Raw genomic sequence first — 57671 nt, forward strand, 5'->3', positions numbered from 1 at the left:
GTGCTACTGTATTTGCAATTAATTCAAGTTTAGCGATTTTTTGTGCTTTATTATTTATTATATTTTCCGTAATTTGAACTAACCCCTTTTGATTACCAGGATTTTTTTAAAATTGTACTAAATTGTGATTTAAGAAGGGGCTCTACTTTGTCTGAAGTAATAATGTCATGTATATTTTTATAGCACCTTGAGATGACGCGTTTTTTGTTTAATATTCTTATATATTTCTTGTACTTTTGGGTTTAAATCGCTTTCTAGTGCTTTAGATATTAAATCTACTCCTAGTGTAGATAATTCTCTGATAAATTTAGGACTTATTTTGTCTAATACATTTATTTTTTCTGTTTCGGAAGTTTGAAAGTTTTTGGTTATTTTGCTAAGCCTCTTATTTAAAATAGGCGTGAGAAGATATGGGATAACTTTAGACTGTAAAAGAGTTTCTTTTGAACTATTGGATATAGTTTCGGAATGTAAAACAGAAGCACATTTTTTTATAAGCGATGCTGCATCTGCTATCATCTTGCAACCAACTTCAATAGAACCTACACTAGTGGTAGCACTTCTCGCTTTTCTGAGGTTATTAAGCTCCAATGCAAGATCAGGTAAAACTTGAGGAGCCTCCCAGGTAAACTGCAATGCACTAGGAACATCCCCGACTGCTTGGATAACACTTTGTATTATACCTAAATTATCTTTATTAAGATCTAGATATCGTTTATTTAACTCATCATATTTTTTGTTACCTGTTTCAGCTCCAAGAGCTAAATATCCAACTTAAACCCACGAAAGGTTTTTATATTCTTCATCAAGCTGTTGCCTTATATTATCAATGGATTCCTGCTCTTGCTCTTGGCTTTTAGACATTTAAATACCTTTATATAATTTAAAGGTTTATAAAATTTTACTTTTTCATTTTTGTTAATTTTAAAAATCATGGTTATCTTGCAATGGTTTTTTACTATAATTTTTCATTTACAGGCAAATCCATACTAACCTCTCCACACAATAAAACGATATTCTCCATTACCTGAGGATCTATATCCGGGTTGTTATACTCTTTATTTTTCTGAATCCAGTTGTAATAGTAAGGGGCAGGCCATAATTCCATGATTTTCGGTAAAGATTTTTGCTGTATAGTACCGACATTATACTCGCGTTTTAAAACTTCAGCCGGCATTTATTTACCCTACATCACCGATAAAATATATTTCTGAGAAATACAAAATCGATTTAATATTATTATCGGGATCTATATGGATTTACGTTGTACATCATTAAGCAATTTCGCTACTATAAGTGGTTTATCAAAATGCTTTTCTATACTTACTAAAGCTATATTTTCTAAGTTTTCGGGGCATTGAACAATTTTATCTAAAGCCGTTAATTTTTCAAACTCTTCCTCTCCTATTTTTTCTTTTAGGTCTCTTTTATATTTTTGTTCTTTATCTGAAGGAAATACTAATTTATCATTTTTACAATCAACCAAAAAGGAATAGTAATAGGATATTTAATAAACAAATCTTTTAGTTTCATAATAATAAATTTCTTAATATACAAGGCTATAATATTAATAATTTTTATATGTCAAATAATATTTTCTAGGCTATCTAGGTCATGCTTTACCAATCGTAACAACTTCGCTTCAGGGCTTAGATTTTTCACAGCCCATTTTTTAATCCAAGGTTCAGCGAGCTGCCACATATTAACATTACCATCTAACTGTCTGCCTATCCCTTCCACCATTATTAAAGTCTTTTGCAATAGCAATAACTCCGGTTGTACTTCCATACCGAAATCTTCCGTGATTTTAAATAAATGTGCAAGCAGCTTACCTATGGAAACATTTTTTATGGGCATCCCTACTATAGGCTCGGTAACTGCTCTACAACTTTGAGCAAATAAATCTAAATCGGTATTTGATGGGATGTAGCCGGCTTTTAAATGTACTTTAGCAACTAATTTATAATCACGCCTTAAAAAGCCAAATAGACTTTCAGCAACGGCTAAACGATCCTTTTCTTTAAGTCTGCCCATAATACCGAAATCAAGTAAAATTATCTTACCTTGCTTATTCACTAAAATATTCCCTGCATGTAAATCAGCATGAAAAAATCCGTCTCTATAGGCTTGATTGAAAAACATTACGGCAAAATCCTGAGATATTTTTGCTGGTTCTAACCCCATTTCCCTTAGTAGCAAAGTATCATATATAGAAGTGCCGTCTAACCACTCGGTGGTTAGTATATTTTCTGATGTTAAATCCCAATATATTTTAGGGATTATCACGTTAATATCATTTCGCATATTATCCGTAAGCTCAGAAGCTGCTGCCGCCTCTAAACGTAAATCGAGCTCAAATTTCATAGTTTCATGAAATTTATCGACTACTTTAATCGGTTTTAGCCTTTTTGCTTTCGGAAATTTTGAGATAATTTTTGCAAGAAAATATAGCAGCTTAATATCTCTGTTATATTTTTTATGAATACCCGGACGCAAAATTTTTACCGCAACATATTCACCGGTTATCAGTTGTGCTTTATGTACCTGCGAAATTGATGCGGCAGCGATGGGGGTATCGTCGAGGTGTAAGAAAGGGAGGATGTCATGGCCCACAGTCGTAGACTGCGTGGCAATCTTTTGTTTGCTTGCTGAGATTGCTTCATCGACATAAATGTCTCCTCGCAATGACGTTATCAACCTTCTAGCCACCCCACCATCAAATGGAGGTAGCTTATCTTGCAGTAATCTTAAATAACCTGCTATCTCTGCTCCTACTAAATCGGCTCTTGTCGAAAGAGTTTGTCCGAATTTTATATAAATAGGTCCAAGATCACTTAAACAATCTATTAAGCGTTTGCCATAATCTTCCCGTGATTTTTTTATTAACGAGACCGGAGCAAAAAATAAGGCTAATATATAACCGATAAACCTGAAATATTTAGGGCTGCTTGAATCAATTAAGATTTGTTTTTTACTGATGATACGAAAAATACGTATTAAATTAAAAAAATTACTTATCATCTATTATATACTCCGAAGTAAAATAAAGAGTAGTATACGAAGATCAACTTTAAAAAGAGCAAGGAGTTCACAAGTCGATGAGCGGAGCGTATACTTAATACGTGAGTACCGCAGATCTTGTAGAACGACGTAGCCAATTTTTGAAGCTCATTGAGTATACGCACTGTGGATAGCAACTATTCCACCACTTAGATTTTTATAACCGACTTCCTCAAAACCGGCGTCTTTAATCATTATTCTAAACTCATCTTGTGAGGGGAATAAATCTATACTTTCGGCCAAATATTCATATGCCTCTTTATTACCCGCTATCATTTGACCAATACTCGGTATAATATTAAATGAGTAAAATTTATAGAAATCTTTTATGTACCCTTCCTTTACTTTTGAAAACTCAAGACATATAAACTTGCCCATTGGCTTTAAAACCCTACATGCTTCCTTTAAAGCCTTATTTATATCAGGTACGTTTCTAATACCGAATGCTATAGTATAATAATCAAAACTATCATCCGGAAACGGTAGTTCTTCAGCACTTGCTACAGTAAATTTAAGATTTTGAAATAAATTCAGATCTATTGCTTTTTTCTTAGCTTGCTTTAACATTTCTTCATTAATATCACTTAAAGTTAAAGAGATATTATTAACTCTATCTCTTGCTTTTTTAGCAAGTTTTAAAGCAATATCACCACTACCGCTAGCAACATCTAATATATGAGAGTTAAGATTTGGAATTTGCCTAATAAATTCATCTTTCCATAAGCGATGTAATCCCAAACTCATTAAGTCATTCATTAAATCATACTTATCAGCGACATTAGAAAAAACGTTATTTACTAAACCTTGTTTTTTAGTGTAGTCTACTTTTTTAAAGCCAAAATTTGTTTGGTTCATAGTTCTTTATTATAAATATTAGTATCAAATGCCGGAACTTCCTGAAGTAGAAACTCTTAAAAACTCTCTAAAAGATAAGCTAATCGGGCTTATTATAGAAAATGTAGAGTTAAAAAGAGATAATTTACGTTATAAGCTATCCCCGCTTTTAGCTACAGAAATCTTAAATACTAATATACTGGATGTTAGGCGTCGTGCAAAATATTTAATTATAGATTTTAATAATGATTATTCTTTAATAGTTCATCTAGGCATGAGCGGTAGATTTACTCTGCAATCTGCTAATTATAAAACTCAAAAACACGATCATGTGATTTTTGATTTAAGTAACGGCGAAAAGTTAATTTTCAACGATACTAGACGATTCGGTATGATTTATAGTTTTAAGACTGATCTCTTAGAAAAAGAATTTTTTAATGATTTAGGCATAGAGCCTTTTTCTGATTTATTGACGTTAGACTACCTAAAAGATAAGCTACAAACTAAAAAAATACCAATAAAACACTTGATTATGGATAATAGAGTTATAGTCGGAGTCGGTAATATCTATGCTTCCGAAAGTCTTCATTTAGCTAGAATTTATCCGGATAAATCAGGTAGCGATTTAAGGGATGATGAAATAGAAAATTTAATTAAATCGATTAGAGATGTGTTAACTAAAGCTATAACTGCCGGCGGTACTACTCTTAAAGATTTTGTAAACGGCGATAACAAACCTGGTTATTTTACTCAGCAACTTATGGTTTACGGTAGAGAGGGACAAAGTTGTTTAATCTGCTCTAGCACTATTATCAAGACAAAGCATTCAAGCAGAAGTACTTTTTATTGTAAAACTTGCCAATATAGTTAATTCACTTGGCATATTTTGAAAACTATTTATAATAGCTCTTTATTATTTATTCAATTAAAGTAGACTCCTTGCATAACCTATCTTATAAAGAGGAGTTTGAAGGAGACATGAAACGCAGCACCGCAGCGTACAAAAAGGGACATGAGGATGTGAGTATTGGATCGACGTATATCGCAGATATTTCAAAAGTTGGGAGTCAAATAAATAAGTGGTGAGCCTTGCACAGCGTATCAAAATACGTGAGCACAGGCAAATCTCGAAATTTAACGTACCAAATCTTGAAGTATCAAAGCAAAGGTATACAAATTACCTTTAGAAGGAGGTTATGCAAGAAGTCTAATAAAGCCGGTGATTATGGCAGGAGGTAACGGTAAACAACTATGGCCTTTGTCATCTAAGGATAAACCGAAACAGTTTAAAAAAAATATTGAGTGATCTAACTGTACTTCAGCAAACATTAAACCGAAATAAATTTTTAGGACAACCTACTATTATTACTTCCAAAAAATATGAATCAATCACTAAAGAACAAGCAGCAGAAATAGATGTAGAAATAGCATTAATTACCGAGCCTTTACAAAAAAATACTGCCGTTTGTGCCATTATTACGGTATTATCGGCTAAAGCACAAGGATTTGATATTGTAGTGTTACTACCTTCAGACCATCATATAGCGGATTATATAAATTATCTTAATACTATAAATAAAGCTTTACATTATATTAATGAATTCAGCATTTGCACTATAGGTATTCCTATAAATGTTATAAGTGCCGAGTATGGCTAACACAGGATTATCAATTGCAGAAAATGTTTATAGTTGATCATTTCATTGAAAAACCTATATTAGAGCAAGCAAACATTTTCAAAGTAATGAATATTTATTCAGGAATTTGTGTATACGATGTTATATTCTTGCTAAAACTTACGAAATAATTAATCGTAACCCCCAAAATGAATATAACTCTATGTTATTAACATTGATTGGAAGTAAATTAGGCAATACAGAATGTACACAGCTTGTTTATTCATATCCTATAAAATATACAAACTTTGAATCTACTGTTAACAATTTTATTCAAGACTATATACTTTTGATGATGCTATATTATCAGCTGCTTACTCCGATACTTTAAATACTTCAATGTTAGGAGACTCAAATTATAATAATATGTATAACCTTGGTTGAACACCGCTAATATTCAAGGCTATTGACATAGCGTTATTGCTTATATATCCTATTTTTATGAGTTTAAACCTCATCATTCAAATATAGCTAATCTTATAAACTTCAAAAATCTGTAAGTTATAGGAACAACTTAGTAATAAAGCGGTTCATTTTAGTTGAGTTACAACATGGAAAATACTACAGAAGAACAAACAATAATATCTGAAGTCAAAAATAATGAAGACATAGATGAAGAAGAGAAAAGATTAAAAGTAGAAGATTCACGAAAGCAACTTAAAGCAATACTAATAACATTTGGTATTATTTTGACCAGTTTTTTAACTTTTACTTATTTCTTTTTTAATTACATCGAAGAAAAAGCGGAAGAATACAAACAACAGCAACAACAAGAAATTCAAAAAACTAATAAGCGTTGAACATTACCACACTTCTCCTTTAATTATGATCATGTTGTATGGCTGCGATATCATCCCAGGAAGGCATTGTTGCGTGGATACCACCCCGTCATTGCGAGTGACTGAAAGGAGCATGACAATCCAGAAAAAATAACAAAAAAATGCAGCGTCAATTGCGATGCAATTTCCTCGCAATGACGGAAAAAACAATCCACGCAGGCAATGTCCGCTCGTAATGACTATTTTTATACCGCCTTAAGTTTAGATTGCTTGAAATTAGTTTTATCAAAATCATAGATAAAATCTTTGATAATAGGCACTTTAAACTGTTTAAATTTACTTCCGCTAAATACCCCGTAATGCCCTGCCCCTTTTTGTAAATGGTATCTTTGCATTGATTCAGGTATATTTGAACAAAGTTTTAAAGCAGCTTTTGTTTGCCCTACCGCTGCAATATCATCTAATTCCCATTCAATACCGAGTAAAGCACATTTAGTTAATATGTTTTAAATCGATCGGACGCTTCTCAGAAACTAATTTACCTCTTGCTAACGACAATTGTTAGAATACTTCATCTATAGTTTGTAAGTAAAACTCTGCCAACATATCCATACCTGCTAAATACTCATCATACAATTTAATAGTATGATCGGCTTTTTTATAGTCAGAATTTAATAAACTTTGCCATAATTCTAAATGTGAATCTATATGACGCAATAAGTTTAAACTCATAAAGCCGACAAGTTGGAGGAAGCCGGGATATACTTTTCTACCATGTCCGGGATAGTTTAGCGGCACCTGCATTGTAACCATTTGGCAGAACCATTCTAAACTTTTACTTTGAGCGAATTCATTAACTGCCGTGGGATTTTTTCTAGCATCTATAGGGCCGCCCATCAAAATCATCGAACTCAGCACATTTGGACTATTACTCTCCGACATTAAGCTAAAATGGCGGCAAGCAGTGGAACAGTAGGTTGGCAAACTGCCATAGTGTGAACATTCGGTCCTATAAAATTGATAAACTCCATTACGTAATCAATATAATCATCCATATCAAAATGCCCTGCTTCAAGCGGCACATAACTGGCTTCCGTCCAATCTGTAATATAAATATCGGTATACGGTAATAATTCTTGTACTGTTGTTATTCTAAGTAAAGTAGCGTGATGTCCTGCTATGGGTGCTACTATTAATAATTGAGGTAATTCTTTTTTAAAACCTATTTTCTGAAAATGCCTTAGTTCACAAAAAGACTTTTTTAGTATAACTTTTTCATTAATGTTATAGGTTTTATCATCAATAATTGTTTCAAGGATATTAAATTTGGGTTTTTCATATTTTCTAGTCATGCGTTCACAAAGCGTTAAATAAGCATGCATAATTCTTGCAAAACCGTTATCTTCTAATGACTCATGTTCATATGCTTCTTTTAGAATTTTTATACCTAAATGCATTGGAGCAATTTGTGCTCTAAGCCCCTCTAACATATAATATATAATATGTATAATTAGTACTTAAATCACAGTTAATCATAATTTATCCACAAATTTAAAAATAATTAATATAAATTTAGTTTTAAAAATTCTCAGTACATTAATTTTAGGATTCACGGCTTAAATTTTTATAAATGTGTGATAATAATATATAAATATGTTTATTTTTTCTTCTTATTTTGCTTAGAAATTTTATTTACGTGGTCATTAATATTAAACCAAGTACTATCATTTACTTTCTGTTTTTTATAGAATGTATCAATATTATTTATATAATTTTCAAAATCTTTATTCTCTTCTGCTAACCTATTAGCCATATTCCAATCTGTTTCCGGTCTTTCTCTAGCAGGGATTGATATTTTACTATCTTCAGGATTTTCTATATCTACTAAAATAAATCCTATACCATGCCTAGTATCATTTTATCTATTTTCAATTAAGTCAGCAGCAACTAAATAACCATAATGTGCCCATGAGGAATTTGATAAAGGCTGAAAAAAAGATTCTCGTAAATTACTACGATTGATAATTTTTTTTGCTTCAAAAGACCAAAGCCTTGCTTGTTTTCCTGCATAATATTTAGCACAATCTTTAATTAGTGAACTCCACTTTTCATTAAGCACTTCCATACCTACCCAATCTGGGGTAACCATTTATTATTACCTTTAGTTCCTTGTTTATTTGAAGAAAAATTATGCTTAATAGGCATATTATGAATCTTCAATTTGTTTTGAAGATATAATGCAAGTGCATCACATACTTACACTGCGGTTATTTTATATTCTTTATTCGCATTTATTTTAGGTTCTGTGGCTTGTTCATTATTGACATAGTAATCAGGGTTTTGTGAATAATAAAACTTTAGATTAGGTTTTAGCTCTATTCTAATATTAGGTTCTTGTCTGCGTTCAGCAGAAAGCTTACACTACTGCTAATTTTACCTGCATCAATTCCTATAATCTCCTTATCTTTTTTCTTCTTGAGTCTTTGCTTCTAACAATCTCTTATTTGTACTTGCATTTGCTTTGAGTCTTGCTTCGTCAATGTAATGATGGTATTTTTGCGATTAAACTCCATATCAAATATACTAATAATTGAAATGCTATAAAATATACATATTATTTTAAAAATTTCAACTTTAAATTAGCAAACTTGATGTTTTTATAAAGTATTATTTATATATTTTTCAAATTTAGAAAATAATGTTTTGAAGTTATGAGTAGTAACATTTGCTACTTCTTTTGATGTTATATTTTTGAGTTCGGCAACTTTGTCAGCGACATACCTAACAAATGCCGGTTCGTTTTGTTTGCCTCGCATAGGCGTAGGAGCTAAGTAAGGAGTGTCGGTTTCTATTAATAACCTATCAAGCGGTATATATTTGACTATTTCTTGTAAATCAGTAGCATTCTTGAAAGTTATAATCCCTGACATTGAAATATATAAACCGATATCTAGCATTTTTGCCGCTAGATTTTTTGAAGAGGTAAAGCAATGTATTAAACCTGGAAATTTGCTGTTACGCATTTCTGAGGTTAAAATGTCAATAGTATCTTCGTCTGCTTCTCTTGTATGAACAATAACAGGCAGGCGTGTACTAGACGCAGCATGTATATGTGCTACAAACGAATCTTTTTGTAATTTTTGATCGTAAGGCTGATGATAATAATCAAGCCCCGTTTCACCGATTCCGATAATTTTCGGATGCTGGGCTAGCATAATAATTGCCTCAGCATCTGAGTTCGGAAAGACGTAGTCTTGACGTAGCAATCTTGTCCAAGCTTCCTGAGATTGCCACAGCACTTGCAGTGCTTCGCAATGACTAATAAAAGAATTCACTTCACACGGGTGCACCCCAACACTCGCAAAAACATTTTCATATTTTTCAGCTATCTCTAAAATAATAGGTAAGTCTTCAATTTTAGTGCAGATAGTTTGCATATACTGCACATTATTTTCTAATGCTCTTTGAATGACAGAATCTAAAAACACTGCGTCATACCATGGTTTGACTACGGTATCTAGAAAACAACTAATATTAGTTGTTTTAATACCCTCACTAGAGCCCGCGATCGCATCGCGGGATGACAAGTTACTACGTAAATTAAGATGACAATGTGAATCTATTAACATATTATGCTCTTAGTAGGTGTGTCATACTGCGGTCTCGCCACGGTATGACACACTATTCAAATTTTGGAAATATTATGGTAGGTTCTAAAATATTGCTACCCGCTGCTAAAGTATAATCACGTATTAAATGCTTAAATAGACGTTCTTCTTTATTTACCCCTAACTGATCAAGCATTTTATTTGCTGAACTCGGTATAAAAGGCAGAAGCATTATCGCAATATAGCGTAAAACTTCTAGTAAAGCGTATAACACTTCTAACGTTTTATCTGGATCGATTTTTTTCAAATGCCAGGGTGCTTCGCTATCAATATAGATATTTGCCTCTTCGGCCAAATTAATAATATTTTCAAGAACTTTATTAATCTCTGTTTTTTCCATCAATAAAATATTCTGCTCGACAAATTTACTTGCGGTTTTTAAAATCGGTAGCTCATATATTTTATCTATAACATCTTGCGTAAGCAAAGGCACTCTGGCGTCATTATTCTTATAAACAAAAGATGTAGTACGCTGTAATAAATTACCTATTTTGTTTGACAACTCGCTATTAATACGGGTAATTAAATTACTACGAGCAAAATTGCCGTCCGCACCAAAATTTACTTCACGCATCAGAAAATACCTAACTTGATCAACACCGAATTCATCAATTAACTTAATCGGATCAATGGTATTACCAAGAGATTTAGAGATTTTCTGCCCCTCATTCGTCCACCAGCCATGAGCCACAATTGTTTTCGGCAGCGGGACTTCTGCAGCCATTAAGAAAGCAGGCCAATAGACGGCATGAAAACGCAAGATATCTTTACCGACTACATGTAAATCAGCCGGCCAAAACTTACCATAATTACTTTGTTCGTCAGGATAACCAAGTGCTGAAATATAATTAGCCAGTGCATCAAGCCAAACATAAATTACATGTTTTTCATTGTTTGGCACTTTTATTCCCCAGTTAAAAGTAGTACGTGATACCGATAAATCTTTTAAACCCGATTTAACAAAGCTAATTACTTCGTTACGCCTTGATATAGGTCTGATAAAATCAGGGTTTGCTTCATAAAACTCAAGCAATTTATCCTGCCATTTTGAAAGATTAAAGAAATAGCTAGGCTCTTTAACCCATTCAACTGGAGTACCCGTCGGTGCTAAACCGTCACTCGTAAGTTCCGACTCATCAAAAAAAGCCTCATCTCTCACTGCATACCACCCTTCGTAAAAACCTTCATAAATAGTGCCGTCATTTAGTAATTTCTGCCAAAAAACAGCTACAGCTTCTTTATGCCTGTGTTCCGTTGTTCTAATAAAATCATCATTGGAAATATGCATAGCAGTCATCAGATGACGAAAACTCTCGGATGTTTGATCGGTAAATTTTTGTGGGTCAATATTTTTATTAATAGCTGCTTTTTCTACTTTCTGCCCATGTTCGTCAGTACCTGTTAAAAACATTACATCGAAACCTCGCATTCGCATGAAACGAGCAATTACGTCACTTGCAACACTAGTATAAGCATGACCGATATGGGGGACATCGTTAACGTAATATATAGGGGTAGTAATGTAGTAAGTATTGTTCATAAATGCTTTTTTATTAACTCATGTACTTCAAGTGGACTTAAATCTGAAGCTTTAATTGTTTTTATTCTCTCAGGGAATCTATTACTTAATTCTTTAAAGCAATCATAGATTTTTTTATAAAAATCTAGACCTCTTATGTCAAATTTATTGCTCATATTTCGTGAATTGACTCTCTTAATAGCAGTATCCAGCTCTACGTCAATAAAAAACGTAATATCCGGCATAAGAGAAGGCATTAAAGTTTTGTGCAGATTATAAACTAAATCTATGCCGTTTTCTAGCTCTAATCCTTGATAACATGCAGTGGAGTCAATAAACCTATCACATATTACAATATGTCCCTCTTGTAGCGCTGGTATAATGTTCCGTGCCATATGATCATAACGTGCTGCCATAGCTTGTAATAGCTCGGACATGGGTAGTAATTCTTCATGTACTAGAATTTCACGCATTTTTTCGGCTACAATAGTACCACCGACTTCACGAGTTAAAATAACGGGAGTATTTTGAGATTGTAAATATTCATAGAGCATTTGAGATTGAGTAGATTTGCCTATCCCTTCCCCTCCCTCAAATGTAATAAACTTTCCTTGTTTCAAATTATTCATTCATTATAATGACTTTAAGCTATAACTTAATAATCATATTACTTAAAAAAATATTTACAAGGAAGATTACATAATTTATATACTCCTACAAAATGAAGAACTGTTATACGAAGACCAACTTGGGGAAGAGTAATCGGTCTGTAAGCCGAGGAGCGGAGCGTATATTAAACGTTCAGCATCCGAGGACTTACAAAGACATTGTCACCAATGTTCCAAATTCATTGAATATAATCCATTATAAATTTTAAATTATTAATATATGAATAATTCATTAAGTAAAAGAGATTTTTCGATCCTAATCGGTAATGCAATGGATCATTTCGATACTGCACTTTATGGGTTTCTTGCTCCGCTACTTGCTGGTATTTTTTTTCCGAATCATGATAAAGTCGTTGCTTTAATACTTACCTATAGTGTTCTTGCTGCGTCTTTATTTACACGTCCCATAGGCTCTTATTTGTTTGGCGTAATTGCTAAAAAATACGGCAGTGTTTTTGCTTTATCTCACTCTTTAATCGGCGTTGCTTTAACAACTAGCCTAATCGGTTTAATACCTTCATATGCTCAAATAGGCTGGCTTGCACCGCTATTATTAGTGTTGCTTAGAACGTTGCAAGGAGTATATTCCGAGGGTGAATGTGCCATTGCTAAATTATTTATTGTAGAGAATAAAGAAGAAAAAAAAGCGTTTAAAGCTTCTTACCTTTATCAAACATCTACTATGGTCGGTATTATTCTTGCTTCATTTCTCAGTACTATAGTTTTAAATGTAGAGTATAATACATATTGGCGTTTATGTTTCATATTTGGTGGGCTTACAGCATTGATAGGTTATTTTTTAAGAAAGTGCGAGGATATTGTAGTAAAGCCCTCATTGTCATCCCACAGTATGACACCTGGGTCCTCTCCTCGCAATGACGTAGTATCATCACTATTACAAGACTTAACTACAATTTGGAACTGTAAACTAAGTATCTTACGCATTAGTTTTGTCATAGGTTTCTCATATATGACTTATATAGTGCCTTTCGTCTTTATGAATAGTTTTATTCCGCTTATCACTGATATATCACTCGAAATAATGATGAAATTTGATACTGAGTTGCTGATTTTTGATATGATTATGATTCCGATAATAGGGCATCTAACAAAAAAGCTACATTACCTTAAAATACTAAACGGTACTCTTATTTTAATGAGTTTAAGCATAATTCCTTTATGGCTCTACTTGAATAATGCATCTATATGGTATGTTAATTTTGTACGTATTTGGATTATAATACTCGGTGTCGGATTCTTGGCACCTTTGAACTGCTGGCTAAATGATGTATTTAAAACTGCCGATAAATATATGTTAGTCGGTATCGGCAGTAGTATAGGTGCTTCATTAATCGGACGTCTTACTCCGTCAATCTGCCTAATGCTATGGTATGTAACCGGCAACTCTTTATCAATTGCGGTTTATATAACCGCAATATCGATGGTAACTTTATTGGCTGTTAGAGGAGTTGTTGCACAGGGCAATGTCATTCCTACGAAAACAGGAATCCAGTAAAACATATAAAAATTAAATTCTTATATGTTTTTTACTAGAAATGTAATACTTACAGCAATATTAATGTTATTTTTATGGATTCCTGCTTTTGCAGGGATGACATCAAGGACATTATCTAATCCCTAACAAGACTGTTATTAGGAAAAGAATTTAATAAAACACCATACTCAAAACTAATCCGATATAATTATTAGCTCTGAATCTTGTCATACAATTGGCAGGATTTTCAATATCAAGAGTTGCTACTTGCAATATCAGTAAAATTAAAGCAGCTAAAATAGGTAAATAGTCGATATTATGGTTAGCCATTTTTGTTGCTAGAATAAATAACAATATAAAACCTATATAACATATATAAAGCCAAAACTTAGAATGCTTGTTCTCTAAATATATACTTAACGATTTCACTCCTATTTTCTTATCATCTTTTATATCCATATATCCGTAAATCGTATCATAACCGATGGCCCAAAAACAGCATGCTAAATACATAATAATCGCTGCTATATCAAGTGTATCCTGAACTGCCGCATAAGCTATTAAGGCCCCTAGCTTAAAGGTAAATCCCAAAAAGATTTGCGGGAAATAAGTAATACGTTTCATTAACGGGTATAGGCTAATCATTATTACCGCAAAAAAACCTGTATATATGGCTGTTTTGTTTAAAAGTAGCAAAATACAAAGTGAGATAACGCTAAGAATAAAGAGTATCAAAATAGCATAAGAAACAGATAAAGCCTTGCTAGCTAAAGGTCGCTCTTTAGTCCTTGCGACATGCTTATCAAATTTTCTATCAAATATATCGTTAATAATACACCCGCTACTTCTAGCTGTTATACTACCTAAAATAAATAACGGTAATAAATGTATTAACTCCGTTCTTGAAGGGTTTGCAAGCAGTAACCCAAATAAAGCAGGGAAAAAAACCAGAAAATAAGCTACCAGCTTATCTGCACGCATTAATTTTAAAGTAAGTAAAAGTTTGTCTAGAATTAGCATATTGAACTTTAAATTTAAATAAATATGGATATTATAGATAATTTAAAATAAAATACGCCACGAAATAAAGCTACTAGATTTTTATGGCTAAAAAATTAAAACATGATTCATTAGTAAAAATCATAATGAACAACCCAGTAGCAGCACAAGAATTTTTGGAATATTATCTACCCGATGATTTTAAGAGTTTAGTAGGTTTATCAAAAATAACGGTAGAACAGGAAAGCTACATTGAGGAATCTTTAAATAAGAAATATAGTAATATAACATATAAAATTAGCACCAATAATAAAGAAGAAGCATTTGTTTATTAGTAGAGGCCCAATCAACAATTGATTATTGGACGGCTTTGCGGTTATGGAAATATACACTATTATGTGAAAGACATAAGCAAAGAAAGGATAAATTGCCGCTAGTTTATAATTTAGTTATTTACAACGGTAAAGAAATTTATAATGCTCCAAGAAATCTGTGGAGTTTATTTACCGATAGTGTGTCAAGAAAAAACATTTAGGTATGCTAGAATATATGATGCAGCATATCCATATACAGGATATGATAAAACTATGGGAGAAGTTTTTAACAGAGTTTAAGCATATTATAATATTGGATAAAGAAAAAGGTTATATTTACCTAAGATCGTTCTTATGGTATACTAACGCAAAATTATTAAAACAAAAACAACCGGAATTAGTAGAAGTATTGGATACACATCTATTACCGCAAGATAAGGATACTATTATAAAAACTATCGCTGATACATATAGAGATGAAGGAAAGGTGCAGGGTATTGAGATAGGCAAAGCTGAGGGCGAACATAATAAGGCAGTAATTGCGAAGGAAATATTCAGTCAGGACTTTAAAATTCCTGTTATTGCCAAAATGACAGGTCTTCAAGAAACTTTTGTTCGCTCAATTGTAAATAAGTAATTAATCATGCAAGCACCACTTGCACAAATCCTAAATATCCATATCCTTCCAAAGAAAAGCATCTATTGTCATAATCACATATAACCTTTATAATAATATTCTTGAATCAACTACAAAATCTATGAAAGAATTTCCAAAAAATTATAATTTTACTGAAAAGGAAAAAAAGTGGCAGCAAATTTGGCAAGAGAAACAAATTTATGCTTATAATCCAAACGTTACAAAAGAAGAAACCTATGTAATCGATACTCCGCCTCCGACAATTTCAGGGCAGTTACATATCGGTCATGTTTATAGCTATACGCAAACCGACTTTATTGTACGTTTTCAGCGTATGATGGGTAAAAATATCTTTTATCCTATGGGTTTTGACGATAACGGGCTACCGACCGAGAGACTTGTTGAAAAGCAGAAACAGATCAAAGCTTATAATATGGATCGATCTGAATTTATAAAAATTTGCGAAGAGGTAGTAGAAAGTGAAGAAGAAAAGTTTAGAAGTCTATTTAACCAAATAGCTTTATCGGTTGATTGGAGTTTAGAGTACCAAACTATTAGTCCGTTATCACGAAAAATATCACAAATGTCTTTTCTTGATTTAGTACAAAAAGAGGAAATTTATCGTGCTAATCAACCGATTTTATGGGATCCGGTAGATGGTACAGCTCTTGCCCAAGCCGATATTGAGGATAAGGAAAAAACCTCTTTCATGAATTATATTACGTTTAAAACCGAGCAAGGAGACCCGCTTACTATAGCCACTACCAGACCTGAGTTATTACCGGCTTGCGTAGCCGTATTTTATCACCCTGACGATGGACGCTATAAGCATCTAGCAGGTAAATCAGCTATAACCCCACTTTTTAATGAGCGAGTTCCACTGCTTGCTGACCCTTTAGTACAACAAGATAAAGGTACGGGGCTGGTAATGTGCTGTACGTTTGGTGATCAAACGGATATTACTTGGTGGAAGACGCATAATCTACCGTTAAAAACTATTATCACTAAAAAAGGTACAATAGACTTCCAACATGAAACTTCTATAGATGGATTGAAAATTAAAGAAGCTCGAACAAAAATAATAGATATTTTAAAAGAACAAGAGTTGCTTATTAAACAAGAAGACATCACTCATACCGTTAAATGTGCCGAGAGGTCAGGTGCTCCTCTTGAGATACTAACTGTACCACAATGGTTCGTTAAAACTATATCACATAAAGAAGAATTGCTTAAAAGAGCGAATGAGTTAAATTGGCATCCTAAAAATATGAAGATTCGTTTAGAGAATTGGATTAATGCCATTAGTTGGGATTGGTGTATAAGTAGGCAGCGTTATTTTGGTGTGCCTTTCCCTGTTTGGTACTCTAAAAGAGTAGGTGAGGAAGGAAAAATCTTATATGCCGATGTTACGCAGCTGCCTATCGACCCATTAAAAGATTTACCTATGGGTTATAGTAAAGAGGAAGTAGAACCTGATTATGACGTAATGGATACTTGGGCAACAAGTTCCGTTTCGCCTCAACTTTCTACTCATGGGATTTCTGACGATTCCGCTGTTAATAAAGATAGGCACGATAAATTATTTCCGATGGATTTAAGACCTCAAGCACATGAAATTATCAGAACTTGGGCGTTCTATACTATTTTAAAAGCTCATTTACACCAAAATACTTTGCCGTGGAAAAACATCATGGTAAGCGGTTGGTGTTTAGCTGAAGATCGAAGTAAAATGTCAAAATCTAAGGGCAATGTTTTAGTTCCTGAAAAACTGCTAGAACAATATGGTTCCGACGCGATACGTTATTGGTCGGCAAATTCAAAGCTAGGTGCTGATACCGCCTATTCTGAAGACGTTATGAAAAACGGCAAAAGGCTTGTTAACAAGCTATGGAATGCCGCTAAATTTGTTTTTATACATTTTGATAAACTGAAAGGTGAAGATAAAAAAGCGAGTTTACTCGATATTAAAGAAAAAATCACTAACGAGTTTGATAAATGGATGGTTAATAAGCTAGTGGAATTAGTTAAGCTAGCTACAAATGAGTTACAAAACTACGAATATGCAAATGCTATGCATCTGACGGAAAAATTCTTTTGGGTGGTATTTTGTGATAATTATTTAGAAATAAGCAAAACAAGAAGCTATGATGAGGACAACAAAAATCCACAAGGACAATATAGTAGCATATTAACTTTATATCATGTTATGCAAACGTTACTGAAACTATTTGCACCTTTCATGCCGCATATTACCGAAGAATTATACCAAATATTATATAGTGAAAATTCTATTCATGTTAAAGGTAGCTGGGTTAATTATAGTGACTTAAATTATGAAATCGATGCAAAAGGAGCAGAAGGGCTGCTTGAAATACTAGATATCGTCAGAAAATTCAAAGCTGAGAAGAATCTATCTATAAAAGCCCCAATAAAATTGCTTGAAGTTAGCGGCATAGTATTATCTGCAGAATTAGCAGAAGATTTAAAAAACGTCACATCGGCAGAAGAAATACAATTTGAGACGCAAGATGATAAAATTAAAGTCAATATTATTCTTTAAAAATATTATAGGTTTAATATTAATTATATTTGCCGGAATATTTTTTAGGCTTTTTATATCATCAATGTCATTATCAAAATTTTTAGCTATTTCAGATACCGATAACACGGATGCACAGTTAAACTTATATAACGTCCCATTAGGCTATCGCCGCCTTTTTTATATATATTTAATTTGGCACTAACTGTTATAATAAATTCAATATTTTCTCCGAATTTATCATAAAATCCTTTTACAAGATTTTTCCAATCTTTATATTTGTGAATTTCATCTAATATTAAGCACGGTTTCTTATCGGATATAGTAGAAAGTAGATTTTTAAAAAGTTTGGTGTGTTTGTTTAAGATTTTATTTCTATCTTCTAGATAATCCCAATTTAGATAAATTGAATTAGGATTAGGCTTAATTAGTAGTTTTTCCTACTTGCCTTGCTCCGCTTATAAATACAAGCTTACCGTAATTTGTTAGACTTGCTTTTTATATAACCTATCCATTATAATATTTCTATAAGTTTATAAAAATATTATAGGCTAATATCGAAATAGTCTTACTTGTAGTATTGAAATTGAGCATTGCCTAGAAAAAGTTGTTTTATAGTTTAGCCTGCTGATGTCATTCCCACGCAAGCGGGAATGCTTTGTTGCATGTACCAGTTTCCTAATTGTCATCCCGCGACTTGATCGCGGGATCCAGTTTAAAACATTAAAATTTTAGTATTTTAAGTTATTTTTTTGGATATCGTCAAACCATGACATAACACCAAACGGGTTTTTCGGTCCACACAACAAGACCTGCGCAGGCATGACATAAAACGAGCCATGCAACAACACCTGTAGTAACTCGCAATGACTATATCAACCTTTTCTAGGCCATGCCAAAATAATTAGTGCAAATTATGCGGTACTTTAGTATTATTTAACATTAAACTTTGCTTCATTCTATGCCTTATTTATTACCAACTATTATAACTACGCTACTTATTTTATTAGCGCTAATAATTTGGTTTTATGTAAAAACTCAAACCTTAAGGGCACAGCTACAATTTTTATCAGAGCAGAATCTAGAAATTAGCAATAACAACCAATTATTAAATCAAGAAAAGATAGGATATTTACAGACAATTGAGCAATTGAAGTGTAAAATAGAATATCAAGAACAGACTATTAAGGATTCAGAAAAAATAAGAGAAGAGTCATTTTCATCGGCTAAAGCTGCGTTATTTGATTTAGGTCAAGATTTGTCTAAGCAATTAATAGCGATACATAAAATGGAAAACACGGCGGCAAGAGAGCTAGCCGAGAAAAATATCGCTACTGCTTCAGGAAAATTTAATAGTGAGTTTGAGCGGTTAATTACGATGGTGGGAGCATTAAATAAAGATATAGAGCAATCAAAAGGTACGGTTGATTTGATAAAACAGTCTCTGCTTTCTCCGATCGGGGCGGGGCTACTTGCTGAGATTACCCTTGAGAATATCTTAAAATCTTCAGGCTTACGTCCTAATTTAGATTTCATTATGCAATACGGTCTAATTACACCAGATAGCGGAAAGCTAAGACCTGATGCGCTCATTTTTCTTCCTTCCGGTAATTTAATGGTTATTGATTCTAAAGCTTCAAAGTTTCTTGTAGATGAGCAAGATAATAACATGAGTCTTAATAAAACTATGAATTACCATTTAAAATCTTTGGCGAATAAAGACTATGCTGCAAATATTTTAACTAATCTAAACAAAAAGGATCAGAGCTTTAACAATGTTATTACTTTAATGTTTTTGCCGACTGAACAAGCGGTTGAGAAAGTTATTGCAGCCGACCCTGAATTTTTACAAAAAGCTTGGGGTTGTCATATCTTTCCGGTAGGACCTAGCGGACTTATGAATATGCTATCATTTGCAAAATTTCAAATTACCGATCATCGCCGCTCAGAAAATTATAAGGTAATCATTGAAGAAGTGAGAAAGCTATTAAGCTCCATCGGTACTATGGCAGATTATTCTCAAAAGATCGGTAATAACCTGCATAATATGGTTACTAATTACGATAAATTTGCCGCCTCGTTTAATCGTAATTTTATGTCAAGAGTAAAGAATATTCAAAAACTCGGTATTGATTCAGGGAATAAAGCCATGCCGGCTACCTTAGAGCGTTATCAAATCGTTTCTTCTAAATCTGAGATTATCGAAGTAGAAGCAGCAAATCCACCACAAATAGCAGAAAAATTATAAACAAATTTTTCTTGTAATAGGTAATTTAAATGTTAAAAAAAACTTTCCATAATTTGTATAGCCATATTGTTACTTGCTATACTAAATGACGATTTCCGTAATAAATTTTTAACAATACTTAAGCATTTACCTACCGACTGGGATTTAATTTATTTGTCTTTGTCACATTCTAAAAACAAAATATTTTATAATATTTACAATAATCCGTATTTAAGAAGATAGGTCATGGTGGTTACTTTAATACAACTACAGGCTATTTGATACACTTAAAAGCTGCTCAAAAACTTCTTGAATATAGCAAAAATTTTACTTTACAGTGCAGTCCTATGTCACCTCACCTTTTTTAATACATGCAACACTTAATTCTGAAGATTCAATTATATTTAAAATGGACAGAGCACATTAAATAACATAAATTTTACAGCCTTAATCTAGGTTTTGTGTAAAAAGATTTAATTTTGGCTATTTTTTGCTGCAAAATAGCAAATCAATTAGCAGTGTCCACAAAACCTAAACATGGTACTTCTTCTGTAGGATCAATATCAATACCTGTATCATCGTTTGTGCCTGAGGCGACCTTATTAAGCCAAGTAAGGGTAATAGCGGTTTGCTCGGCAATATTCTTGCCTGCACTAATAATTGCCTTACCGACATTGAAATCCGATATAGCAGTTGTTAAAACATCTATTAAAGTTGCAAAACTTAAGAATTTTAAATCTTTAATAGACTCAAACAGTATTAAAGGTACTATCACTACGGTCAATCTTGCTGCATCATTATAGTAAAACTTTTGAAAAAACATATCATTAGTTAATTTTTCGCTGGTGATATTTTCTATAACTTTATTGCCATAATATGTTGATACTAATAAAGAAGCAAGACGCTGAATTTAACAGAAGTTGATGCATAAAACATTGGATCTTCATAAAATTCTAATGCTGGATTACAAAAATAAAAACAGATATAATCCAAAATCAGTGTGGCTATTGCCGAACACATAACAGTATTCTTCCATCCATGATAGATACTAATATCTGATTCAATATTGTTAAAATCTATATCTTGATTGGTAAGTTTATTATATATTGCCTGAAGTTTTATTTGCGTATTCCTATCTGTTTTGGAATGTTTATATAGTAACTGAAAATATGGTTTAATTTCTTCAGCTGTACATTTCTTATGCTCAATTAAAGCCGGTACAATTTTATCATGCAAAAATTTAATTAATTTATTTTGCATAAAATTTGTAACTTTACTTTCTACTACTCCTGCAACTGTATACCATCGTAAAGCCCGTATATACAATTATACGATTAATAGTATCATTATTTAATAAATCAATAGGCTGCAACCCTAAATTAGCAGCATATCTAAAACAAATCGCAGTTGTATTTACGGCATCATTAGCAAAGCTTGGAATGTGATCAAATAAAAATTTAACATCTTCAGCATTGTCATTGTTATTTTCTAATGCTTGAAACACATTATTATTCATCTCTTTAGTTTGTCTATTTGATAAGACCGTACCGGGAAAGATAATAAAATTTTTAGCATTGCAAGGCTAGTTGTCGGTAAAGCGCATAATTCATACCAAGGATCCTTTTCGTCGATTACTACAGAACGTAAAGCAATTACACCCACTATAAGAGAAACATAAGTAATTGCTATTTTACCTGAATTATTACTAACTAAAGCTGATTTTTCAGTTAACCAAGAAGCAATTTTGTGATCTTCATTATACTTATCACTAGCTTTTTCTATTCTAGTAAGACTTTGCTCTAATGAATTAAGATAATTTGCAAAATTTAAATGAGCTTTTTTTACTATATTAAACTCGTTTCATAAGAGGACGGTGCATTTAAAGTGTTTGTAAGTAATATTGCTTTAGCTATATAGCGATATAAAAAATACTCTCTCGTCAGAGAATATGCCATAGCATCGATTTCTTTGGCTGATTTAATCAAGTATTCAGATTGAAATTATTTTTTAAAAACACTTGGACTTTAGTAACTAGGGTAACTACACTCTAATGAATTTATATCCCCTATATCATCTAGCATAGCATCAATGATATTCTTGTTTTCTACTCCTATTAACTTCTGTAGCTTTATACATAAAAAATGATCTCGATTATTTAGCTCTTCAAAACAATTGCTCCATTGAGAATGATCAACATTATTATCTTGATACTTTCCGGTAGCAGCTACTTTACTTAACATTGTTTCTAAATATTGAGTATAAATCAAACTTTGATCTAGTGTCGGTAGATCTTTAAAATTTCTATCACAGAACCATATTTCCCATAGCTCACCTAAATTAAAACTAGCAAGTACTGTAGCAGTTTTCCATAATCTTACGCCTAAATTTGATATATCATTATAATATTGTATTATTACTTCTAATTTATTACTCATAATTTTAATTAAATAAATATTAAAAAATATAAACATCTCTTAATATTCAAATCTTTTATATATAATCATTTATAATCTTTAATTATTTTATTATGAGATAATATTAAAGTCACACACGAGCAACCCCAGTTTATGATAAGAAAGAAGAGGATTGGGTTATAAAAGTTTTTAACCAAAAAACAATAGTTGTGGACATAACATATCCTTTTTTATCTTCTATTTACAACAGGATCTGATTAATGATATAAAAAATGTCAGTACCTGAATCGTTTATATTATAATGAGAATATTAGTAACAGGAGCTAACGGCTTTATTGGATCATATATTACAGCTATAATTATTAAAGAATAATTATAAAGTAATATGCTGTGTTAGAGATGTTGAATCGACCAGGAAAAATTCCCTACTGCAGAAGTGATATACTGTGATTTTAATATAGACCTAACACCACAAAGCTGGATAAATAGATTAAACAACATAGATATAGTTATTAATGTATCAGGTGTATTAACATCTAGTCATGCTAATAATATTGACAATGTTCATGTCAATGGTCCAAAGGCTCTATTTAAGGCTTGCACCCTTACTAACGTACAAAGAATTATTCATATTTCAGCTCTTGGAATAGATGATGAAAAAAACACTGCTTATGCTTTAACTAAAAAAGCAGCTGAAGAATATTTACAAAAATTAGAAAATATAGACTGGATAATTTTACAACCGTCTTTTGTTTACGCAAGCGGTTGTTATGGTGGTACCTCGCTATTTAGGGCTCTTGTAACATTACCATATTTTATTCCTTTAATAGGTGATGGGTTACAACAATTTCAACCTATTCATATTGACGATTTAACGAAAGTAATTATTCACTGTATAGAAAGGGAAGGAAAAATCCACACATTATTAAAAATAGTTGGACCAGACATCGTGACCATGAAGGATATTTTGCTTAAATTTAGAAGATGACTTAGAGTCAATCCTAGAAAACTAATAAAAATTCCTTTAATATTCATTAAAATAGCAGCTAAATTAGGGGATTGTCTAAAAATAGGACCCATTAATTCTACTGCGTATAATATGTTACTTCAACCTAATATTGCTGATAAAAAAGATTTTATCGATTTTACTTCTATAATCCCTAGAAACTTGCGACAAGGTTTTGCAACTGAACCTTTAACCGTATAATCCATATGGCACTATGGCACGCACGCTAGGCTTTATTTTTTAAAACCTATAATAAAAATTGTCTTAGGACTATTTTGGATAATGACAAGAATTATTTCAAGCATTTTTGTTTATGATACTAGTATAGTATGCAAATGATAATATCACTAGGATTTGATAAACAAATAGCACCTTACATATTATATGGAAGCTGCTTTACAGATATTATTCTTGGAATTCTACTAATTATCAAAAATAAAATAAATAGGATATGTAGTTTACAAATTTTATTAATACTCGCTTATACTCTACTATTAACATATCTTAAGCCAATATTGTGGCTAGATCTGCTTGGGCCGATATTTAAAAATATTCCAATAATATTACTTAACTTTAGTATTCATGACAATAGAACGAGATAAATAATGGATTATCTTTTTATAAAAACTATTCATATTATTAGCTCTACCATTTTATTTGGTACTGGAATTGGTACTGTTTTTTATGTGGTGAGCAAATAAAACCGGTGATTTGAATGCAACGGCATATGCAGCTCGCACTACAATTATAGCTGATCTTCTTTTTACTACTCCAACTGTGATAATTCAACCGGTTAGCGGCATAATATTAGTAAATATGCTTGCTATAATTATTCTGATTTATGTCTTATCTTAACTTATATCGGATACATAATCTCCGGTAGTTGTTGGTTTCCGGTGGTATGGATTCAAATTCAACTACGAAATATGGCACTTGAAGCATTAAAACAGCAAATTCCCCTACCAGAAAAATATTATAAATTATTTAAATTATGGTTCTACCTAGGCTGGCCGGCATTTATCAATTTGAGTATTATTTTTTTCTTCATGGTATTTAAACCGCTATAATACTAGTTTAGGATAAATGTTATACTAAATTAGTATTGTCCCGTGGTCAAGCCGGCGTTGTTGTGTGGATACCAAACCCATCATTGCGAGCAGTCGTAGGTCTTGTTGCAGGCTCGTTTATGTCATTCCCGCGTAGGCGGGACATATAAAAAACTTGTGTTGTATATGTTTACTTTATCACATGTGTAACTTCTTACATTAATATTAAAGTTATTTTTCTGGATTCCCGCTTGTGCGGGAATGACATAGAGAAGACATAATATTTACGCCGGTATATCTTCAATAATCGGTTGTTTTTTGTTTGATTTTGTAGAAATGAGAGAGGTCATTATCGGTTCGACTAAGCCGTTAACTACCTCTTTTGTAATAGTAACACGCTGTTTTTTTAGCTCGGCAACTTTATACATACTATCAAGCAAAAGATGCTCAAGTATTGCACGAAGTCCTCTTGCTCCCGTCTTTTTAGCTAGAGCTTTTTCGGCAATAGCTTCTAAGGCTGAATCATCAATTACAAGCTCAGCATCATCAAGCTCAAATTGTTTCTGATATTGCTTTACTATGGCGTTCTTAGGCTTAGTTAAAATTGTAATTAAAGCTTCTTTGTCTAACTCATCTAAAGTAGTAACGATGGGTAATCTACCGATAAATTCAGGAATTAAGCCGAATTTAGTTAAATCCTCAATCTCTAGGGATTTAAGAATCTCACTATTATTTTTCTCTTTATCTATATTTACGTTAGCTGCAAAGCCTATAGAACTATGATTAGTTCTTGAGGTTATAATGCTATCAATCCCCATAAAAGCACCACCGCAAATAAATAAGATATTTGAAGTATCTAACTGTACGAAATCTTGTTGTGGGTGTTTCCTACCACCTTGAGGAGGCACGGAAGCAACTGTTCCTTCCATAATTTTAAGTAATGCCTGCTGTACTCCTTCACCTGATACATCCCGTGTAATAGAAGGATTCTCCGATTTACGGGCAATTTTATCAACCTCGTCAATATAAATTATACCTTTTTGTGCTTTTGCTATATTAAACTCAGCTGCTATCAATAAACGTAGTAATATATTCTCAACATCTTCACCGACATACCCGGCTTCTGTTAAAGAAGTAGCATCCGCCATAGTAAAAGGTACGTCTAAAATTTTAGCAAGCGTTTGAGCAAGTAAAGTTTTTCCTGAACCGGTAGGACCGATCAGTAAGATATTCGACTTATTAAGCTCAACGTCATTATTGCCAGATTGTACATATTCAAGCCTCTTATAATGGTTATAAACCGCTACTGCTAAAATCTTTTTCGCTTGATCTTGCCCAACTACATAATCATTTAGAATTCCACATATTTTTTGTGGCGTTGGAATTGAAGAAGTAATTTGCTTTAAAGCAACTTTACTTTCTTCTTTCATAATATCTGTACATAAATCTATACATTCATCACAAATAAATACTGCAGGCCCTGCTATCAGTTTTTTTACTTCATGTTGTTTTTTACTACAAAACGAACAAATCAATGCTTTTTTATCAGCTTCTACTACCATTAACTTTCTTTTTTATGTTTATTTTAACAATTCTTACTATAGTACTCTTGCGTACATATAATAATCTTTATGCTCATTTGCAACTATTTCGTATTTTTTAAGAATTCCTTCTCTAGCAAAACCGCATCTCTCAAGAAGATTAATCGAACGAAAATTATCAGTAATTACTGTTGCTTGTATTCTTATAATACCAATATAATCAGCAAATTTTAAAATATTCTTTATAGATTTTAACATCATACCTTGACCCCAAAAATTAGGATCTAGATCATAACTTATTTCTGCTCTATGATGTTCTAGGTTTATTATATTAAAACCGGCAGTACCTATTAATTTATTATCGTCTTTAATGGCAATCCCCCAATAAAAACTGCTATGATTTTTATATAAACTAGACCAATAACGTATTTCCTCTCCGGCTTCTTTTACGTCTTTAGGCCTATTGCTATCAGTTATATAAATAGCCATTTCTGGCTTACTCATATAATTAAAATAATCTTGTGCATCCTCCGCGACTAACTCTCGTAAAACTATATCGTTTAAATCAAGCACAGGAAAAGGGGCATATAAATGTCCTCTATTTATCATATATACTAACTATTTTTCTTTATAATATAAATATTGCATATTCATATTATACAGAAGATTTTTAAATAATGAGTATACAAGGTGAGAAATGGTTTCCACCTTGTATACAAATTTACTTCATATTATTTTATTATTAATTTTACTTATGAGTATATATCTATAATTATACATACTTAATCGGGTCTTGTACATTATTCTTTTTAAAAGCATCAAGTCGTGCAATGCATGATAGACATTGACCACAAGATAAACCGTCTTCTGTTGGATCATAACATGATATTGTTTTACTATAATCTACTCCAAGCTCAAGCCCTTTTTTAATTATTTGCTCTTTGGTCATATTTATTAAAGGAGCATGAATAGTAATGTTTTCTCCATTTACTCCTACCCTAGTTGCTAAATTTGCCATTGCTTCAAAAGATTTTATATATTCAGGACGACAATCAGGATAGTTAGTATAATCATTAGTGTGTACCCCAATAAAAATATCTCTAGCTCCTATAACCTCAGCAACTCCTAGTGCGTAGCTTAAAAATATTGTATTACGTGCCGGTACATAAGTAACCGGTATGTCACTTGGTAATTGATCTGTGTTTTTAAATTTTGGTACATCTATATTATCATCAGTCAATGCAGAACCGATAAATGACTGCAAATCAATATTAATAACCCTATGTTGTTTTACATTATAATCTTTAATTAATCCTTGGATTTTTTGGACTTCCGGACTATTGCGTCTATGATAATTAAAACTTAGAGCATAAATGTCATAATCCATTTTGCTAACTATCTCAAGAACCGTAGTAGAATCAGGTCCACCGCTTAATAAAATAACTGCTTTTTTTTTCATTGTTTTACCGATAAAGTTAATTTTTGAGATACTAAAGCATTTAAACTAATTTTTGCTCTAAGTGCTTCAAGCACTAAAGCTCGATGCACACGTTTATCTACTCTAACATTAAACTGTCCGCTATACTCTTTCCTAGACGGAGCCAAGGGAATAGATTGATTATGACTTATATAACTTTCTTTCATTAAAGTCCAAGCTTGTTGTAATTCTTGCAGTGCTTTTTCAGGCGAATTGCCAAAAGCTGACACATTCGGTAGCTCTTCAAATCTTGCTAGCCAATCTCCATCCGTATCTTTAAAAAGTTCTATAGTAAACCCGTCAAATGTATCATTTGTTTTCATCTTCATTTCCTTTTGCAAAGTTTAAAAATTGTCGAACTTGATATTCTTGTGCCATATTTCCAAAAGTGTGAATAGATAGCCTATTTCCTTTGGGCGAGTACCAAATCTGATGGCTACCTTTTTGCCTATCTTTAACCCAACCGCACTTAGTCATTAAAGTACGAATTAGAGAAACTTAATCCTTGAGGATTTTGTTTAGCTTTATTTATAAGTTTTATATACTGATTCATGTTGTAACTATATATAGTTATAATATATAAGTCAAATAATATATGTTAATACAACAAATATTCTTGACTAACTCCTTCTGATAATCTAAATTTACGTTGTTAATTTATGGCGGGTGTAGCTCAGTTGGTTAGAGCATCAGGTTGTGGTTCTGAGGGTCACGGGTTCGAATCCCGTCACTCGCCCCATATTTTGGAATTGTTGTGTGGTTACCAAATCATCATTACGAAGAACATTACAAAGTAATTGACGAAGCAATCCAGTAAAAAAATGCTAAAATTAATACTTTTTTATTATTTTTCTGGATTGCCACGTCGCTTCGCTCCTCGCAATGACGATTTGACATCCATGCAACAACGCCTACAGTCGCTCACAATGACATTTTTTTCTTATGGATATCAAACTTTTATATAGATTAGCTAAATATCTAAGGCTCTATAAAAAAGATTTGATCATCGTTATGATCTCTTTACTTAGCGTATCAGCTTCATTATTACTAATCGGTAGTATTTTTAGAAATTTAGTTGATAAAGGCTTGAGCAAAGACCATATTTTATCGGTTGATAAATCTATATTATATATTTGTTTATTAATTATCATCTTGAGTATTGCTAGTTTTTTTCGTTCATATTTTATCAATAATGTTGCTGAAAAGGTAGTTAATCAAATAAGAAAAGAAGCTTATAGTAATTTAATTAATTATGAAATTGAAGAGTTTGAAGAACTAAAAATCGGCGATATAATTTCACGCCTAACAAATGATATAGATCAAATATCTACTCTCATCGTTAATTTCTTATCTTTTTTTATTCGCAATTCGGTGATGCTAATTGGCGGCATTACATTAATGTTTTTTGAAAGCTTTAAACTCGCTTCTATAGTAATTATTACCATTCCTATCTTATTAATTCCTTTAATTAAATTCGGCAAGCATGTTAAGGTTTTATCTAAAAAAGCTCTAGAATCTAAGTCACTTTTAGCATCAGATATTGATGAAACTTTTAATAATATTAGAGCTATTTATGCTTTTAACCATCAAATAAACAAAATTGCCGATTTTGACATTAAATTACAAAACTATTTAATATACTGCAAAACCCGTTTAAAAATTCGTGCTTTATTCTTTGCGATTTCAATAGCCGTTATATTGCTTGCGATTACTTTAGTCGTTTGGATCGGAGCTTCAGATATAGTGAAAGGTCATTTATCTGCGGGACAAATTATCTCGTTTATTTATTATGCGATTATCGCCGGAGTTAGCTATGGCGGTATTGTTGAGCTACTAAGCGAAATGCATTTACCTGTTACAGCCCTTGAGAGAATAATTACAATTATAGATAAGACACCTATAGTACATAATAATTATTTAGCATTAAATAATTCCGATCCAATCTCGATAGAATTCAAAAATGTCAATTTTACCTATCATTCAAGACCTAATTTAAGGATTATTAATAATATGTCTTTGAAGATAAATGCCAATAAGTTTCTTGGTATTGTAGGTAGATCAGGTGCAGGGAAAAGTACTGTGATACAGTTACTGCTGCGTTTTTACCGACAAGAAAACGGCACTATCCTTATTAACAATCAAGATATAACTCTTTTAAATCCTGCTGAAATTCGTAAATTAATTGCCTATGTTCCTCAAGAGGCTAGCATTTTTTCCGGTACTATAAAATCAAATATTATATTCGGTAATAATGAAGCAAGCGACGACGAAATAAATGAGATAATAAAAATTACAGGAATAGAAGAATTTGCTGCTAAACTTCATGACGGTATAAATGCTAAAATCGGTGCAAGAGGGGTTAGATTATCAGGAGGACAGAAACAAAGAATAGCTATTGCTAGAGCATTACTACGCATGCCGCAAATTTTGCTTCTTGATGAGGCAATGAGTGCTTTAGATACGATGAGCGAACAAAAATTACTAGAGTCTATAAAAAAAATAATGAAAGGGAACATTATTATATCAATTGCCCATCGAATTAGTAGTATAGAATCAGCTGATTATATTTTAGTAATAGATAAAGGAGGAGTAGTCGCTGAAGGATCACATAATGATTTATCTAAAAACTCAGAAATTTATCAAAATATTTGCAGAGAGCAGTTAACAATATAAAGGGGTATGTCATTCCTGCGAAAGCAGGAATCCAGTCAACTTTAATGTTATACCACGACTTGAGCTTGGTATCTTAGGACATAATCTGTGACACAAGATCCCGTGGTCAAGCCACGGTATGATACTGAACGCTTTTTACTGGATTCACGCTTTCGCGGGAATGACAATAAAGTATATAATTGATATATTTGTTACAATAAAAGTTCCTTAGTATAAAAAATTTAAATGTTTAATATAATTTAGCTTGAAAGCTGCCGTGGCTTTGTTATAATCGTAATTATAAAACAAAAAAGGTTTACAAAATGAAAAATTTATTAAAGATTTTATTAATTCTAGCTTTCGCAAACTCAGTATTTGCTTCATCAATGCAAATGCCTGCCCCAGCTTCAGTTACAACAACCCAAATACAAGCTATGAGTACTGACGATCAACAAGCTTGGGTTGCTAGTTTAACAGCAGATCAGTATAATATGTTAAGTCCTGATGTCCAAAAGTGGGTAATGGAGAATACTACCGATACTCAAAAACAAGCTTTAGGAATTAATCAGTAATATTTTAATTAATTTTTAAAATTGATAGGGGACTGTTAACAAAATAATTTTAATTGATAATTAAAAAGAATTTTTAGTGAAAATTAATAAGATTTTTGAAGGAATAGTTAATCCTATTTCAAAAAAGCCTTATAATTTGCAGTAAAAATAAATTTAATTGGTTTTAAAATTTATTTTGTTAATAATCCCACATATTAGGAATCATTATTCTTAACATATATCACTAAAAGTTTCTGCTTGCACTTCCTTTCAGTCTTCCTGTTATCGTGTCATGTATATACTCCTGGTAAATAAAAATTGCTAGACGAGCATAAATATTCATTGATTCTTTCTATTAAATAATACACTAATTATTGTAAGCTATAATTTGCTACCATTCCTGCGTCCTTATTTATGTCATTCCCGCAAAAATGTTGTTGTGTGGATCGGTTTTTCCATCATTGTGAGAAAATTTACAATAGTAAATTGATGAAGCAATCTTGGGAAGAATTCCTGCGATGGCCATGCTCACTAACGTTCGCTCGCAATGACGACTTGGTATCTATGCAACAATGCCTCACAGGGATGACATCGCGCAGACTTTCGGATTCAATAATACTTTGCTAAAATAACCTCAAACTAACAATTACTTATGAAATTAATTATTACCGTAATCATCATGGAAATACTCGCTGGAGCGGAAATAGATTTATTCGTTCCAAGTTTTCCTGAAATACAAGATACATTCAACCTTTCAACTTGTATGACAGAGTTACTACTTGGTATTAATCTCACTGCTTATTGTATTACTTCGCTTATAGTCGGTAATTTAGGAGATAGGTACGGACGCAGACCGATTATTATACTTGGTTTACTGATTTTTAATCTTGGTAGTTTATTTTGTGTATTTGCAAATAATTATGCAACTATATTATTTGGAAGATTTTTGCAAGGATGCGGGATATCATCGGTTGCAGTGCTAGTATATGTTGTTCTTGCCGATATTTATTCGGTACAAGAACAGCAAAAATTCATGGGCATTTTAAACGGCACTATTGCCCTTTCTATGGCAATAGCACCGGTTATAGGTAGCTACGTCAATTTATTTTGGGGCTGGCGTGGCAATTTCGTTTTGTTGCTTATAGTAGGTTTGATCAGCCTAATTCTTGGTATATTATTTATGCCAAAAAGAGAAGTTAATAAAAAAATACGTATTGCTTTAAAAGAATATATACCTATCTTCAAATCGCCAAAAGCTATATATTATATACTTACAATGATATTTCTTACACAAGGATATTGGATATTTATTGGGATTGCTCCTATTTTATATATGCAAGATTTAGGTGTAACTTTAGAATATTTCGGACTTTATCAAGGAGCAATGGCAGCTCTATTCTCAATTATGAGCTTTTCAAGCGGTTATTGCTTTAAAAAATTCGGTATTAAAAATTGCTTCTATTTTGGAGTTATATTTATAATACTATTTCTACTAGGAAATAGCATATTAGTTGTATATAATATTAATAATCCTTTAACCATAACAATAGTTACTTTATTATTATCTCTTGGCGTGATATATCCGATTAACATATTATGGCCCTTGCTTTTAGAAGCTATTCCGGACGGTAAAGCTCGTATGACGGCTATTTTCACTGCGGCTAGATTGATTTTAACGGCATTTGGGCTGCAATTAGTAGGATTTTTATATAACGGTACTTTTACTCCTCTTGGCATTACTATATCCAGTGTTACGCTATTTGGGTTAGTAACATTACCTAAATTATTTAAGTACGATAAAGTCTTTGAGATTTCTAGTAACGTGTAGATGTCTTTTGTCATCAATTGTGTCATCATTGCGAGGGAAAACTGTAAGTTTTGACGAAGCACTCTCAGGAATTTGTCATTATTTCATAAGATTGCCACGCAGCCTACTACGGCTGGCTGCTCGCAATGACAAAAAAGCTGATTCACGCAGGAATAACCTAGAAACGGATGTAAGAAAAAATAAATAAATGATCAATAACAATTTTATCTTCAAGATAGCTTTCAGATATTTTAGAGCTAAGAAAAACGAAAAGTTTGTTTCTATTATTTCTGCCTTTTCTTTAGTAGGCGTAATGATCGGCGTTGCAGCATTGATAGTAGTCATGTCCGTTATGAACGGTTTTCATATAGAGCTTACTAAAAATATTATCGGCTTAAATGGGGATATAGTGATAAATCGGCAAGGTGGTAGTATTGATCACTATGAAGAGATTAAAGCCAAACTCCTAAAACAAGATTATGTAAAGCATGTCACATTCATTGCTCACGGTCAAGCTTTGGCTCTTGGTAAAAGTAATAATAGCGGTGTGCTTATTAAAGGTATGAAATTAAAGGATCTAAGTGTAAGAAACGAAATCTTTAAAAATGTAAATTTTGGTAGTTTTGATAATTTTCATGGCAAAAACGTAATAGCACTCGGAGAACAATTAGCAAGCAATTTAGGCGTAACCGTTGGGGATAAGATTAGATTAATTTCACCGAATTCAGTTTCTACCACCTTTGGCAGTATACCAAGATCAAAAGAATTTAAAGTTATAGCAATTTTCAATAGCGGTATGTATGATTATGATTTGACAACGATATTAATGCCGCTTACCGCAGCACAAAATTTCTTATCTCTCGGCAACGATATTAATTTAATCGAAATTAATAGTCTAGATCCTGATAAAGCTCTCGCATATTCATATAAAATACAATCCCTATTAGGTCCAACCCTATATGTATTTAATTGGCAAACCTTAAATTCACAATTTTTAAGTGCTCTTGCTGTTGAGCGTACGGCTATGTTTACTATTCTATCTTTAATTATTACAGTTGCCGCATTTAATATTATTTCAAGCTTATTTATGCTTGTTAAAGATAAAACTTCAGATATTGCAATTCTTAGAACTATGGGAGCAAGCACTAAGCAAATAATGCTTATTTTTATCTATAACGGAATGTTTATAGGATTACTTGGCACAACACTAGGTGTAATCCTTGGTGTTACCTTTTCTTATAATATTCAAACTATCAAGAATTATTTGGAGCGTATAACCGGTACTAAAATTTTCGAGGCAGCTATTTATTTTCTTTATAGTTTACCTTCAAAAGTAAGAGCTGAGGATATTATTTTAATTACCTCTTTATCTATAATATTGTGTTTTCTTGCAACAATTTATCCTTCTTATAGAGCCTCAAAATTAAATCCCGTGGATGCCCTAAGATATGAATAATACAGTCCTCATTTTAAAAAATATCTCAAAACATTACAGCCAAGGCAAAATTATTGTTAGAGTACTAGATGATCTTAATCTAACGGTTAATGAAGGTGAATTAATCGCTATAATAGGTTCTTCAGGTAGCGGCAAATCAACTTTACTACATATTGCCGGCTTGCTTGATAAACCTACAAACGGTCAAGTCATCATACCAAATAGCAAGTATCAAAAATATCATCTCATTCGTCTTCATTATTTAGGTTTTATCTATCAACAACATCACTTACTTAAAGATTTTACTGCTCTTGAAAATGTTATTATGCCAAGGCTTATTAGTGGTCTTGATCAAAAAGAAGCAATAGAAGATGCAATAAAGATATTAGATGATTTAGGACTTGGGGAAAAACTCTATAATATGCCCGGAGAATTATCGGGAGGAGAACAACAACGGATCGCTATAGCTCGGAGCTTAATTAATAAGCCGAAAATTATTTTAGCAGATGAACCGACAGGTAATTTAGATCCCAAAACTACAAATGAAGTATTTAATTTATTTTTAAAAGTAGCAAGAGAACAAAATACCACAGTTATTATGGTAACACATAACCATGAGTTAGCACATAAAATGGATAAATTATATAAGCTAAAGCACGGATTATTAAATATAGCTTGATTTAAAGCTCAAAAATTCTAATAATTATATGTAGGTTCTGTGAAGATTTCTAAAAAGATTTAATTTTGGCTCTTTTTTGCTGCAAATTATAAGATTTTTTTGAAATATGAATAACTATTCCTTACAAAAACCTTATTAAGGTTTGCTAAAAAATATCTTAAAATAGTAAATCAATTAGAAATTTTCACAGAACCTAATATTCTTTTAATAAAGGTTAGTAATGGCTGAGCCTATTATATTTACTCTTTTACTTGGAGATGAAGATCGGATATTAGAGAAAATAAACAAGCAGGAAGCTCAAAATAAACTGCCTATTATCCGGCTAGAAGTTAATAAAGCATCACATATACCCGATAAAGAACGTATTTTTTCGGAGATCTTACAAGAATCCCGCAAAAAGGGCAAAACACCGATTTTTAATATTCAACTTAATAACAATAATATACAACCTATTTTAAAGGTACAAGATTTAATTAATTTACAAAATTTAAATATAAAAACTACTATTACTTTTGATCAATATAATTCATTACCCCAAAATTCTGCACTAGAAGCTTATTGGAAGCAAATTATGAAAAAAATTGATCATGTTTTTTTTACAAATGAAGCAGATCAAAATTTATCTATAGCCGATGGTATAGTACCAAAAGATAAAACCACTACAATTATGGATATAAGTTTAGTAACATCTGTTTTTAACAATCTTGTATATGATCGTAAAATTGATCAATTACTTTCTGGTACAATACCTGATAAAGAAAAGCTAGATAAAATAATAAAAAACGCTAAAAATCAAGGCGGTAGAGTGATTATAGAAACTTGGCCTCTTTCTGCAGACGAAGCAATAAATCTTATCACTGCTAAATTCGGTATTACCTCTGAAGATCAAATTTACGGATTGAAACTCGAAATTAATGAAATCTTAAAAGATTCAAATAATGCTGCTGAAAACTTTAAAAAATATGTATCACAAATATCTAGGCAATTTCAAAAAGATTTAGGTAAAACTGAAGTAAATCCTATTGACTTTAATTTTAATACAAAGAAAGTTATGAATGATAGACCTAAGGATATACAAGTAGAACAAACAACATCATATGAACCTCCAAAAGCAAACCAACCACAACCGCAAGGTTTTTTTAAAAGAATCTTTAACTATTTTAAAGAAGCAATATTCGACAAAAAAGAAGAACCTAAAACTCACGAATCAACAACTCCAACTACGGAAGCAAAGCCGACAATAACAGAAGAACCACTAACCACTGTTGCATCTTCTATAAATCCACCGCAACAGCAAGCTCCCGCTAATAATCAAACACCATGGGGGAAATTAGGAATTCCACAGGAAATGTATAAGGAATCTCTAAAAGCAGAACAACAATTAGCCAAACCAATAATAGATCCAAAACAGCAGATATCTGAAAAAAAATCATCACCGGTTATAAATACTGAAGATCAAGTTGGTGTTTATAATACAGGAAATATAAAACAACCTACTTATTTATACACTGAAGATGATATAAAAAATATATTGGAAGCAAATATAGATAAGAATATGTTCTCTATATTTCATCATGCCTCTTTAGAAGAGCCGGCAATACTAAAAGATACTCTTCGTGTTACAGTAGAGGGTTTAATACTAGATAATAAGCCTGCAATTATACCACTAAATACAGGACATAAACATTGGTTACTCTTAATGGCTAGTAAAGATGATAAAGGTAATATAAACTTTATGTATAATGATCCTTATGGTGAGCCATTGGAATCTCGACCAAAAGTAACAGAATATATTACCGAAATTTATCCCGATGCAAAAATAACAGATCTAAATACCAAGCAACAAGAAAATGTATATGATTGCGGAGTTTTCGTATGCGATAGTGCGATAAAACTCTCAAAAGGGCAAAAAATTCTAACTACTGAAGAATCTAAAGAACAAGGTATAAATTTAAGGAAAGCTCAAGCTAATATATTATTAATACAGCAACAAGCAATAGCGATTGGACACGAATCACGCAAGACATCATCTACAAATAATAAATTTCAAAATCTTATTAACAGCCGAAAAACAAAAGATACTGAAAGGAGTAGTCGATAACAAAAAAACATTAGGCAAAATCTATAATTACTAATATAATTATTTATAGTTAATTGAGATTTAAACAAAGAATGACTATCATACTTGCGATCGTTATTATAATAATGATCGCCTTATCTGCTTTATTTGCCGCTACCGAAACTGCTATTACCGCTTCTTCCCCAGGGAAGATTCATAAGCTTAAAATCGCTGGTAATAAGCGTGCTAAAACAGTTTTAGAGGTTCTTAAGAAAAAAGAAAAGGTCATAGGAACTTTATTAATAGGTAATAGTTTAATCAATACTGTTTGTACCACTATTGCTACTACTCTCTTTATTAGCTTTCTTGGAGATAATGGACCCATTATTGCTTCCGGCGTTATGGCTTTTATAATTATTGTTTTTGCCGAAGTAGTACCGAAAGCAATAGCTGTTGCTAAACCTGAACAATTAGCATTAAAAATGGCTTCAACTATCGTAATATTTTTAAAGCTTTTCAAACCTATTAATATTGCTCTTGATTACATTACAAAAATATTTTGCTTCATATTTCGTATTAATTTAAATCCTCAAATATCAGGAACTGAAGAAGTAAGAGGTGTGATTGAGCATTACCATCAAGAAGGCGGAGTTTATAAATCTGATCGTAATATGCTGGGCGGGATATTAGATATACGTAATATGACGGTATCAGAAATTATGACTCACAGAAGTAGTATTATAGCCCTTAATATCGACCTACCTCATGAAGTGATAATTAAAACTTTATTATCGGGTGCTCATACACGTATACCTTTGTGGCAAGATAATAGAGATAATATAATAGGGATTCTCAATCTAAAAGATTTGCTTAAAGCATTATACAAAAATAATAATGATGCAAAAAAAGTTGATATTAATAAACTTCTAACCCCACCTTGGTTTATCCCTGAGAATGCACTTGTAGTAGACCAGCTACATGCATTTAGAGAACGTAATAATCATTTTGCTTGTGTTGTAGATGAGTATGGTACTCTACTAGGTATTATTACTCTTGAAGATGTTATAGAAGAAATCGTAGGCCCCATTACTGATGAACACGATAGACTTAATCATGAAATCATCAAGAAGTCTAATACCGAGTTCATTATAAAAGGAACTACGACTATTAGAGATATTAACCGAGAACTTGATTGGAATTTATCAGATGAAGATGCAAACACTATAGCAGGATTAATAATCCATAAAATTGCTAGAATTCCAAATCAAGGGGAAGTAATTGAAATATTTAATTTCAAGGTAATTATTTTAAAGAAAATTGCCAATAAGATTGATAGCGTAAAAATTACCGTATTACCTACTACCGAGGGAACAATAAGCAGTGAGTGAAATCGGTAATTTTTTACTGCTAACAACAATGTGCTTGTCGGTTATCGGTTTGTCTTTTGTCTTTTATGTCATTCCTGCGAAAGTGGGAATCCATAAAAAATTTCTATGTTATATACTGGATTCCCGCTTTCGCGGGAATGACAACTACCTCATTACTTTCCCCTTCTACATAGCTGCCTCATGTGCTATACTTGCCTTTTTTACCCTAGTCTATGCTTTTATTATCTCTGACTTTTCACTACAAAATGTTTTCTTAAATTCCAGTACTTTAAAACCTTTAATATATAAAATAGCCGGTAGTTGGTCAAGCCACGAAGGCTCAATGTTATTATGGTTTTGTTTATTACAAATCGTTAGTTGCTATTATATATTTTTACTTGAAGATAACCGTCTTAAATTTTTATCTATTATTATTCTATCAGCCATACAATTATTTTTTAGTAGCTTTATTTACTTTACCTCCAATCCTTTTAACGTGTTTTCTTTCGTTCCTAAAGAAGGGTTAGGCTTAAACCCGATGCTACAAGATATTGCTTTGAGCATCCATCCTCCTCTGCTTTATTTAGGCTATGTTAGCTATGTAGTACCGTTTACTATTGTCTGTGCCTCTATGTCATTCTCATACCCACTTATGTCATTCCCGCAAAAGCGGGAATCCATTAATGACATAAGACTTCTCAAAACATTTTCCAATATCGGTATCTTATTTACTACCATAGGAATTAGCCTTGGTTCTTGGTGGGCATATAGAGAACTCGGCTGGGGCGGATTTTGGTTTTTTGATCCGGTAGAAAATATTTCACTCTTTCCTTGGTTATCCGGAATTATGCTCCATCATTCTATAATTGTAACAACAAAAACCGGACGTATGCAAAACTGGACGATAATTTTATCCATCATTACTTTTTTATTAGTAATATTTAGTACTTTTTTAGTACGTTCCGGTTTTATTACCTCAATTCACTCTTTTGCATTCTCACCTGAGAGAGGAATATACTTGCTTGGGATATTTTTGATTGTGGGGATTGGTAGTATTGGGTTGTATACTACCACGTCATTGCGAGGAAATGCATTAGCATTGACGAAGCAATCTCAGGAAACTCACCGAGATTGCCACAGCAACTTTCGTGGCTTCGCAATGACGAATTGTGGGGACTCCATACTCCTCGGTAATATATTCCTCCTTCTTAGCCTTATTGTGCTAATAGCTGCCACACTTTATCCACCAATTTACTCTTTATTCGACGATAAACCTATTATTATTAGTAAAACATTTTTTGTTAATAATTTTATTATATTTGTTATCCCTATTCTTGGTACCATAGGATTATTTACTACCAGAAGCTCTATTAAACAACATATTATAATGCTAATATTATCTCTAATAATTACTTATTTAATATCATTAAAAGTAACATTTAGTGTTATATCGATTTTAACTATAATCGCATCTATATTTCTTATGCTTCATAATATTCATTATCTTTTGGTTAAAACTAATTATTGTAGAAATAGACTTAAAGCAAGTAACGCTAGTATGATCCTTGGACATTTTGGTTTTGCACTAATTAGTTTTAGTATTACTATGAATACATTATTACAAAGTGAAATGGATTTTACCGGCAGAGTAGGAACAAGTAAAACATTTAACGAATTTAAAGTAACATTGCAAAATATTAAGTTTGCTCAAGGTAAAAATTATTATAGACAGATCGCTGAATTTTGGCTTGAGGATAATAGCCATAATATCACTATATTAAAGCCGGAAAATAGGCTTTATATAGTTGAAAAGAGTTTATCGCAAGAAAGTGATATATACTCTTACTTATCATATGATCTTTACGCAGTTTTAAGTAATATAGACGGCGATATAATCCATGCTAAAATATATTACAAGCCAACGATGAGCTTTATTTGGCTTGGAATTATTCTTACCGCGTCCGGTTTTTTTATTGCACTAATCAGAAAAAATTCTAGCTAATTTGAATCATCACATTTAAGGTTTAAAATTTTTATACTATTCGAATGATCAGCTCCGAATTGTTCTATCTGATTATTACGGAATTTTTCATACCAAAATTTCTTAGGTAAAGTACAACTTAGCTTTAGCGGCCACAAAATACATATTACTTATTGCATACACATTTTTCATATTTTCTTTATAGTTATTCCAATATATATTTTCAGCAGTAGCATAAGTATCTATCGCCTCCTCATTTTGATTAAGTAACACTAGTGCATCCCCTTCAGCAACAAACGTTTTTGCCAAATCTATATCCGGTGATATAATAATCTCTTTGTTAGGTCTAGTTGGATCATTAAGCAAAATTGCTTTAGCTTTTATTATTCTAGAGCTTCGGTAACATCACCTAAACCTAGTTTTGCTCTTGATTTTTGGGTAAAAATTCGTCCAAATACTTGATTTCCCTCTTTTTTACTCGACTTATTCATATCATATACTTGTTCTAATAAAGAAAGAGCTTCCTGATGTTTCTTAAGATTATTTAATACATCTAATTTAATGAGATATGAACCGGTAAGCAATAAATCTTGAGGTTTCATCCCGTTTTCGATACAAGCATTTATAGTATCGTCAATTCTTCTTAATGCTTCATAATTTTTACCTTGGATATTAAATAATTTAGCTTTTGCATAATATATAGTTGTAGTTGCTATGTCAGTTTGATCTACTAGACTTTGATTGAACATATCTGCCATCATTTGGATATTTTTTCTGCTTCTTCTAGCTTTCCTAGCTGAATATTGGATATAGCCGAACCGAAAACTACATTACATTTCATGGAATCATATCCTTTCACTTCATCAAATACCTGCCTAGCTTTCATATCATATTCAATTGCTTTTTTAGGATCTGACCAAGTTCTATAATACCACCCTATGCGTCCTAAATATGCAGCATAAGCAAATTGCTCTTCATTATTCATTGTCCATAATTTAAATTTACCTTTTTGATCGTTTCTATCAAACCAATTTACTAATTTTTTTGAGTTATATAAATCGAAAGAATTAGCATATTGTATTAATAAATTGATAACTCTAAAATTTTATATATCGTATTTTTCTGCATTTTTTGTAATTAATCCGGTATAGTTTTAGCATTTCTAAAAATACGCCCCTTGACTAAACTTTTAGGTATAGAATTTAAAAGATTAGTAACACTACGTTCAAGATATTCTTTATTTCCTTTATCTCCATTTATTTGTAATATTTTTTCAGTTATAACATCATGCATTTCAAATATTGGATCAACTTCATTAGGTTCAATATTAGAGATCAAAGCAAATTTAGAAAGCTGATAAATATTATCATCTAGACTATGCTTATCTTCAGTAATAGAATTTAATAATTCTTTTGAAAAACTTTGATTATTAAGCGATGCTATCCCAAGTAATCTCTTGGCACTAGGCTTTAATTCATTGCTAATAAGTTTTATATTTAGCTCAATTTTATCCTTAGAGGCTTTTATCTTTTTCTTGTATTTTCTAAGTTTAAACCTTGTATTTGATTTAATATTTGTGCTCCTTGAACTACGAGAATCGGCTAACCTCCAAATGCTTGAGTCAAAAAATTTATTAATTCTGGATTTTTATTTTCCAATATATTTTTTGCAAGTAATACAGCTTCCGGCTTAGTGAAAGCGTTTGCTTTGATTATGTTAGATAATAATTCATCGTCTTGGGAAAAAAATATAATATTACCGTTATACTCCCAATTAATAAAATCTTCTATTTTCTTATTCTCGCCTATTTTTAAATTATCAAACACCAATAACCATTTATCTTTACTTGCTAGATAAACCCTTAAATCTTTCTTCATCACTGCCATATCTTCTGAAATCACCAGTAATTTTACCTCGGTATTAATAGTTTTAGATAATTTGAGTAATTGCTGCGCCATATTTAGATTACAATCAATCAACCAAATTATGTTATAGTTATCTTTATTTTCATAAGCGTACATTCTAGCAAGCTGCATTTTACCCATACCGCTTACCCCTACTACACTAGATTGCTTATTTGGATATTTGACTTTGAGCAAATATACTTCCGCTTATTAGAAGCATAATAATCACTAATATATTTTTTTTCATAATATTTATGAATTAAATTCTTAGCTGTAAAATTTATATCTCTTCGACTAGAAGTCAATAAAATTTGAGGTTAGTAAAGGTATTGCACGGGGTGGAAAAGTAGGTGATGTCATTCTCGCATAGGCGGAGGGTTGTTGTATGACTCGTTTATGTCCTTCCCGCGAAAGCGGAACTCCAGTAATTTAAAGATTATACACAATAAGTTTATAAAATTAAAAGCTCGATTTATCTCACTTTTTTCTGGATCCCCGCCTACGCGGGGATGACATATAGTAGGTTTTTTCGCCATACAACAAGGCATGTAGACAGGAAGAAAGAACAAACAAAGCCCCCTTTTTTCAAAGAAGGCCTTTTTCTTGAGGAACTTATAAACTTGCTAATCGGGAGCGATTAGAAGTTTACACGGACTTTTAGAGTACCTTGATGTGCAGTATATTTACTTGCAATCTGAGCATCGTAACCGATTCCATACTCCATCTTAGCATCAGATCTTATGCTTGCACTTAAACCTAAATTATAAGATGTTTTAGCGGTTCTATCAGGCTGGCTGATACACGGAGTAACTTGTCCGTCTAATACAGACTGAGTTTTAGATAATCTACCAGTTACTTTGTGCACCACAAAAGCGTGAACTTCCGGATATACCGCAAGATCAGTTATGTTCATAGTACCGCCGGCTACTTTAGCACCTACTATTAAATCGGTTCTATCGCTAAACTTGCTGTTAACTTGCTTGTTTGCAACTGTTGTACCGGTTTCCTTGTAGTTTTCATCAGAAGACTTTAAGTAGCTAAGTCCTGCCATTGGAGTTACTAACACACCTTGCATTGCATTGCAATCATAACCAACTGTTAAGTTACCACCGAATGTCATGTTATCATAATTACCGGCAGCAATTTGCTTGCTCATATTACCGTTAGCATCGAAGAAGTAACGCTGACTTTTGTTCTTCACTTGGTTTAAGCTAAATATTGCACTACCTTGAGCAAAGAAGTTCTCAACAAGCTGCTGGGCACCATATAGAGAGAATGAGAAACCATTAACGTCGGTTTTATCACCTTTCTTATAATCTTGGTGTTTTATATCAGTTTTAGTGATACCGATAGCAGCACCGATCATTAAGTTATCTTTAACTAGCGTATCTAAACCGATTACGACACCGGTGGTTTTAGCTTTATAACCAGCTAAACCACCTTTCTTACCTTGATGTGCATCAGTATAGAAAGGTTTTGCCCATATACCATAAGCTATATTATCAACAACCTCGTCACCTGCAGCAACCGCAGCTGATATTGCTCCAGCTTCAGGTCCAACCATTTCAACAGTTTCAGGAGTACCTAAATATCTAAGAGCACCTAATCTGTTACCAAGTTGAGCTTGGATATCTTTAGCTACATCTAATTGTGCATTAGTTATAGCCGCACTTGTATCGGTAACGATAGCTCCGACAAAATTAGCAGAATCAGCACTATTTTTAGCTAAAAGAAGATTATTATATGCTGCAGTATTAGTTGCATTTACAAATGTTGTAACGTTCTGACCTATACCCGGTGCACCTCCAAACGGACTATTTGCGATATCATTAGTAACTACGTTTTCTGCATTGTTAGTACGTGTTATTACATAATCTTGGTTAGCAGCACGTATTAAACCGTAATTTACGAAACGATTACTTCCGGTTACAGCAAAGTTAGGACCTCCTAAAGTACCGTTAAATCTAGCACCACCTTGGATTAAAGTATAAGTTTGTGTACCACTGAAATTTGCATTGGCATTATCTTGTACGTTAATGGTTGTAGTTCCTGTGGTTGTTGCATTAACTTGAGCACCTTCCGCGATAACGATGTGACCTATATTATCGTTTGCTAATGTTAAAGTAGTTTCAATAGAAGTATTGTTTCCCCATGTTGAAGTACCACTTGCAAATGTTAAAGTATTTGTAAGAAGAGCGATTTTACCGTTAATAGCAGTAGTACCGCCGCCTAAAATTACATTAGAATTTAAAAGATCTAAATTATAAGTACCAAAGTCTATGACTTGTGAATAAATATTTCCTTGTAATCCTGCACCATTATCACTACCTGTAAATCTAACAGAAGCTACAGGAGTATCTGAAGTACCTATATTACCGACGTATGCATTACCTAAATAAGTTACAGTACCGTTATTAGCTTTAGTAGTAACAATCATACTTGTAGAATTAGAAAATATACCGTCAGCAAACCTTACATTAGCATTACCGTTAACACTTCCAAGAGTAATTTTACCGTTAAAATCTGTTCCGGCTATACCGCCTGTAGTAACAGTTACACCGTCATTAATTGTTGCGTTAGTTGCAATAATATTACCTAAGTTGTTATAGTCTGTAGTAAACGTTACTTGCTTTAACTGTGGAGCACCAATAATACTCGTGCCTAAGCCATAAACTGTACCAGGGATATTAGGAACACCACCACTAAGTGTGACAGTACCTTGATTATTGTTTATAGTACTGATACCTGCATATAATGTAGTAGCATTAACGATTATACTGTTATCGCTTCCAAGACCTAGACCTACGATATTATTTTGATCACCGATTACTTGACCGTCAGCGATGACACTATCAACACCTAAAACAATCACGCTAGGAACAGCAAAACCTGTAGCTGTTTCATTACCTACGGTACTTTTAATTGTTAAAGGAATTCTGTTGTCTGCATCATTGAATGGGACGCCGTCAGGTAAGAATAAAACTGCACCTAAACTTGCATTTTCAAAAGCAATCGTATCAGTCACAACACCATGATAATTACCTGCATTACCTATCTCATTAATCACTACATTACCGGGACCAGAAACCGTTATGTGTTTTAAAGCATCAACAGGTGCAGCTTGTTTGTTTAATGTTACGGTAATAGGACCAGTGTTAACGAATTCTACTATACCGGTACCATCAGCAGATGCAACACAGTCTGCAGTATAGTTACCACTGATTTGTAAGGTAGAATTAGCTTCAATTGTAGTGTCACCATTAAATGTTGCATTACCTAAGAACTTAACAGTAGTACCGTTACCTAATGCTACAGTATTAAACTTATTACCTTGCTGTCCACCGACTGTACCGCTTACTATATTTGTTCCACCGGCATTAAAGACGAAAGAACCTATGTTAGCATCGGTAGTAGTAATATTAGTAGCATATAAATTTACACCTTTACCCACATTTAATACAGTATCAGCATGAGCCCCTTTAGATCCAAAATTAATTTCTGCAAGTGGATTTACAGCACTACCTAAATTTGTACCGGCTGCAAGAGTTGTATTATCATTTACAACAGGATTAAATATTATTTTACCTTGACCAGCAGCATTTGTAGTTCTTGTTATTAAATAAGTATTATGAGCAAATTGTACTGAACCGTTATTTCCAATAACTAACTCGTTAATAGCAGCATTACCGTCATTTAAAGCTGTTTTACTTGAGCCAATATTAAATTGTCCAAGAGTCTTATTATTAGCTCCAATAGCACCGATTGTACCGCTAATAGTTAAAGTTTGAGCATTTGTTAGGCTACTCGCATCAACAACGCCTGTTTGATCAGTAGCTATAGCTAAATTAAAATCAACTAAAATATTATTTTGAGTGCTTGTTAATTTAATAGTACCACCGTTAGCTTGGAAATTAATCGTTCCACCAACATCAGCACCGATAATATTTGCTCCACCAAGTGTTAATGTTTTTGTAGCATCGTTAGCTAAAGTAATGCTTTGTAATGCAGCAGCAGCAGCACCGCCACCGCCACCGTTACCTATATCGCCGGTAATTGTAGCACTACCGTCTAAGGTAATAGCACCAGCTGCAAGAGCACCACCGACAAGATCAGTTTGGTTAATTTTACCGTTTATAACTGTACTGTCAGCAAGTTTAAAGACAGAACCGACATTTCCTAAACGTAACTCGGCAGTATGTGTTCCTGATAATTGGACAACTCCGGCACCTGATACTTCAATTGCTGTAATATTATTTGTCACCGCAACATTTGCATCTGCACTAGCACTTGCTAAAGTACCGTTAGCATCAAAAGTTATCACACCTGCAGTGTTACCGGGATTGCTAGCATCACCTGTAAAATTACCGGTAAGGGTCATAGTATTAGGAACTGTAATCTGTGCTGCAAGATTACCGAAATCAGTAGTACCAAAGTTTGAGTTTTGGGTTATTGCAACTTTAGAAGCTGCTGTTTTAAAGGCAGTAGTACCGTCTGTACCAACGTCAACTATATGTCTAAAATTTACTTGTCCGTCTGCATTAGCACTTTGTATAACCATGTCTTTAGCATAAACTTGTCCAACGATTGTTGCTGCCTTACCATTATCTACGCTAACAACAAATCCTGCAGCTCTACCTGCGTCATTATTAGTACCTATTACTGCATTATCAGGGCCTGCCTTAGCTATAAGTTGACCGGCTACTGCGGTAGTGTTAAATTCGATAATACCTTTTAGATTACCGCCTAAACTTCCTGTAACGTTAAAGTCGGTAGCAGCATTATGCTTACTTAATAATACTAATCTACCCGTACCGTCTGTTCCATTAAAATTAATAGTAGCACCATCTGTTTGTAAATTTAAAGCATTATCATTATTAGCATCAGTATTGAACATGAAACCTTGACCGTCACCGATATTAATTGCCTTAACAGTAGCAAAACTTTTATCTGAAACTTGAATAAATCCATTAGTAACATTTAATGTACCGTTAAGACCATTTAGAGCATTACCTCTAAGTATAAGAGGAGCTTCTTGAGTTGTAGGATTTGCTAAATTAAATACTAATGTAGAAGCCGCAGCACCGAAGTCTATTGTTCCTAAACCGCGAAGATCATTATTGGCAATAGCAACACCACCATTAAATGGTGCAGCAACATTTTGAGCATTGTGTGTAACAGCAGCTTGTGCATTAGTAATACCTTGACCTGTTATAGTAAGAGTTTTACCGGCACCAAGCGCAAAGTTAAAGGAGTTACCGTCATTAGCAGCATTAGTGATGAACCCTAAGGTAGTATCTGCCTTCACTGTCACTGCTAAATTGTTTGCAATACCTAAAAACAAACCGTTAAAACTACCGTCTGGAGTATTTAAACTAATATCATTATTAGCATTAGCAGTAATAACTGCATTTAGAGCAACCGCAACATTTGCAGGATCGACATTTTGGTCAAATCCTGCACCATCAACAGTTGTAGCAGCCCCGTTTGTTGTTCTATTCTGCTGTATAGCAGCACCCATAGCTGAACCTGCAAAACTGGCTACTATGGTAGCTGTAGAAGCAGTTACCAACCCTGCGGAAATTAATTTTTTTAGAAAATTTGGTTTTTGAGCCATAATTTATTGTCCTATATTTAAGTTAAAATTTAGTACCTAGTATTAAAACAAACTTATCAAACGTAAGTCAAGATATCCCACCTTTGATAAGGAAATAACCTAATATCTTGTTTCAATAGTTTCTAAACTACGAACTGTAGCATACTATATATTGTATATAATTACAAGCATCGCTATATTTTTTTTATAAAGTTTTAATAAATGTTATATTTTTACCACATTGGTGTTATGCATGGCTTGACCGGCGGGATCCAAAAAAATAACTTAATAAGTATACATTTTTTGATTTTTTTAGATGGATACCGCTACAAGCTTGCAGTATGACACCAAGAACTGGATCCCGTGGTCAAATCACGGGATGACATATTTTCGTCTCACGGGATGACGAACTAATGATCCCCCTACTCTTCGTTAAATATTAGCACTTCAGCAGTATTTGCCCATTTTAGCATTTCGTCGTATTTAGTATGCCAAATACGCATAATTTCTTTTTCATATTCTACAATTTGCTCTTCTAATCCTTCAAATTGTTTCACCATTTGACGTGCTTTAGAAAATATCGTGTCATTAGTAACGTCAAAAACTTTTTTCAAATGACGGTCTTGTTCTTCTTTATAAATTAAATGAGCTGCTCTACCAAGCTCGGCATCTTTATGCATATCTTCACTTCTTATCTGTATTTCAAAATGACGTTTAGAGTGTAAAAACTGCATTATATTATGAAGAGACTGATAGCCGTTGCTTTTTGGTCTATTGATATAATCTTTGGTGTATAACCAATCTAAATGCGGAGAACTCTTAACTACGTCTAAAGCATTATAGCATAGAGCTTTAGATTTAACTATAATCCTACATGCAATTAAGTCTTTCAATGCATCAATCGGCACTTCTTTCCTTTTCATCTTTTTTAAAACAGAATAAGGTTCTTTAAGACGCATATATATCTCATTTTCTATATCTGCTTTATTTAAATCTTCTTTAAGCAGATTAATAATATCATAAATCAAATCCCCTCCTGCTACCTAAAATTCTTTATATCTCTATTCTTAGTAAATATTACCTATAGCTTTTAGAACTTAAATCCACAAGACTGTTCATAACACTATTCAAGTAATTGATAAAATTAATTCTTTAACCAAAAATTAAAAAATAGATTAATAGTAAAAATAAATTTTTTCAATATAATTGTTTAATTAATTTTAACTTAGATTAATTGGATAAGTTCCTTAATAGCCATTAAACGGCTAAATACCTGCCGTTGTACAGTTCCATTGTCATCCCGTGGCTTATGACCACGGGGGATCTTGCATCACAGACTATGTCCTAAGATATCGCGGTCGAGCCGCAGTATGACAAAATGAATAATAGCATTAAGCAATAAGTCAGAAATTTGTTAAATATTAGCACTTCAGCAGTATTTGCCCATTTTAGCATTTCGTCGTATTTAGTATGCCAAATACGCATAATTTCTTTTTCATATTCTACAATTTGTTCTTCTAATCCTTCAAATTGTTTCACCATTTGACGTGCTTTAGAAAATATCGTGTCATTAGTAACGTCAAAAACTTTTTTCAAATGACGGTCTTGTTCTTCTTTATAAATTAAATGAGCTGCTCTACCAAGCTCGGCATCTTTATGCATATCTTCACTTCTTATCTGTATTTCAAAATGACGTTTAGAGTGTAAAAACTGCATTATATTATGAAGAGACTGATAGCCGTTGCTTTTTGGTCTATTGATATAATCTTTGGTGTATAACCAATCTAAATGCGGAGAACTCTTAACTACGTCTAAAGCATTATAGCATAGAGCTTTAGATTTAACTATAATCCTACATGCAATTAAGTCTTTCAATGCATCAATCGGCACTTCTTTCCTTTTCATCTTTTTTAAAACAGAATAAGGTTCTTTAAGACGCATATATATCTCATTTTCTATATCTGCTTTATTTAAATCTTCTTTAAGCAGATTAATAATATCATAAATCAAATCCCCTCCTGCTACCTAAAATTCTTTATATCTCTATTCTTAGTAAATATTACCTATAGCTTTTAGAACTTAAATCCACAAGACTGTTCATAACACTATTCAAGTAATTGATAAAATTAATTCTTTAACCAAAAATTAAAAAATAGATTAATAGTAAAAATAAATTTTTTCAATATAATTGTTTAATTAATTTTAACTTAGATTAATTGGATAAGTTCCTTAATAGCCATTAAACGGCTAAATACCTGCCGTTGTACAGTTCCATTGTCATCCCGTGGCTTATGACCACGGGGGATCTTGCATCACAGACTATGTCCTAAGATACCGCGGTCGAGCCGCAGTATGACATTAAATGAATAATAGCATTAAGCAATAAACAAGTCAGAAAATTTATCTATAGAACTTTCCAAAACACTACCTAGAACTTCAGACATTTTGTTAAATTCTCCGGTACATTCAAGCACTATATCTACGCCTGCATCTAAAACTTTTTTGGTCATATCTGCCATACTACCGCTTAAAGCTTTCATATCTATTGCATCGGAAATAATAAGCCCTTTAAAGCCGATATTATTTTTAATATAGTCTATCACTTTTTTTGATAGGGTGGCAGGATTCTCAGGATCAAGAGCTTTGTAAATTATATGTGCCGTCATAGCAAGTTTAATATTATCGTGCTTCGCGAGCTCCTTAAATACTTTAAAGTCTGTTGTTGCTAACTCTTCTATATCAGCATCGACAATCGGTAATTTTTTATGGCTATCCACCGTAGCTCTACCATGGCCCGGAATATGTTTTATACAAGCCCCGACTTTCTCTTCTTGTAATCCGTCTATAGCAGCTAAACATAAAGGCACGACTACTTCCGGCTCCCCACCGAAACTTCTATCGCCAACTATCTTGTCTGCTCCTTCGTGGATCAAATCCGCTACCGGTGCAAAATCTAGATTAATGCCTACTTCTCTCAGCTCTTTCGCAATATCACTATAATTTTGTTTACATACTTGGGGATCAGTAAAAGTTTGAGCAGCCGGAGCGTCATAAAAAGTTGGTGCTATGAGCCTTTTTACCCTACCGCCTTCTTGATCTATAGAGATGATAGTATTGTCCCCTAACACTTCTTTTATATCTGCAATAAGCTTAATAAGGGCTTCTTTATCCTGCGCACCGTTATCATTCTTTCTAATATTACGACGAAATAAAATTACACCTAAAGGATTATGCTCTTCCAATAATTCTCTTTCGGCATCGGTTAATCCAGGACCAGATATACCTATAATTACTGGCTTTACCATTTGTCTTATTGTCATAATATGTTCCTTTCTTTTCTTTAAAACGTGATATGACAAGTACTATACGCACGTCATCAAGGGATCGGCAAGAATTTTTTTTATTTGAAGAGACAAATTATGGAAATTGGTAAGTAATATATCGATTCTAGCGGTAGAAAGAGATGTAATATCTTTATTTAAAGCTTTTTGGAGTAGATCAATATCATTAGCAGTATAATATTTTCTATTATTTATTTTATAATTAGATAAATCAGGGCTTTTTGTCTCTAGATATCTTAATTGATGTAAAGCAATATTTAAATGCTTAATCACTTCACTAGCAGAATAATATTTTTTTGTTAGCTTATTGTTTGTCATATACTCCGAATACAGATTTTGTTGCATGGCTCGTTTTATGTCATTCCCGCATAGGCAGGAGTCCCCAAATAACCTTAATATTGATACACATTATTGACAAAATAAACCTTAAAAAAACAAGTTTTTTATAGGTTTTATTGGATTCCCGCTTTCGCGGGAATGACATAAAAAGCATTTTCCGAGACATGCAACAAGCCAACAAATTATAACGAAGTTCATCGAGTAGATTCATTAATTAAAGCTTTTAATTTAGAAGAAGGGACAAAACGTAAATTCTTTCTTGATTCTATAATTACCGGTGCTTTGGTATGAAAATTTATTCCGGGACGTGGATTTTTTTGTTTAACCTCAAAGCTACCAAAATTCTTTAAAGTTAATTTTTGCTCTTTTGCTATTTCTAAAATATTAGAAAAAACCGTATGAACTATTTCCTCGCATAAATTATTTGAAAAGCCCAATTTAGAGCTTAACATAGCTGCAATTTTTTCTTTGGTAATAGTCATAAATAATACCGGTTTTTAAGGATATATTGTCCGCAGTCATTGCGAGGAGAAACTATAAGTTTCGACGAAGGAATCTCAGGAGTTTATCCTACTTTATGAAATTGCCGCGTCGATGCTACGCATCTCCTTGCAATGACGTTCAAAAATTACGAATTTGCTTTTTCTTTATCATTATTATATTCGTTAATATTTTTATTTAGCTCTTCTAATTTATCCACTAGGTGCTGACGTATTTTTTCTTGCTTCTTGCTGCCTGCTTTTTTATAATTTTCCATTTTTGCTTTTACAGCATCTATAGATTTTTGCAGTTCTTCACCTTTTTTATTTTTCTGATCTTTCACATTGTTTTTTATCTCTGCAACGCTTTGGGCTATCTGATCATAAATATTGCTTAAGGTCTGATTAAATTTATCGGCTCCCGTTTGTGCTAGGTTTGTTAAATTGTCTTTTAATTCCTGTAAGTTTTCGGTAATTGTTTTTGTACTACTTGTAGCTACTTCTTCAGTTTGCACTTCATTTGCTTTTGTGTTATCTTTGGTAGGCAAACCTGCAAAAATACCAGGTGTTATAATAATAAAGTAGCGGTAGCACCTAATGTTATTAAAATTTTTTTCATTATATTCTCCAATTATTTATGTTTATTATTATATTGTTCAACTTTCTTACTTAAATCATCAAGTTTTTTCACAAGAGTTTGCCTATATTCTTCCACTTATATCATCTTTAATTTTCTGATAATCCTGTAACTCTTTCGTTAAATTTTTATATTGCTCTTTATAGTTTCTAAAGAATGGTCTTTACTATCCTTAGCATATTCCTCTAAATCATTAATTTTGACGGATAATTTATCCGCTACTTCATGACATTTTTTATTAAAATCGACAATAATAATTTTAGCAGAGTCCTTAAGATTTTAATGTAATTCTTCAAGTGCTTCACTTATAGTTCTCATAAAACCTCTTTATCGAAATAGTTAATAAAAATTAAACTTAAATATTATATACCGGTATCATAAATAATATAATTATAAAAAGCAATTTTAAAAAGTACATATTGAATATATAGTTATTGTATCAAATAAATTTGAGGGTGTTATGACATTAGAACTAGGAAAAAAAGTTCCTGATTTATCTTTATACATAGGTCAAGATAACGTAATTAAACTATCGGATTTAAAAGGAAAATTCGTAATATTATATTTTTATCCGAAAGACGATACACCTGGCTGTACTATTGAAGCACAAGATTTTAACAAGCTAAAACCGGAATTCGATAAACTTAATACGGTAATTATCGGAGTATCCAAAGATAAGCTTGACTCTCATGATAAATTTAAAGAAAAATATAGTTTAGGATTTGATTTAGCCTCTGATGCAAATTCAAATTTATGCGAACAATTAGGGATATGGATAGAAAAATCAATGTTCGGTAAAAAATATATGGGTATTGATAGAACTACGTTTTTACTTGATAAGGAAGGCATAGTTAAGCATATTTGGCGGTCGGTAAATGCTAAAAATCACGCTCAAGAAGTACTTGAGAAATTACGGACTATGCTTTCTTAAAATGTCATCCCGTGGCTCATTTTTTTGTCATTGCGAGAAAATTGCATAGCAATTGACGAAGCAATCTCAGGACATTTGACGAGATTGCCACGCAGTCTACGACTGCTCGCAATGACGTTTCATTTCTTCCATCTATTGTGAAACCAAAACCATTGAGAAGGATGTTGCTTAACCCATTCTCCTAGCATTTGATTAATATTAAGCATAATATTATAGCAATCGGCTTTATTATCGCCGGTTTGCTCAAACTTTAATTGCGGGTGAACTATTACTTTAAAATAACTGCCTTTAGTTCTAATAATTTGGCAAGGTATAATTGGATATTTATACTGCAAAGCAATTTTAGCGATGGCGCTTGCAGTCATAGCAGGATGCCCTAAAAAAGGCACTTCAATTCCATCGTTCATTTTTTGATCAACAAGCATAACAATAGATTCACTCTCCTTGATAGCCCTGACTAAAGCTCTGCTACCTTCAGGACCTTTCGGTATAAGTCTTAATTTATCACCGGCACGACTTTCATTAACCAACTTGTTAACATACGGGTTATTTGCTTTACGATAAATTACAGCAACTTTCGGATAAAATTTATGAAGAATCTTAAGACTAATATCCCAATTGGCAAAGTGACCGCTAAATAATAAAAAAGGTTGTCCTTCAAGTTTTTTAATATTTTCTATGCCGATTATTTCGATTCTACGCTCTAACTCGGCTTCATCCATCTTGCCAACATATGTAAATTCACCGATAAACCTACCAAAATTATCCCAAGTTTGATCTATGATTTTTTCAATATCACACATATCGCCGAATACTACTTTAATATTTCGTCTAGCAATTTTATTAACAGCAAATAATATACCAACTTTTCTTGCTATAAAACTACAAATATCCGCCGCTTTATCTACATCGAATATTCCTATTACTTTCAGGAATATAACAACGATAAAATACTCAATTAAATATCTGAGCTTTTTTAAAAATTTTTTCATTTAATAAATCAGGATGGTTTATAGATAATTCTACATCTAGACAAACAATATTATTATTTAAATCATTAAACTTAACATGATCTTTTCTTGTAGTAACTAAGGTAGCATTATGCTTTTTAGCTAATGAATATAAATTTTCTAAATCTGCTTGTAAATAATTATAATGATCAGGAAAAATTTTGTAACCGGTTATATTTAATCCGTAATTTTTTAAAGTCGCAAAGAAACGTTCAGGATTACCGATACCGCTAAAAGCAAAATAATTTTTAGTTTTATCTATATTATCTGAAGGAACTATTTGAGCATTTATTAACTTATTGACATAAGGAGTTAAAATATTCGGTATTTTATCTTGGTGGCTACTGACTAAAAAAATTAAATCAGCTGCATCAAGGGCTTTATTTGGATATTGTCTTAAAGGACCGGCAGGAATTAGAAAACCGTTGCCAAAAAGCCTTTGGCTATCTACTGAGACTATAGTAAAGTCTTTATGAAAATAAGGATTTTGTAGAAAATCATCAACTATTATTATATCAGGTTTAAGCTCGTTAATTAACGGCACAATCTTTTTAATATTTTTAGTAGCAATAACTGCTCCGTACTTTGCAAGTATTACCCCCTCATCTCCTACCTCTAATGCTGTATGTCCTTGATGTATGGTAGTTGCACTGTTAAGGTTACTACCATAAGCCTTAGTTACTATTACAAAACTTACATTTCTAGCTTTTAGTAATTTAGCTAGATACATTACTATCTGGGTCTTACCCGTACCTCCTACGCTACAATTACCGACACAAATAACTTTAGCAGGCAACATAATAGGACGTGCTAAACTAGCTCGTAAATAGCCTAAAAATTGATATATCAAGCTTATAGGCAAAAGCAAATAAGCTATAATATTTCGCTTCTGCCAAAATTCAGGATATAAAAGTTTGATCATAGTTTAACATTTACGGTAGTTAAAAATAAAGTCAAATGGATTGATTGCTTTATTATCTAACAGAATTTCAAAATGCAAATGTTCACCCGTTGCATTACCAGTGCTTCCTTGTATACCGATAAATTGACCACGCTTAATTTTATTTCCTTCCTTGACTGACATTTCTTTTAAATGAGCATATTTCGTAACAAATTTGCGTCCATGTTTAATCTCAACAAAATTCCCGTAATCAGGTGCTCTAGCGGCTTTTATAACAATTCCGCTTGCTGCCGCATATATCGGTGCTGCTTTTTTAGCTTGTAAATCCATACCGCTATGAAAACATTTCTTTTTTCTTTTCTTTTTATGAGGACTTGTCCGAGTTCCGTAATGGCTAGTAATTTTCGGCTCATATGCCGGCATCATAAGCGGTATTGTACTAATTATTTTATCAAGCTTGGTTAATTCTGAGATATTATTCCTATGAGCTTGTTTTTTTGCAAAATAGCTAGCTTCCGGTTTAGAGAGAAACTTATATTTTGAATTTAGTTTTGTTACAACTGCCTTTATATCAGCTATTTTTATTTCGGCTGCTTTATTAAATTCTGCCAGGTTTTTATTATGCAATTTGTGTAAAAAAATCTTATTTTGTTTAGGGTTATTAATTATTAGACCTAAGTTTTTTGCATATATACATTTGCTATTTTTGTTTGTTAAATCATACTGTACTACTAAATCCGCATAGCTGACTTTATATTTTTGCTTTAATTGAGATGAAGTAGTAGAAAGTAACGTAGTATCACTAGATTCTTTAATACTGCTACAACCTTGAACAAGAAAAACTATAAACAGTAAAAAGATATATTTTTTAAAAGACATTCAAGATAAATGTATGTAAATTTCAAATTAAGAGTGCCACGTAAATATTCTGTTAATTTCTCTAATTCTCCTCTAATATTTGGAGGATTAATTAACATTAACCCACACTTTACCATATTTTTATCACTATTTAAAAGCTCATATTCAATAATCATAGTTTCTTTAAATCCGATATTTTTGTAATTATGGTAAAAATCATGGACTAAAGATAAATCTTTTATAGGATACCAAATTAAGATAGTATTATTAAGCACTCGTAGCTTAATTTTTTTAAGTGCTTCAAGTAATTTTTGAAACTCATTTTTTACTTCAAAAGACGGATCAAGAAAAATTAATCCTCTATTCTCTTTAAATGGTAGCAAAGCTTTGATAGCATTATAAGCATCTATATTATGCGTATCCATTTGGTAATAATTTTTTTAAACTTAAATAATCGCTTGGATGAAGTTCGCAGGCAATTAAGCGATCATTTGGTCTTAATAATTGTTTAATTATAAAAGGTGAACCTGGGTAGTGACTTTTACCTGCTATATTTATTATATTTAAAAAAGTTTGTAAGAGCTGAAGGATAGGATCGGTAGCTTGCAGTAATTTATTAATTCCCGTATCGCTTTCTAGAATTTTAGAAGCCGCCTCCGAGTTTAAATCGTAAAGACCTAGTCCAGCAAAAGCATCTAAAACCGCAAAAGGTTTTTCTTTTTTCTTGAACTGTTCTAAAATACTAATTAGGACTAAATGTTTGACTATATCGGCAAAATTGCCTGCATGATAAATATGACGATAGTTCATTTTAAATTAATCATAAATTTCACTTCTATGACCAACTCGCGGGAATGACATAGAGTTTTTTATTTACTATCATTTATGCCTTCTTGTTTTAAACATTTTTTATAAGCGTAAGCCATTCTTCTTCATCAATAATTTTAATATTCAACTCTTTAGCTTTTTTCAGTTTACTGCCTGCATCAACGCCGGCTACAACTAAATCCGTGTTCGATGATACGCCAACTGCAACTTTAGCCCCAAGCTTCTCAGCCATTGCTTTAGCTTCTGCTCTAGATATCGTCGGTAAACTACCGGTAAATACGACTATCTTGTCCGTTAAACTACTCTGTTCTCTAGTCTCTTTATAATCTTCAATATTTAATATTGCACCAAGTTTTTTGATAAGCTCAATATTTTCTTTAACATCAAAAAAATCAATAATATCTGCTAAAATCTTATCAC

The 57671-nt window shown here is 32.4% G+C and carries 57 protein-coding genes, 1 tRNA gene and 6 pseudogenes (1 of these 64 only partly in view); 25 read left to right on the forward strand and 39 right to left on the reverse strand.

The features are described from left to right. Positions 1-177: 177 nt before the first annotated feature. From ACPKKV_RS06800 to ubiE, 5 genes are all read right to left on the reverse strand, one after another. Positions 178-636, reverse strand: a complete 459-nt coding sequence (locus ACPKKV_RS06800) for a hypothetical protein (RefSeq protein WP_392506822.1) — start codon at positions 634-636, stop codon at positions 178-180. Positions 637-958: 322 nt separating this feature from the next. Then, positions 959-1177, reverse strand: coding sequence for a hypothetical protein (locus tag ACPKKV_RS06805; RefSeq protein ID WP_392506823.1), 219 nt, complete (start codon positions 1175-1177; stop codon positions 959-961). A 72-nt stretch (positions 1178-1249) separates the two neighbouring features. Continuing rightward, complete coding sequence (locus ACPKKV_RS06810; RefSeq protein ID WP_392506824.1) at positions 1250-1486, reverse strand: hypothetical protein; 237 nt, start codon at positions 1484-1486, stop codon at positions 1250-1252. Positions 1487-1584: 98 nt separating this feature from the next. Further along, positions 1585-3021: a 2-polyprenylphenol 6-hydroxylase gene (gene ubiB / locus ACPKKV_RS06815; RefSeq protein WP_392506825.1), complete on the reverse strand. Its 1437-nt coding sequence runs from the start codon at positions 3019-3021 to the stop codon at positions 1585-1587. 147 nt (positions 3022-3168) lie between these two features. Further along, a complete protein-coding gene (ubiE, locus tag ACPKKV_RS06820; RefSeq protein ID WP_392506827.1) occupies positions 3169-3915 on the reverse strand; it encodes a bifunctional demethylmenaquinone methyltransferase/2-methoxy-6-polyprenyl-1,4-benzoquinol methylase UbiE in 747 nt (248 codons plus the stop codon). Positions 3916-3943: 28 nt separating this feature from the next. Between ubiE and mutM the strand changes: the two genes are divergently transcribed. From mutM to ACPKKV_RS06845, 5 genes are all read left to right on the forward strand, one after another. Then, complete coding sequence (mutM, locus tag ACPKKV_RS06825; RefSeq protein ID WP_392506828.1) at positions 3944-4765, forward strand: bifunctional DNA-formamidopyrimidine glycosylase/DNA-(apurinic or apyrimidinic site) lyase; 822 nt, start codon at positions 3944-3946, stop codon at positions 4763-4765. Between the two features lie 68 nt (positions 4766-4833). Continuing rightward, the gene (locus ACPKKV_RS06830; RefSeq protein WP_392506829.1) at positions 4834-4980 is read left to right on the forward strand and encodes a palindromic element RPE1 domain-containing protein; all 147 of its coding nucleotides are present in this window, start codon (positions 4834-4836) and stop codon (positions 4978-4980) included. Between the two features lie 139 nt (positions 4981-5119). Further along, positions 5120-5200, forward strand: coding sequence for a sugar phosphate nucleotidyltransferase (locus ACPKKV_RS06835; protein WP_392506888.1), 81 nt, complete (start codon positions 5120-5122; stop codon positions 5198-5200). Beyond that, positions 5193-5552 carry a sugar phosphate nucleotidyltransferase gene (locus ACPKKV_RS06840; RefSeq protein ID WP_392506830.1) on the forward strand — a complete coding sequence of 120 codons (360 nt, stop codon included), beginning with the start codon at positions 5193-5195 and terminating at the stop codon, positions 5550-5552. The genes ACPKKV_RS06835 and ACPKKV_RS06840 overlap by 8 nt, the downstream gene beginning before the upstream one ends. Positions 5553-6121: 569 nt before the next feature. After that, a complete protein-coding gene (locus ACPKKV_RS06845; protein WP_392506831.1) occupies positions 6122-6370 on the forward strand; it encodes an RP671a family tick cell line-upregulated protein in 249 nt (82 codons plus the stop codon). 224 nt (positions 6371-6594) lie between these two features. On the opposite strand, the pseudogene phaZ reads toward ACPKKV_RS06845, so the two are convergent. The 6 genes and pseudogenes from phaZ to tmk all read right to left on the reverse strand — a co-directional run bounded on the left by phaZ (position 6595) and on the right by tmk (position 12165). Then, positions 6595-7885, reverse strand: a pseudogene (gene phaZ, locus ACPKKV_RS06850) (polyhydroxyalkanoate depolymerase). A gap of 121 nt (positions 7886-8006) precedes the next feature. Next, on the reverse strand, positions 8007-8162 hold the full coding sequence (locus ACPKKV_RS06855; protein WP_392506832.1) for a hypothetical protein: 156 nt from the start codon (positions 8160-8162) through the stop codon (positions 8007-8009). 105 nt (positions 8163-8267) lie between these two features. After that, positions 8268-8498 carry a hypothetical protein gene (locus ACPKKV_RS06860; protein ID WP_392506834.1) on the reverse strand — a complete coding sequence of 77 codons (231 nt, stop codon included), beginning with the start codon at positions 8496-8498 and terminating at the stop codon, positions 8268-8270. Between the two features lie 508 nt (positions 8499-9006). Continuing rightward, complete coding sequence (locus tag ACPKKV_RS06865; protein ID WP_392506835.1) at positions 9007-9978, reverse strand: TatD family hydrolase; 972 nt, start codon at positions 9976-9978, stop codon at positions 9007-9009. Between the two features lie 52 nt (positions 9979-10030). Further along, entirely contained in the window at positions 10031-11557 is a 1527-nt protein-coding gene (gene metG / locus ACPKKV_RS06870) for a methionine--tRNA ligase (RefSeq protein WP_392506836.1), read from the reverse strand. Next, positions 11554-12165, reverse strand: a complete 612-nt coding sequence (gene tmk, locus ACPKKV_RS06875) for a dTMP kinase (protein WP_392505502.1) — start codon at positions 12163-12165, stop codon at positions 11554-11556. The genes metG and tmk overlap by 4 nt, the downstream gene beginning before the upstream one ends. A gap of 259 nt (positions 12166-12424) precedes the next feature. Here tmk and ACPKKV_RS06880 point away from each other — a divergent pair, with 259 nt between their 5' ends. Then, positions 12425-13720 (forward strand): MFS transporter, encoded by a 1296-nt coding sequence (locus ACPKKV_RS06880; RefSeq protein ID WP_392505504.1) that lies wholly within the window; start codon positions 12425-12427, stop codon positions 13718-13720. 150 nt (positions 13721-13870) lie between these two features. Here ACPKKV_RS06880 and ubiA read toward each other — a convergent pair whose 3' ends face one another. Then, complete coding sequence (gene ubiA / locus ACPKKV_RS06885; protein ID WP_392505505.1) at positions 13871-14719, reverse strand: 4-hydroxybenzoate octaprenyltransferase; 849 nt, start codon at positions 14717-14719, stop codon at positions 13871-13873. Positions 14720-14802: 83 nt separating this feature from the next. On the opposite strand from ubiA, the pseudogene ACPKKV_RS06890 reads away from it, so the two are divergent. From ACPKKV_RS06890 to ACPKKV_RS06900, 3 genes and pseudogenes are all read left to right on the forward strand, one after another. Then, positions 14803-15649: pseudogene (locus ACPKKV_RS06890) on the forward strand (Rpn family recombination-promoting nuclease/putative transposase). Between the two features lie 121 nt (positions 15650-15770). Then, positions 15771-18209: a valine--tRNA ligase gene (locus tag ACPKKV_RS06895; RefSeq protein WP_392505506.1), complete on the forward strand. Its 2439-nt coding sequence runs from the start codon at positions 15771-15773 to the stop codon at positions 18207-18209. Continuing rightward, positions 18178-18267 (forward strand): annotated as a pseudogene (locus ACPKKV_RS06900) (LicD family protein); the annotation flags it as partial. The gene ACPKKV_RS06895 and the pseudogene ACPKKV_RS06900, both read left to right, overlap by 32 nt. 28 nt (positions 18268-18295) lie before the next feature. On the opposite strand, the gene ACPKKV_RS06905 reads toward ACPKKV_RS06900, so the two are convergent. After that, positions 18296-18616 (reverse strand): ATP-binding protein, encoded by a 321-nt coding sequence (locus ACPKKV_RS06905; RefSeq protein WP_392506889.1) that lies wholly within the window; start codon positions 18614-18616, stop codon positions 18296-18298. Between the two features lie 533 nt (positions 18617-19149). Here ACPKKV_RS06905 and ACPKKV_RS06910 point away from each other — a divergent pair. Beyond that, a complete protein-coding gene (locus ACPKKV_RS06910; RefSeq protein ID WP_392505507.1) occupies positions 19150-20436 on the forward strand; it encodes a DNA recombination protein RmuC in 1287 nt (428 codons plus the stop codon). A gap of 487 nt (positions 20437-20923) precedes the next feature. Here ACPKKV_RS06910 and ACPKKV_RS06915 read toward each other — a convergent pair whose 3' ends face one another. From ACPKKV_RS06915 to ACPKKV_RS06930, 4 genes are all read right to left on the reverse strand, one after another. Beyond that, entirely contained in the window at positions 20924-21238 is a 315-nt protein-coding gene (locus ACPKKV_RS06915) for a hypothetical protein (protein WP_392505508.1), read from the reverse strand. Between the two features lie 62 nt (positions 21239-21300). After that, entirely contained in the window at positions 21301-21675 is a 375-nt protein-coding gene (locus ACPKKV_RS06920; RefSeq protein WP_392505509.1) for a hypothetical protein, read from the reverse strand. A gap of 13 nt (positions 21676-21688) precedes the next feature. Continuing rightward, on the reverse strand, positions 21689-21919 hold the full coding sequence (locus ACPKKV_RS06925; RefSeq protein ID WP_424492218.1) for a hypothetical protein: 231 nt from the start codon (positions 21917-21919) through the stop codon (positions 21689-21691). A 520-nt stretch (positions 21920-22439) separates the two neighbouring features. Continuing rightward, the gene (locus tag ACPKKV_RS06930; protein WP_392505512.1) at positions 22440-22850 is read right to left on the reverse strand and encodes a hypothetical protein; all 411 of its coding nucleotides are present in this window, start codon (positions 22848-22850) and stop codon (positions 22440-22442) included. 415 nt (positions 22851-23265) lie between these two features. On the opposite strand from ACPKKV_RS06930, the gene ACPKKV_RS06935 reads away from it, so the two are divergent. The 5 genes from ACPKKV_RS06935 (at position 23266) to ACPKKV_RS06955 (ending at position 24902) form a co-directional block, all read left to right on the forward strand. After that, positions 23266-23817 (forward strand): NAD(P)H-binding protein, encoded by a 552-nt coding sequence (locus ACPKKV_RS06935; RefSeq protein ID WP_392505513.1) that lies wholly within the window; start codon positions 23266-23268, stop codon positions 23815-23817. A gap of 353 nt (positions 23818-24170) precedes the next feature. After that, positions 24171-24437 (forward strand): DoxX-like family protein, encoded by a 267-nt coding sequence (locus tag ACPKKV_RS06940; RefSeq protein ID WP_392505514.1) that lies wholly within the window; start codon positions 24171-24173, stop codon positions 24435-24437. Positions 24438-24440: 3 nt separating this feature from the next. Beyond that, positions 24441-24536, forward strand: coding sequence for a DUF2269 family protein (locus tag ACPKKV_RS06945; protein WP_392505515.1), 96 nt, complete (start codon positions 24441-24443; stop codon positions 24534-24536). Between the two features lie 10 nt (positions 24537-24546). Beyond that, entirely contained in the window at positions 24547-24690 is a 144-nt protein-coding gene (locus tag ACPKKV_RS06950) for a DUF2269 family protein (RefSeq protein ID WP_392505516.1), read from the forward strand. A gap of 41 nt (positions 24691-24731) precedes the next feature. Next, complete coding sequence (locus ACPKKV_RS06955) at positions 24732-24902, forward strand: DUF2269 family protein (protein WP_392505517.1); 171 nt, start codon at positions 24732-24734, stop codon at positions 24900-24902. Between the two features lie 263 nt (positions 24903-25165). On the opposite strand, the gene clpX is transcribed toward ACPKKV_RS06955, so the two are convergent. The 5 genes from clpX to ACPKKV_RS06980 form a co-directional block, all read right to left on the reverse strand. After that, positions 25166-26443: an ATP-dependent Clp protease ATP-binding subunit ClpX gene (gene clpX / locus ACPKKV_RS06960; protein ID WP_392505519.1), complete on the reverse strand. Its 1278-nt coding sequence runs from the start codon at positions 26441-26443 to the stop codon at positions 25166-25168. Between the two features lie 36 nt (positions 26444-26479). Then, on the reverse strand, positions 26480-27031 hold the full coding sequence (locus ACPKKV_RS06965; RefSeq protein ID WP_392505520.1) for a GNAT family N-acetyltransferase: 552 nt from the start codon (positions 27029-27031) through the stop codon (positions 26480-26482). A gap of 163 nt (positions 27032-27194) precedes the next feature. After that, positions 27195-27881: a 7-cyano-7-deazaguanine synthase QueC gene (gene queC / locus ACPKKV_RS06970; RefSeq protein ID WP_392505522.1), complete on the reverse strand. Its 687-nt coding sequence runs from the start codon at positions 27879-27881 to the stop codon at positions 27195-27197. Beyond that, complete coding sequence (locus tag ACPKKV_RS06975) at positions 27878-28222, reverse strand: type II toxin-antitoxin system HicB family antitoxin (RefSeq protein ID WP_012151206.1); 345 nt, start codon at positions 28220-28222, stop codon at positions 27878-27880. The genes queC and ACPKKV_RS06975 overlap by 4 nt, the downstream gene beginning before the upstream one ends. Continuing rightward, the gene (locus ACPKKV_RS06980) at positions 28209-28376 is read right to left on the reverse strand and encodes a type II toxin-antitoxin system HicA family toxin (protein WP_392505523.1); all 168 of its coding nucleotides are present in this window, start codon (positions 28374-28376) and stop codon (positions 28209-28211) included. Before ACPKKV_RS06980 ends, ACPKKV_RS06975 begins: the two co-directional genes overlap by 14 nt. Before the next feature lie 185 nt (positions 28377-28561). On the opposite strand from ACPKKV_RS06980, the gene ACPKKV_RS06985 reads away from it, so the two are divergent. The 9 genes from ACPKKV_RS06985 (at position 28562) to ACPKKV_RS07025 (ending at position 40451) form a co-directional block, all read left to right on the forward strand. Then, positions 28562-28638 (forward strand) — tRNA-His (locus ACPKKV_RS06985). A 203-nt stretch (positions 28639-28841) separates the two neighbouring features. Then, a complete protein-coding gene (locus ACPKKV_RS06990) occupies positions 28842-30572 on the forward strand; it encodes an ABC transporter ATP-binding protein (RefSeq protein WP_392505524.1) in 1731 nt (576 codons plus the stop codon). Positions 30573-30874: 302 nt separating this feature from the next. Further along, positions 30875-31123 (forward strand): DUF2673 domain-containing protein, encoded by a 249-nt coding sequence (locus tag ACPKKV_RS06995; protein WP_014014694.1) that lies wholly within the window; start codon positions 30875-30877, stop codon positions 31121-31123. 631 nt (positions 31124-31754) lie between these two features. Beyond that, on the forward strand, positions 31755-32930 hold the full coding sequence (locus ACPKKV_RS07000; protein WP_392505526.1) for a multidrug effflux MFS transporter: 1176 nt from the start codon (positions 31755-31757) through the stop codon (positions 32928-32930). A 187-nt stretch (positions 32931-33117) separates the two neighbouring features. Further along, positions 33118-34365, forward strand: a complete 1248-nt coding sequence (locus ACPKKV_RS07005; protein ID WP_392505527.1) for a lipoprotein-releasing ABC transporter permease subunit — start codon at positions 33118-33120, stop codon at positions 34363-34365. Continuing rightward, positions 34358-35023 (forward strand): ABC transporter ATP-binding protein, encoded by a 666-nt coding sequence (locus ACPKKV_RS07010; RefSeq protein ID WP_392505528.1) that lies wholly within the window; start codon positions 34358-34360, stop codon positions 35021-35023. Before ACPKKV_RS07005 ends, ACPKKV_RS07010 begins: the two co-directional genes overlap by 8 nt. A gap of 220 nt (positions 35024-35243) precedes the next feature. After that, positions 35244-37124: a Ulp1 family isopeptidase gene (locus ACPKKV_RS07015; protein ID WP_392505529.1), complete on the forward strand. Its 1881-nt coding sequence runs from the start codon at positions 35244-35246 to the stop codon at positions 37122-37124. A 71-nt stretch (positions 37125-37195) separates the two neighbouring features. Continuing rightward, on the forward strand, positions 37196-38470 hold the full coding sequence (locus ACPKKV_RS07020; RefSeq protein ID WP_392505530.1) for an HlyC/CorC family transporter: 1275 nt from the start codon (positions 37196-37198) through the stop codon (positions 38468-38470). Next, positions 38463-40451, forward strand: a complete 1989-nt coding sequence (locus ACPKKV_RS07025; RefSeq protein WP_392505531.1) for a heme lyase CcmF/NrfE family subunit — start codon at positions 38463-38465, stop codon at positions 40449-40451. The genes ACPKKV_RS07020 and ACPKKV_RS07025 overlap by 8 nt, the downstream gene beginning before the upstream one ends. Before the next feature lie 102 nt (positions 40452-40553). Here ACPKKV_RS07025 and ACPKKV_RS07030 read toward each other — a convergent pair whose 3' ends face one another. From ACPKKV_RS07030 to ACPKKV_RS07085, 12 genes and pseudogenes are all read right to left on the reverse strand, one after another. Continuing rightward, the gene (locus ACPKKV_RS07030; RefSeq protein ID WP_392505532.1) at positions 40554-40796 is read right to left on the reverse strand and encodes a hypothetical protein; all 243 of its coding nucleotides are present in this window, start codon (positions 40794-40796) and stop codon (positions 40554-40556) included. Positions 40797-40813: 17 nt separating this feature from the next. Beyond that, the gene (locus ACPKKV_RS07035; protein ID WP_392505534.1) at positions 40814-41179 is read right to left on the reverse strand and encodes a tetratricopeptide repeat protein; all 366 of its coding nucleotides are present in this window, start codon (positions 41177-41179) and stop codon (positions 40814-40816) included. Positions 41180-41187: 8 nt separating this feature from the next. After that, the gene (locus ACPKKV_RS07040) at positions 41188-41415 is read right to left on the reverse strand and encodes a hypothetical protein (RefSeq protein ID WP_392505535.1); all 228 of its coding nucleotides are present in this window, start codon (positions 41413-41415) and stop codon (positions 41188-41190) included. Between the two features lie 152 nt (positions 41416-41567). Continuing rightward, positions 41568-41768 (reverse strand): hypothetical protein, encoded by a 201-nt coding sequence (locus tag ACPKKV_RS07045; protein ID WP_392505536.1) that lies wholly within the window; start codon positions 41766-41768, stop codon positions 41568-41570. A 263-nt stretch (positions 41769-42031) separates the two neighbouring features. Further along, positions 42032-42529 carry a hypothetical protein gene (locus tag ACPKKV_RS07050; RefSeq protein WP_392505538.1) on the reverse strand — a complete coding sequence of 166 codons (498 nt, stop codon included), beginning with the start codon at positions 42527-42529 and terminating at the stop codon, positions 42032-42034. A gap of 442 nt (positions 42530-42971) precedes the next feature. Beyond that, complete coding sequence (gene ompB / locus ACPKKV_RS07055; RefSeq protein ID WP_392505539.1) at positions 42972-47948, reverse strand: outer membrane protein OmpB; 4977 nt, start codon at positions 47946-47948, stop codon at positions 42972-42974. Between the two features lie 401 nt (positions 47949-48349). Continuing rightward, the gene (locus ACPKKV_RS07060; RefSeq protein ID WP_392505540.1) at positions 48350-48955 is read right to left on the reverse strand and encodes a RelA/SpoT-related domain-containing protein; all 606 of its coding nucleotides are present in this window, start codon (positions 48953-48955) and stop codon (positions 48350-48352) included. 382 nt (positions 48956-49337) lie between these two features. After that, positions 49338-49937 (reverse strand): annotated as a pseudogene (locus ACPKKV_RS07065) (bifunctional (p)ppGpp synthetase/guanosine-3',5'-bis(diphosphate) 3'-pyrophosphohydrolase); the annotation flags it as partial. A gap of 365 nt (positions 49938-50302) precedes the next feature. After that, positions 50303-51247, reverse strand: a complete 945-nt coding sequence (nagZ, locus tag ACPKKV_RS07070; protein WP_392505541.1) for a beta-N-acetylhexosaminidase — start codon at positions 51245-51247, stop codon at positions 50303-50305. A gap of 42 nt (positions 51248-51289) precedes the next feature. After that, positions 51290-51586 (reverse strand): MerR family transcriptional regulator, encoded by a 297-nt coding sequence (locus tag ACPKKV_RS07075; protein ID WP_392505542.1) that lies wholly within the window; start codon positions 51584-51586, stop codon positions 51290-51292. Positions 51587-51801: 215 nt separating this feature from the next. Next, positions 51802-52089 (reverse strand): HU family DNA-binding protein, encoded by a 288-nt coding sequence (locus ACPKKV_RS07080; RefSeq protein WP_392505543.1) that lies wholly within the window; start codon positions 52087-52089, stop codon positions 51802-51804. Between the two features lie 146 nt (positions 52090-52235). After that, positions 52236-52705: pseudogene (locus ACPKKV_RS07085) on the reverse strand (hypothetical protein). Positions 52706-53183: 478 nt separating this feature from the next. On the opposite strand from ACPKKV_RS07085, the gene bcp reads away from it, so the two are divergent. Further along, on the forward strand, positions 53184-53654 hold the full coding sequence (gene bcp / locus ACPKKV_RS07090) for a thioredoxin-dependent thiol peroxidase (protein ID WP_392505544.1): 471 nt from the start codon (positions 53184-53186) through the stop codon (positions 53652-53654). Between the two features lie 119 nt (positions 53655-53773). On the opposite strand, the gene ACPKKV_RS07095 is transcribed toward bcp, so the two are convergent. The 5 genes and pseudogenes from ACPKKV_RS07095 to ligA all read right to left on the reverse strand — a co-directional run. Continuing rightward, positions 53774-54646: a lipid A biosynthesis lauroyl acyltransferase gene (locus ACPKKV_RS07095; protein ID WP_392505545.1), complete on the reverse strand. Its 873-nt coding sequence runs from the start codon at positions 54644-54646 to the stop codon at positions 53774-53776. Further along, positions 54609-55586, reverse strand: coding sequence for a tetraacyldisaccharide 4'-kinase (lpxK, locus tag ACPKKV_RS07100; protein ID WP_392505546.1), 978 nt, complete (start codon positions 55584-55586; stop codon positions 54609-54611). Before lpxK ends, ACPKKV_RS07095 begins: the two co-directional genes overlap by 38 nt. Positions 55587-55589: 3 nt before the next feature. Further along, on the reverse strand, positions 55590-56444 hold the full coding sequence (locus tag ACPKKV_RS07105; RefSeq protein ID WP_392505547.1) for a M23 family metallopeptidase: 855 nt from the start codon (positions 56442-56444) through the stop codon (positions 55590-55592). After that, a pseudogene (rlmJ, locus tag ACPKKV_RS07110) lies at positions 56408-57233 on the reverse strand (23S rRNA (adenine(2030)-N(6))-methyltransferase RlmJ). Before rlmJ ends, ACPKKV_RS07105 begins: the two are co-directional and overlap by 37 nt. An 88-nt stretch (positions 57234-57321) precedes the next feature. Next, positions 57322-57671 carry the 3' end of an NAD-dependent DNA ligase LigA gene (gene ligA, locus ACPKKV_RS07115; protein WP_392505548.1) on the reverse strand. 1720 nt of this gene lie beyond the right edge of the window, so only the last 350 of its 2070 coding nucleotides appear in the window; its start codon lies off the right edge, out of view — the gene reads right to left on this strand; its stop codon occupies positions 57322-57324.

It is taken from the genome of Rickettsia finnyi, assembly GCF_049668125.1.
GTDB classification, from domain to species: Bacteria; Pseudomonadota; Alphaproteobacteria; order Rickettsiales; family Rickettsiaceae; genus Rickettsia; species Rickettsia kotlanii.

Excerpts from the sequence above, each read along its gene's own strand:
- ACPKKV_RS06965 (WP_392505520.1), bottom strand. The coding sequence starts at position 27,031 with ATGATAAATAGAGGACATTTATATGCCCCTTTTCCTGTGCTTGATTTA.
- ACPKKV_RS06975 (WP_012151206.1), bottom strand. The coding sequence starts at position 28,222 with ATGAAAACAAATGATACATTTGACGGGTTTACTATAGAACTTTTTAAA.
- ACPKKV_RS07095 (WP_392505545.1), bottom strand. The coding sequence starts at position 54,646 with ATGAAAAAATTTTTAAAAAAGCTCAGATATTTAATTGAGTATTTTATC.
- ACPKKV_RS06915 (WP_392505508.1), bottom strand. The coding sequence starts at position 21,238 with ATGTTTTTTCAAAAGTTTTACTATAATGATGCAGCAAGATTGACCGTA.
- ACPKKV_RS07075 (WP_392505542.1), bottom strand. The coding sequence starts at position 51,586 with ATGACAAACAATAAGCTAACAAAAAAATATTATTCTGCTAGTGAAGTG.
- nagZ (WP_392505541.1), bottom strand. The coding sequence starts at position 51,247 with ATGACAATAAGACAAATGGTAAAGCCAGTAATTATAGGTATATCTGGT.
- queC (WP_392505522.1), bottom strand. The coding sequence starts at position 27,881 with ATGAAAAAAAAAGCAGTTATTTTATTAAGCGGTGGACCTGATTCTACT.
- ubiB (WP_392506825.1), bottom strand. The coding sequence starts at position 3,021 with ATGATAAGTAATTTTTTTAATTTAATACGTATTTTTCGTATCATCAGT.
- ACPKKV_RS06845 (WP_392506831.1), top strand. The coding sequence starts at position 6,122 with ATGGAAAATACTACAGAAGAACAAACAATAATATCTGAAGTCAAAAAT.
- ACPKKV_RS07035 (WP_392505534.1), bottom strand. The coding sequence starts at position 41,179 with ATGTTCAATCAAAGTCTAGTAGATCAAACTGACATAGCAACTACAACT.
- ACPKKV_RS07005 (WP_392505527.1), top strand. The coding sequence starts at position 33,118 with ATGATCAATAACAATTTTATCTTCAAGATAGCTTTCAGATATTTTAGA.
- ACPKKV_RS06880 (WP_392505504.1), top strand. The coding sequence starts at position 12,425 with ATGAATAATTCATTAAGTAAAAGAGATTTTTCGATCCTAATCGGTAAT.
- ACPKKV_RS06930 (WP_392505512.1), bottom strand. The coding sequence starts at position 22,850 with ATGAGTAATAAATTAGAAGTAATAATACAATATTATAATGATATATCA.
- ACPKKV_RS07020 (WP_392505530.1), top strand. The coding sequence starts at position 37,196 with ATGACTATCATACTTGCGATCGTTATTATAATAATGATCGCCTTATCT.
- lpxK (WP_392505546.1), bottom strand. The coding sequence starts at position 55,586 with ATGATCAAACTTTTATATCCTGAATTTTGGCAGAAGCGAAATATTATA.
- ACPKKV_RS07015 (WP_392505529.1), top strand. The coding sequence starts at position 35,244 with ATGGCTGAGCCTATTATATTTACTCTTTTACTTGGAGATGAAGATCGG.
- bcp (WP_392505544.1), top strand. The coding sequence starts at position 53,184 with ATGACATTAGAACTAGGAAAAAAAGTTCCTGATTTATCTTTATACATA.
- ubiE (WP_392506827.1), bottom strand. The coding sequence starts at position 3,915 with ATGAACCAAACAAATTTTGGCTTTAAAAAAGTAGACTACACTAAAAAA.
- ACPKKV_RS06860 (WP_392506834.1), bottom strand. The coding sequence starts at position 8,498 with ATGGTTACCCCAGATTGGGTAGGTATGGAAGTGCTTAATGAAAAGTGG.
- mutM (WP_392506828.1), top strand. The coding sequence starts at position 3,944 with ATGCCGGAACTTCCTGAAGTAGAAACTCTTAAAAACTCTCTAAAAGAT.
- tmk (WP_392505502.1), bottom strand. The coding sequence starts at position 12,165 with ATGAATAATTTGAAACAAGGAAAGTTTATTACATTTGAGGGAGGGGAA.
- ACPKKV_RS06835 (WP_392506888.1), top strand. The coding sequence starts at position 5,120 with ATGGCAGGAGGTAACGGTAAACAACTATGGCCTTTGTCATCTAAGGAT.
- ubiA (WP_392505505.1), bottom strand. The coding sequence starts at position 14,719 with ATGCTAATTCTAGACAAACTTTTACTTACTTTAAAATTAATGCGTGCA.
- ACPKKV_RS06920 (WP_392505509.1), bottom strand. The coding sequence starts at position 21,675 with ATGCAAAATAAATTAATTAAATTTTTGCATGATAAAATTGTACCGGCT.
- ACPKKV_RS06980 (WP_392505523.1), bottom strand. The coding sequence starts at position 28,376 with ATGACTAAGTGCGGTTGGGTTAAAGATAGGCAAAAAGGTAGCCATCAG.
- clpX (WP_392505519.1), bottom strand. The coding sequence starts at position 26,443 with ATGGTAGTAGAAGCTGATAAAAAAGCATTGATTTGTTCGTTTTGTAGT.
- ACPKKV_RS06855 (WP_392506832.1), bottom strand. The coding sequence starts at position 8,162 with ATGGCTAATAGGTTAGCAGAAGAGAATAAAGATTTTGAAAATTATATA.
- ACPKKV_RS07010 (WP_392505528.1), top strand. The coding sequence starts at position 34,358 with ATGAATAATACAGTCCTCATTTTAAAAAATATCTCAAAACATTACAGC.
- ompB (WP_392505539.1), bottom strand. The coding sequence starts at position 47,948 with ATGGCTCAAAAACCAAATTTTCTAAAAAAATTAATTTCCGCAGGGTTG.
- ACPKKV_RS06940 (WP_392505514.1), top strand. The coding sequence starts at position 24,171 with ATGATAATATCACTAGGATTTGATAAACAAATAGCACCTTACATATTA.
- ACPKKV_RS06910 (WP_392505507.1), top strand. The coding sequence starts at position 19,150 with ATGCCTTATTTATTACCAACTATTATAACTACGCTACTTATTTTATTA.
- ACPKKV_RS07040 (WP_392505535.1), bottom strand. The coding sequence starts at position 41,415 with ATGAATAATGAAGAGCAATTTGCTTATGCTGCATATTTAGGACGCATA.
- ACPKKV_RS07000 (WP_392505526.1), top strand. The coding sequence starts at position 31,755 with ATGAAATTAATTATTACCGTAATCATCATGGAAATACTCGCTGGAGCG.
- ACPKKV_RS07080 (WP_392505543.1), bottom strand. The coding sequence starts at position 52,089 with ATGACTATTACCAAAGAAAAAATTGCAGCTATGTTAAGCTCTAAATTG.
- ACPKKV_RS06895 (WP_392505506.1), top strand. The coding sequence starts at position 15,771 with ATGAAAGAATTTCCAAAAAATTATAATTTTACTGAAAAGGAAAAAAAG.
- ACPKKV_RS06990 (WP_392505524.1), top strand. The coding sequence starts at position 28,842 with ATGGATATCAAACTTTTATATAGATTAGCTAAATATCTAAGGCTCTAT.
- ACPKKV_RS06805 (WP_392506823.1), bottom strand. The coding sequence starts at position 1,177 with ATGCCGGCTGAAGTTTTAAAACGCGAGTATAATGTCGGTACTATACAG.
- ACPKKV_RS06865 (WP_392506835.1), bottom strand. The coding sequence starts at position 9,978 with ATGTTAATAGATTCACATTGTCATCTTAATTTACGTAGTAACTTGTCA.
- ACPKKV_RS06945 (WP_392505515.1), top strand. The coding sequence starts at position 24,441 with ATGGATTATCTTTTTATAAAAACTATTCATATTATTAGCTCTACCATT.
- ACPKKV_RS06995 (WP_014014694.1), top strand. The coding sequence starts at position 30,875 with ATGAAAAATTTATTAAAGATTTTATTAATTCTAGCTTTCGCAAACTCA.
- ACPKKV_RS07105 (WP_392505547.1), bottom strand. The coding sequence starts at position 56,444 with ATGTCTTTTAAAAAATATATCTTTTTACTGTTTATAGTTTTTCTTGTT.
- metG (WP_392506836.1), bottom strand. The coding sequence starts at position 11,557 with ATGAACAATACTTACTACATTACTACCCCTATATATTACGTTAACGAT.